Source organism: Actinocrinis sp. (genome assembly GCF_035946395.1).
Lineage (GTDB): Bacteria > Actinomycetota > Actinomycetes > Streptomycetales > Catenulisporaceae > Actinocrinis.
In genome coordinates this window covers 1-56,829 of record NZ_DASYZI010000007.1, presented here as the reverse complement: position 1 = coordinate 56,829, position 56,829 = coordinate 1, and the positions used below count along the sequence as shown (strand labels likewise).

At 68.2% G+C, this 56,829-nt stretch carries 39 protein-coding genes; 21 read left to right on the top strand and 18 right to left on the bottom strand.

What is annotated here, in order from left to right:
* Positions 1 to 383: 383 nt before the first annotated feature.
* From VGS97_RS00775 to VGS97_RS00765, 3 genes are all read right to left on the bottom strand, one after another.
* A complete protein-coding gene (locus tag VGS97_RS00775; protein WP_414641610.1) occupies positions 384 to 3,125 on the bottom strand; it encodes a DEAD/DEAH box helicase in 2,742 nt (913 codons plus the stop codon).
* 376 nt (positions 3,126 to 3,501) lie between these two features.
* On the bottom strand, positions 3,502 to 6,090 hold the full coding sequence (locus VGS97_RS00770; protein WP_326851174.1) for a malectin domain-containing carbohydrate-binding protein: 2,589 nt from the start codon (positions 6,088 to 6,090) through the stop codon (positions 3,502 to 3,504).
* A 201-nt stretch (positions 6,091 to 6,291) separates the two neighbouring features.
* Positions 6,292 to 7,935, bottom strand: a complete 1,644-nt coding sequence (locus tag VGS97_RS00765) for a beta-1,3-glucanase family protein (RefSeq protein WP_326851173.1) — start codon at positions 7,933 to 7,935, stop codon at positions 6,292 to 6,294.
* Positions 7,936 to 8,289: 354 nt separating this feature from the next.
* Between VGS97_RS00765 and VGS97_RS00760 the strand changes: the two genes are divergently transcribed.
* From VGS97_RS00760 to VGS97_RS00730, 7 genes are all read left to right on the top strand, one after another.
* Entirely contained in the window at positions 8,290 to 9,858 is a 1,569-nt protein-coding gene (locus VGS97_RS00760; RefSeq protein WP_326851172.1) for a discoidin domain-containing protein, read from the top strand.
* A 652-nt stretch (positions 9,859 to 10,510) separates the two neighbouring features.
* Positions 10,511 to 15,580, top strand: a complete 5,070-nt coding sequence (locus VGS97_RS00755) for a non-ribosomal peptide synthetase (protein WP_326851171.1) — start codon at positions 10,511 to 10,513, stop codon at positions 15,578 to 15,580.
* Positions 15,577 to 18,570, top strand: a complete 2,994-nt coding sequence (locus VGS97_RS00750) for a type I polyketide synthase (protein WP_326851170.1) — start codon at positions 15,577 to 15,579, stop codon at positions 18,568 to 18,570. The genes VGS97_RS00755 and VGS97_RS00750 overlap by 4 nt, the downstream gene beginning before the upstream one ends.
* Positions 18,560 to 18,769, top strand: a complete 210-nt coding sequence (locus tag VGS97_RS00745) for an MbtH family protein (RefSeq protein WP_326851169.1) — start codon at positions 18,560 to 18,562, stop codon at positions 18,767 to 18,769. Before VGS97_RS00750 ends, VGS97_RS00745 begins: the two co-directional genes overlap by 11 nt.
* Positions 18,766 to 20,178 carry an MFS transporter gene (locus tag VGS97_RS00740; RefSeq protein WP_326851168.1) on the top strand — a complete coding sequence of 471 codons (1,413 nt, stop codon included), beginning with the start codon at positions 18,766 to 18,768 and terminating at the stop codon, positions 20,176 to 20,178. Before VGS97_RS00745 ends, VGS97_RS00740 begins: the two co-directional genes overlap by 4 nt.
* On the top strand, positions 20,175 to 20,909 hold the full coding sequence (locus VGS97_RS00735) for a thioesterase II family protein (protein ID WP_326851167.1): 735 nt from the start codon (positions 20,175 to 20,177) through the stop codon (positions 20,907 to 20,909). The genes VGS97_RS00740 and VGS97_RS00735 overlap by 4 nt, the downstream gene beginning before the upstream one ends.
* The gene (locus VGS97_RS00730) at positions 20,906 to 22,588 is read left to right on the top strand and encodes an acyl-CoA dehydrogenase family protein (protein WP_326851166.1); all 1,683 of its coding nucleotides are present in this window, start codon (positions 20,906 to 20,908) and stop codon (positions 22,586 to 22,588) included. The genes VGS97_RS00735 and VGS97_RS00730 overlap by 4 nt, the downstream gene beginning before the upstream one ends.
* A 209-nt stretch (positions 22,589 to 22,797) precedes the next feature.
* Here VGS97_RS00730 and VGS97_RS00725 read toward each other — a convergent pair whose 3' ends face one another.
* The 7 genes from VGS97_RS00725 to VGS97_RS00695 all read right to left on the bottom strand — a co-directional run bounded on the left by VGS97_RS00725 (position 22,798) and on the right by VGS97_RS00695 (position 30,216).
* Positions 22,798 to 23,676, bottom strand: a complete 879-nt coding sequence (locus VGS97_RS00725; protein ID WP_326851165.1) for an inositol monophosphatase family protein — start codon at positions 23,674 to 23,676, stop codon at positions 22,798 to 22,800.
* Complete coding sequence (locus tag VGS97_RS00720; protein ID WP_326851164.1) at positions 23,673 to 24,992, bottom strand: amidohydrolase family protein; 1,320 nt, start codon at positions 24,990 to 24,992, stop codon at positions 23,673 to 23,675. Before VGS97_RS00720 ends, VGS97_RS00725 begins: the two co-directional genes overlap by 4 nt.
* Complete coding sequence (locus tag VGS97_RS00715) at positions 24,989 to 26,161, bottom strand: MFS transporter (RefSeq protein WP_326851163.1); 1,173 nt, start codon at positions 26,159 to 26,161, stop codon at positions 24,989 to 24,991. Before VGS97_RS00715 ends, VGS97_RS00720 begins: the two co-directional genes overlap by 4 nt.
* A complete protein-coding gene (locus VGS97_RS00710; RefSeq protein WP_326851162.1) occupies positions 26,158 to 26,748 on the bottom strand; it encodes a uracil phosphoribosyltransferase in 591 nt (196 codons plus the stop codon). Before VGS97_RS00710 ends, VGS97_RS00715 begins: the two co-directional genes overlap by 4 nt.
* Complete coding sequence (locus VGS97_RS00705) at positions 26,748 to 28,043, bottom strand: radical SAM protein (RefSeq protein ID WP_326851161.1); 1,296 nt, start codon at positions 28,041 to 28,043, stop codon at positions 26,748 to 26,750. Before VGS97_RS00705 ends, VGS97_RS00710 begins: the two co-directional genes overlap by 1 nt.
* Positions 28,044 to 28,578: 535 nt before the next feature.
* The gene (locus tag VGS97_RS00700) at positions 28,579 to 29,334 is read right to left on the bottom strand and encodes a polysaccharide deacetylase family protein (protein WP_326851160.1); all 756 of its coding nucleotides are present in this window, start codon (positions 29,332 to 29,334) and stop codon (positions 28,579 to 28,581) included.
* A 3-nt stretch (positions 29,335 to 29,337) separates the two neighbouring features.
* The gene (locus VGS97_RS00695) at positions 29,338 to 30,216 is read right to left on the bottom strand and encodes a glycosyltransferase family A protein (RefSeq protein WP_326851159.1); all 879 of its coding nucleotides are present in this window, start codon (positions 30,214 to 30,216) and stop codon (positions 29,338 to 29,340) included.
* Positions 30,217 to 30,832: 616 nt separating this feature from the next.
* Between VGS97_RS00695 and VGS97_RS00690 the strand changes: the two genes are divergently transcribed.
* Positions 30,833 to 31,255 (top strand): BlaI/MecI/CopY family transcriptional regulator, encoded by a 423-nt coding sequence (locus VGS97_RS00690; RefSeq protein WP_326851158.1) that lies wholly within the window; start codon positions 30,833 to 30,835, stop codon positions 31,253 to 31,255.
* Positions 31,256 to 31,543: 288 nt separating this feature from the next.
* Here VGS97_RS00690 and VGS97_RS00685 read toward each other — a convergent pair whose 3' ends face one another.
* Positions 31,544 to 32,062: a hypothetical protein gene (locus tag VGS97_RS00685; protein ID WP_326851157.1), complete on the bottom strand. Its 519-nt coding sequence runs from the start codon at positions 32,060 to 32,062 to the stop codon at positions 31,544 to 31,546.
* 289 nt (positions 32,063 to 32,351) lie between these two features.
* Here VGS97_RS00685 and VGS97_RS00680 point away from each other — a divergent pair, with 289 nt between their 5' ends.
* Positions 32,352 to 32,705: a hypothetical protein gene (locus VGS97_RS00680; protein ID WP_326851156.1), complete on the top strand. Its 354-nt coding sequence runs from the start codon at positions 32,352 to 32,354 to the stop codon at positions 32,703 to 32,705.
* Between the two features lie 415 nt (positions 32,706 to 33,120).
* Here the strand turns inward: VGS97_RS00680 and VGS97_RS00675 are convergent, their stop codons facing one another.
* From VGS97_RS00675 to VGS97_RS29755, 3 genes are all read right to left on the bottom strand, one after another.
* A complete protein-coding gene (locus tag VGS97_RS00675) occupies positions 33,121 to 34,704 on the bottom strand; it encodes a hypothetical protein (RefSeq protein ID WP_326851155.1) in 1,584 nt (527 codons plus the stop codon).
* Positions 34,705 to 34,894: 190 nt separating this feature from the next.
* Positions 34,895 to 35,998, bottom strand: a complete 1,104-nt coding sequence (locus tag VGS97_RS00670) for an alpha/beta hydrolase (protein ID WP_326851154.1) — start codon at positions 35,996 to 35,998, stop codon at positions 34,895 to 34,897.
* A gap of 231 nt (positions 35,999 to 36,229) precedes the next feature.
* Positions 36,230 to 36,568, bottom strand: coding sequence for a hypothetical protein (locus tag VGS97_RS29755; protein ID WP_414641611.1), 339 nt, complete (start codon positions 36,566 to 36,568; stop codon positions 36,230 to 36,232).
* Between the two features lie 146 nt (positions 36,569 to 36,714).
* Here VGS97_RS29755 and VGS97_RS00665 point away from each other — a divergent pair, with 146 nt between their 5' ends.
* Positions 36,715 to 38,154, top strand: a complete 1,440-nt coding sequence (locus VGS97_RS00665) for a M28 family metallopeptidase (protein ID WP_326851153.1) — start codon at positions 36,715 to 36,717, stop codon at positions 38,152 to 38,154.
* A 112-nt stretch (positions 38,155 to 38,266) separates the two neighbouring features.
* On the opposite strand, the gene VGS97_RS00660 is transcribed toward VGS97_RS00665, so the two are convergent.
* Positions 38,267 to 40,177, bottom strand: coding sequence for a cellulose binding domain-containing protein (locus VGS97_RS00660; protein WP_326851152.1), 1,911 nt, complete (start codon positions 40,175 to 40,177; stop codon positions 38,267 to 38,269).
* A 510-nt stretch (positions 40,178 to 40,687) separates the two neighbouring features.
* Between VGS97_RS00660 and VGS97_RS00655 the strand changes: the two genes are divergently transcribed.
* The 6 genes from VGS97_RS00655 to VGS97_RS00630 all read left to right on the top strand — a co-directional run bounded on the left by VGS97_RS00655 (position 40,688) and on the right by VGS97_RS00630 (position 46,650).
* Positions 40,688 to 41,077: a GntR family transcriptional regulator gene (locus VGS97_RS00655; protein ID WP_349261926.1), complete on the top strand. Its 390-nt coding sequence runs from the start codon at positions 40,688 to 40,690 to the stop codon at positions 41,075 to 41,077.
* Positions 41,074 to 41,988 carry an ABC transporter ATP-binding protein gene (locus tag VGS97_RS00650; RefSeq protein WP_326851150.1) on the top strand — a complete coding sequence of 305 codons (915 nt, stop codon included), beginning with the start codon at positions 41,074 to 41,076 and terminating at the stop codon, positions 41,986 to 41,988. Before VGS97_RS00655 ends, VGS97_RS00650 begins: the two co-directional genes overlap by 4 nt.
* Complete coding sequence (locus VGS97_RS00645) at positions 41,985 to 43,034, top strand: ABC transporter permease subunit (protein ID WP_326851149.1); 1,050 nt, start codon at positions 41,985 to 41,987, stop codon at positions 43,032 to 43,034. The genes VGS97_RS00650 and VGS97_RS00645 overlap by 4 nt, the downstream gene beginning before the upstream one ends.
* Positions 43,035 to 43,165: 131 nt before the next feature.
* Positions 43,166 to 43,306 (top strand): hypothetical protein, encoded by a 141-nt coding sequence (locus VGS97_RS00640; protein WP_326851148.1) that lies wholly within the window; start codon positions 43,166 to 43,168, stop codon positions 43,304 to 43,306.
* A gap of 216 nt (positions 43,307 to 43,522) precedes the next feature.
* Positions 43,523 to 44,308 carry a class I SAM-dependent methyltransferase gene (locus VGS97_RS00635; RefSeq protein ID WP_326851147.1) on the top strand — a complete coding sequence of 262 codons (786 nt, stop codon included), beginning with the start codon at positions 43,523 to 43,525 and terminating at the stop codon, positions 44,306 to 44,308.
* 503 nt (positions 44,309 to 44,811) lie between these two features.
* Positions 44,812 to 46,650, top strand: a complete 1,839-nt coding sequence (locus tag VGS97_RS00630; protein ID WP_326851146.1) for an arabinofuranosidase catalytic domain-containing protein — start codon at positions 44,812 to 44,814, stop codon at positions 46,648 to 46,650.
* A gap of 58 nt (positions 46,651 to 46,708) precedes the next feature.
* Here VGS97_RS00630 and VGS97_RS00625 read toward each other — a convergent pair whose 3' ends face one another.
* Positions 46,709 to 48,172, bottom strand: a complete 1,464-nt coding sequence (locus VGS97_RS00625; protein ID WP_349261925.1) for an alpha-L-arabinofuranosidase B — start codon at positions 48,170 to 48,172, stop codon at positions 46,709 to 46,711.
* 639 nt (positions 48,173 to 48,811) lie between these two features.
* Positions 48,812 to 49,654: an SDR family oxidoreductase gene (locus tag VGS97_RS00620; RefSeq protein ID WP_326851144.1), complete on the bottom strand. Its 843-nt coding sequence runs from the start codon at positions 49,652 to 49,654 to the stop codon at positions 48,812 to 48,814.
* Positions 49,655 to 49,934: 280 nt separating this feature from the next.
* On the opposite strand from VGS97_RS00620, the gene VGS97_RS00615 reads away from it, so the two are divergent.
* The 5 genes from VGS97_RS00615 (at position 49,935) to VGS97_RS00595 (ending at position 56,408) form a co-directional block, all read left to right on the top strand.
* The gene (locus VGS97_RS00615) at positions 49,935 to 50,291 is read left to right on the top strand and encodes a YciI family protein (protein WP_326851143.1); all 357 of its coding nucleotides are present in this window, start codon (positions 49,935 to 49,937) and stop codon (positions 50,289 to 50,291) included.
* 53 nt (positions 50,292 to 50,344) lie between these two features.
* Complete coding sequence (locus VGS97_RS00610) at positions 50,345 to 51,592, top strand: RNA polymerase sigma factor (protein WP_349261924.1); 1,248 nt, start codon at positions 50,345 to 50,347, stop codon at positions 51,590 to 51,592.
* Between the two features lie 167 nt (positions 51,593 to 51,759).
* Positions 51,760 to 52,797, top strand: a complete 1,038-nt coding sequence (locus tag VGS97_RS00605; protein WP_349261923.1) for a LacI family DNA-binding transcriptional regulator — start codon at positions 51,760 to 51,762, stop codon at positions 52,795 to 52,797.
* Positions 52,798 to 53,004: 207 nt separating this feature from the next.
* Positions 53,005 to 55,167, top strand: coding sequence for a cellulose binding domain-containing protein (locus VGS97_RS00600; protein WP_326851140.1), 2,163 nt, complete (start codon positions 53,005 to 53,007; stop codon positions 55,165 to 55,167).
* A gap of 248 nt (positions 55,168 to 55,415) precedes the next feature.
* Positions 55,416 to 56,408: a M48 family metallopeptidase gene (locus VGS97_RS00595; protein ID WP_326851139.1), complete on the top strand. Its 993-nt coding sequence runs from the start codon at positions 55,416 to 55,418 to the stop codon at positions 56,406 to 56,408.
* 7 nt (positions 56,409 to 56,415) lie between these two features.
* Here the strand turns inward: VGS97_RS00595 and VGS97_RS00590 are convergent.
* The coding region (locus VGS97_RS00590; protein ID WP_326851138.1) for a hypothetical protein at positions 56,416 to 56,829 on the bottom strand (414 nt) is incomplete at its 5' end.

The window sequence follows — 56,829 nt, the reverse complement described above, 5'->3', positions numbered from 1 at the left end:
CGCCAGCAGGTCCTTGTGGGGCGGCCTCCACGTGTTCGGTGGCCTTGGGGAACTTCGTTGTGGTACTTCAACTTCACCCGGCGCTCGTCGGCCTGGCCGTACTCGGGCCCGCACAAAGTCGGCCTCGGCGCCCATCAGCTGCCTGGCGAACAGCGTCACCATCTGTGCAGCGTGTCGGGACTCACTGAGGCGACGTTCTCGTCCAGGACGGCAGGGAACGGCACACCATCTACAGAGTCATCGCGCTGGTTTCTCCTTCAGGCTTGGTTGTCTTGAAGGATCGGCCGGTGGCTGCTCGCATCCGGGAACCACGCTCGTCACACGGTATGACTTCACTTCTCCGTGAGGATCAGCCGTATAACACTTCCCTGGGGTGGCCGGGACTACTGCTCTTCCTGGGAAGCTCGGTTTCGGTTGCTCTTTCCAGCCAGCGGCCCGGCTTTTAACGGCTGATCGTGGTGGCCTACCGCATTGTAAGCGGCCAGCCAGTCGGTGGCGCGGTAGTCGCCGCGCCGGGTGAATACTGCGACACCTCGCCGGCTGGTGGATCTGTTCGGGTACGCCGCTTCGGCGGAACCGTGCCGCAGAGGCGCCAGGCGCCATTGCGGGCCACTCCAAGTCACTGCGGATTCGGCCGGACCGGTCACCCAGGCGTGTGGCGGGTATTCGCTGAGGCGGCAGTCTGTGGTGCGCTCGCGCAGCAAGGCGGCGTAAGCCTGGTCGTCGAGCACGCAGCCAGTGGGGGCGCGTCCCGCGGGCCAGTCGGGGGACGTGTGCCCGCGTTCGAGAGCTGCCTGCCACAATCCCGGCAGATCGTGTTCGAGCCGGCTCTGGTCCGCCATCTGTTCAAGCATCCACAACAGGCGCCCCGCTCCTCTACGCGGCTCAAGCCTGCGCCATCGGATCCGTCGGCTCAAGTCAGCGGCCACGATCGCGCACCACGGATGTACCGTGCCGAGGTGGCCCTGGTTGCCCAGCCAGTGCAGAATTCTGGGGGCTTCTTCGAGGATGGGATACATCGCGGAGTACGGGATCTCGATCTCGGTCGGCTGCTGGCGATCCGCAGGGTCTTGCTCCGGGGCAGCGCAGACTAGGAGGCTCGCCTGGGCGAAGTCCCCCGGCGCGCCTCCCGGCGTGAGCGCTGACGGAGGGGTTGATCGCTCGCCCCCTGCTGCTGGAGGCGACAGGGTGAGCAGTTGCGCGACCACGGGTTTGATGGCATCGGCGGCCGTGGCTTGAGCGAGGCGGGGCACTGTCGTTGCCAGGGTTCGGATGAGAAGACGCTCGGCCTCTGCGGCGCTGTCGGGGAAAGGAAGATCTGCCAGCGCCTTGCGTAAGTCAGTGCCCGTCGCGGGCGCGACCATGAGACGCGAAGTCAGGCGGCCGAGTTCGGTCGCGGTGAACCGCCCTGCTGCATCCTCGGCTTGCTGAACCATTTCGGCTTCCAGGAGAAACCGCAGTGCTCTGCGCAGCGGGTCCGGGTGCCGGCTGCCTTGGTGGTGGGCGAGGGTTTGCAGCCACCACCGATCAGCCGCTGACTCCGATGTCACCCTGCCTTGCACGGCCTCACTCAGGAGTTGCTCTGGCAGGTTTGCCTGGATCTGGGAATCGACGGTATGACCGTCGATGAGCCTTCGCCTCCATATCGCGTGCTCGTGCTCGTCGACGATGAGAAAGGCCCAGCCGTCCTCCTCTCCCGTACCGGCCCGCCCTGAGCGGCCGAACATCTGTAGGACGGTGGCCGTATCGAGTTCGCCGAAGCCCACCTGCGTGTCGCGCACGATCACAGCGCGAGCCGGCAGGTTCACTCCGGCCGCCACGGTGGTCGTCGCTACCAGCACGTCCATCTGCCGAGCACGGAAGGCTTCCTCGGCCTCGGAACGGTGCTCCCAGTCCTTGTAGTGGAGCCCTACGCCCACATGACGGCACGTGAGGTAAACCTGGTCGACGTCGTCTGGATGCACGTCGCGGACATCGGCCCCGCGAGAAGCCGCGATGACTAGCGCGGTCAACCGGACGCTTCGCTTGTTCCCGCAGAACACGAGAACACTTCCCCCGTCGGCGGTCACGTCGGACGTCAGGGCTGCGGCCAGTCGGGCGCGCGAGGCTTCGGTGACGTTCCAGTCCTGATGTGCGGCGATCATCGGCAGTTGCCAGGTCAGGCGGCCGGGGCGCCAGGTGACGGTGACGAGGCGGGCGTGGAGCCAGGAAGCGATCTGCGCGCTGTTGGTCACCGTTGCGGAAAGGCCGATGAGCCTTGTCGGGATCTGCGGGTCACGCATCCTGGCCAGCAAGCCTTCCAGGACAGGGCCCCGAACCGTGTCGCCGAGGAGGTGCACCTCATCGACGATCAATGCGCCGACCTCGTCGAGGACCTCGCGCAGTGAGGTGGAACGACAGATGGACTCGAACTTCTCCGTGGTGGCCACCCACAGGTCCGCCGCCTTCAGCCGGGCGAGGTCGAGCCGATGTTCCCCCGAGAGCCGTTCGATACGCAGCCCGCGGCGTCGCCACAGGTCGAGGTCCCGGTCCAGTTCGTCGGTGAGCGACCGCTGTGGGACGAGCCAGGCGGCCTTGCGGCCCTGTTCCAGAATGGCCCGCAGCGCCGCGGCCATGCCGACCACTGTTTTGCCGGCCCCGGTCGGAGCAAGGACTATCACGTTCTCGTCATTGCCCAGGATCTCGGGTATCGCTTGGCGCTGGGCAGGGTTCAGCGACGGGTACGGAAAGTATCCGAACCACGGCTCCGGGACGACTTCGCTCAGCGGGGTGGTGGCCGGCTCGTCTGCTGCTGCTTGCGTGTCCCAGAGGGCCTCGAATGCAGCGCGAGCAGACCGTGCTGCTTCTCTTGAACTCCGGTTGTGCAATCGGACCCGCGGCCGGTTGAGGTGACATGCGTGCGATTCCACACGGACATCGTCGAAGTGCGATCCTGAGATCTCCTCGTCTTCCACCAGGTATCGAAGGCGACGCACAGCGACTCCGGCACTCTGTAGCTTGTCGGCGACGTGGTCGAGCATCCGGTCGTCGGCGACGAGTGCCCGCGCATCCGGCACTGCCGCGAAGCACGGTGGTTCCTGGTCGGGATCGCTGATTTTGACCCATTGGAATGACGCCTCCAGCACGGTGGTCAAGTATGCCGGTCAGCAGTTGCCGGCTTGCGACAGGAGAGCCTTCGCGGTTGGAGCGGTCCAGCGCGTGCTATCGATTGCCGATCCTCGATGACAATCCAGGGGGGGACTGAGGGGGAGCGAGGGGGAGTTAGGTGGCCCTGGGGGTATGAACATTGGATTTCATGCGGCTATGGATATCAGCGTTGTAGATGAGTCGATGTGTGTGCTGTTGCCTTGGTGGCGCTTGTGTGTGCTGAAAACCATGCACTGATGACCTGCTGGAAGTTATGGATAAACAGCGTTGCCCCGTCCGCTGTCGGGCAGCGAGCGGGGCAACGTGGTGCCTGTCGCGTCGTGCGCGACCGGTTACTGGATCAGTGTGGCTCGGTCACGAGATCTCGACGCCGTTGACTTGCGCGTTGTCCTTCACCGTGACGAACTGGATGACGATCTGACCGCTGCTGTTCGCGGTCGTGGTGAACTGCTCGTCGACCGCCTTGTACTCCGCGCCCGCGGTGGCCAGGATGTCGAAGTTGCTGAGCACCGTGTTTCCGTTGATCAGCACATTGAATACGCGGGAGCCCGCAGCGGTCCAGTACTCCTCCGCGAAGTCCAATCGCACGGTATGGCTCGATCCCGCGGTGTAGCCGGGAATCGTGTAGGTGAAGTTGCCGTAGCGGTTGCTCTGGTAGACGGCCATCGGCGCCGGGTTCGTGACGCCGCTCACGTCGATCGTGTTACCGACGACAGCCGTCGCGCCGCCGTTGAAGTCTTCGTCGGCGACGAAGGGGGAGACAGCCGGACCGCCCGAGTTGATCTGGAGCGTCGCGGGCGGCGGGGGCGGCGGGGACGACGACGCTGAGGCCGACGGCGACGATGACGGCGATGGTGACGCCGAACTCGTCGACGGGTTGATCTCGATCCCGTTGACCTGCGCGTTGTCCTTGACCGTGTTGAACTGGACGGTGACTCTGCCGTTGCTGTTCGACGGTATGTTGAACTCTTCCACGACCGCCTTGTTCTGCGCGCCCGCGGTGCCCAGGATGTCGAAGTTGCTGAGCACCTGGCTTCCGTTGATCACCACGTTGAACACGCGCGAGCCCTTGGTCGTCCAGTACGACTCCGCGAAGTGCAGCCGCACCGTGTAACTTCCGCTCGTCGGCAGCCCGCCCACGCCGTAGCTGAAGGTGCCGAAGCGGTTGTGCTGGTAGACGGACATCGGCGCCGGGTTGGTCACACCGCTCAGGTCGATCGTGCTACCGGTGGCCGACGTCCCCCCGCCGGAGAAGTCCTGGTCGGCGACGAACGGAGCCGCCGCCGGACCGCCTGCGCTGATCTTGATGCCGTTCGGCAGCGGTGGCGGCGGCGCGGTGTTGAGCAGGCCGAAGATGGCCAGGCTCGACGAGAGCCCGACGAAGACCTGACCGTTCGTCACCATCACCGACGAGAACTTCACGTATCCCGAGATGCCGTCCCTGGCATTGTTCTGACCGCTGTTGTACAGCTCCGTCCCGAGGTTGTTGGCGTCATACGCGCGCAGCACCGAGTCGCCGCCCTCGATCCACGCGATGCCGGTGCCGGACGCGGTCCCGTTGCTCGAAACCACCACGTCGCCGCCGGTGCCGCCGAACGACTCGGGCGTCTTGGAGGTCTGAGCCGTCGACAGCTTGCCGCCGCTGAACGAGTAGGCCACGGTCGGCCCGCCCGACTCAGAGAAGTACACATACTGCCCGTTCGGGCCGCTGTAGAACCCCGGCGTGCTGAACAGCGATCCGACGCTTCCGACCGGCAGTTCCTGGACGATCTTGTCGACGTCCGTGCGGTTGTAGTCGGTGCCGCCGTTGCAGACGAGGTTGGGATCCGCCGTGAATCCGCCCATGCTCGTGGTGCTCACCACGAAGGGCCGTCCCTCCTTGCCCGCGTCGATCACCTCGTTCGCCGACGGGATCACCAGCGGGCCGCCGGAGCCGAGGTCGTTGTCCCCGCCGCACTTCGCGATGAACGGCGCGAAGTAGTCCTGCCGCTGGAGCGAGGCGTTCAGGCGCACGAAGCTCTGGCCCATGTCGGCGCCGCCGGTGTCGGCGTCGAACGTGCCGTTCCCGCTGACGTAGTAGAGGTTGCCGCTCGTGTCGGCGGACAGCGCGGCGCCGCCGCCCCAGAGGCCGGCCTGGCTGCCGTTCGCGGTGTCGTTGTAGAGGTTCGCCACCGAGAACGCGTTGTTCGCGTAGTTGTAGCCGAAGATCCAGCCGTGGTAGTTGCCGATGTCGCAGAACGAGGTGAAGGAGACGTAGAGGTGGCCGTTCGCGAGCAGGAGCGCGGAGCGCTGCCGTTCGATGCTGGGGTCGAAGGTGAGGTTCCCGCCGGAGCTGCCGGCGCCCGTTCCCGGCACCGAACCCTGGATGACGATGGCCGGCCACTTGTCGGCGCCCGTCGTGATGTCGAGGGCGTGCAGGCGGTAGACCTCCTTGCCGCCCTCCTGGTCGTATGCGACGACGAACATCGTGTTCGTGGTCGGGTCGATGACCGGAGTGCTGGTGATGCCGATGATCGGCTGCATGTCACCGCAGGCCTGGAAGCTGCTCGGCACCGCTTGCGCGCCGGCCGGCAGCAGGCTTACTTTCCACAGCGGTGCCGGGGGAGTGGTGGTGAACGCGTCGGCGTCGAACGCGTAGACGCTGTCGTTCTCGGTGGCGGCGAACACGACGTTGTGGGTCGCGCCGCCGATGGTGAGGCTCGGCATGTAGAGCGGCTGTGCGTACATCTGGCCGTCCACCGGGTACGAAACCCGCTTGCCGAATTGGTTCGAATTGACGTTCGACGTGTTGAGAACGGTCTCGTTGCTGTATTGCCCGCTCTGCTGGTTGTCGTTGCGGTGGGTGGTGACCGCGGTGCTGGCCGCGGCGTGAGCGGCCGGGGCCATGAAGTTCAACGCCACCAGCATTTCCACGACGAGCAGCATCGCGGTACCCACGGCCACGAGAACTGTCCGCCGCCGTTTCCGGGAGATCATGGGCAGGACAAGGCTACGCATCTGATGATTTGCCCTTTCGGAGAAATCGCGGCCGGGAGCACGCCGCGCTGGCAGGCTCCCGGCCGCGATGACGGGAGCCTGCCGTGCGTGCGGTTGCTATGTGTTTACGAACTCGTACTTGTGTTTCCCATGTATCTACGGCCCCTGTTACCAGCCCACCGCGACGACCATGTACTGCGGGTTGGTCACCGAGATGTCCGAGGACTGACCCGCGTAGTCGTCGTACGGGAAGCCGTACTCCAGACCGTTGATGGCGTTCTGGTGCCAGAACTGCGCGTAGTAGTTCGCCGGCGCGGCTTGGTAGAAGTTGCCCGGGACGGACTGCTGCGCGGACGGCAGCTGCGCGACGTGCCGGTTGAGCCCGGCGCACAACTGGGGGTTGGCCGCGAGCATGCCACCGCAGCCGAAGATCTGCGCGGTGCTGTCGCTCGTGTCGCCGTTCGCGGCCGCGTAGGCCTGGAAGTAGTTGGCGTAGGCGCCGCCGGTTTGGAAGGCCTTGTCGTTGCCCGGCGAGGGGATGCCATAGGGCGCGTTGTCGGTGGCCAGTTCCTTGAACTCGGTGGGCACGGAGTTCTGGAACCGGCTGAACGTCGCCGACCTGGTCTCCTGGAAGGTGGCGTAGTTCTCGCCGACCTGCTGGTTCGAGTTGTCGTGGCCGTGCAGCAGCAGGGCCAGCTTCAGGCCGAACCGGTCGACCCGGGTGGTGTCGACGTTGATGAAGGTCGTGCCGACGGTGAACTCGATGAAGTCGTAGTACTGGCCGTTCGGCGTGCCCAGGTAGAAGTACATCCGGCCGGAGGAGTTCGCGGGCATGTCGATGTACGGCTGCTGCGCGATCGACTTCGTCTGGCCGCCGAAGCTCCAGTAGACCTGGCTGTCAGGGTACTGGCCGTTGGTCTGGTTGACGATCGAGAGCTCCAGCACGTGGGTGGCCGCCGGGATCGCGGCCGTGTTGCCCCAGAACTGCGGCGGCGGTGCGCCGTTGTTGCCGCTGGTCACGGTCCAGCTGAAGGTGGCGCTGTTGGAGGCGCCGGTGGTGTCCGTCGCGGTGACCGTCACGGTCGAGGTGCCCGCCGTCGCCGGGGTCCCGGTGATCAGCCCGGAGGAGCTGATCGACAGCCCAGCCGGCAGCCCGGTGGCGCTGTAGGTCAGCGTCTGTCCGGACGCCGAGTCGGTGGCCTGGATCTGTAGGCTGACCGCGGTGCCGGCGGAGGTCGTCTGGTTGCCCGGGTTGGTCACCGTCACCGTGTTGCCGCTGGCGCCGGAGCCGTAGATCTGAAACTCCCACAGCGAGTAGCCGTATTGGGTGGCGCGGGCGGTGCCGTACATCCGCACGTAGCGGCCGCTGCCGGTGATGTTCAGCGTCTGGGTGCCGCCGGTGCCGGCCGTGGTCGAGTAGATCGAGGTCCACGTCGCCGCGTCGTTCGAGGTCTGGATCTGGAACGCCTTGCCGTAGGCGGTTTCCCAGTGCAGGACGACCTGGCAGATGGACTGCACCGAGCCGAGGTCCACCTGGATCCACTGGGGGTCGGAGAACTGCGAGGACCAGCGGGTGTTCAGGTTGCCGTCGAAGGCGTTGGCCGGCGGGAAGCTCGCGTTCTCCATCGAGGAGGCGCTCGCCGGGTGGTTCAGCGCGAGGTCCGTGGCCGTGTTGCAGGTGGCCGCCGCCGCGCTCGACGCGGCGAGCGGGGCCAGCAACAGCCCGGCGACGACGGCGAGGGCCGTCAGGAGGACAGTCAGGGGTCGACCACGCGGGTTGAGCGTGGCCGAGGCGTTGGGAGCTGAGGACACAGGTCTCTCCATTGCACGAGTGAACGGCGCCAAGCGCGCGCCACGAGTGAATCAATGGCCGTACACCAGTCGGGAGGGCACCCTGTGGTGGCTGATGTTGCGCCCATGTCGCTGCGGTGTCAATGCGCAAACGGTTCCGGAACCGATTGCGGCACCGGTTCCGGCGCGGACGCCGCAGCCCATGGCACCCGCCGAGGCAACGCCAGAGCACTGCTGGCCTGGAGCTGCGCCCGATCGAGAGCAGGTCTTGTTTTAAGACTTGACAAAACTGTGGGCCATCACTACCTTGCGTCAAGGCAGCCAGTCGGCCGGGGCACCGAAGCCTGCTACACAATGTCGTGGAGCTTCGATTCGATGAAAAGACGCTTGCGCTCGATACCCGCATCGCTTCGCCGTCTGCTGATCCTGACGTCGGTCGGCGCAGTGTGCGCAGCCGGCGTGACGGGTCTGACGCAGACCCCCGCCCTCGCGGCCGGATCACCGCCGCCCGCGCCCCTCAACCTCGGCATCAACGCCAACGCCGACTCTTCGCTCTCGCTGAGCTGGGACCAGACTCCCGGCGCGACGTCGTACCACGTCTACCGGGGTACGGCGGCGGGGGGCGAGGGCGCCACGCCGATCGCGACGACGACCACCAACAGCTACAACGACCTGCACCTGAGCAACACGCTGGACTACTTCTACGTGATCACCGCGATCAACTCCGGCGGCGAGTCGGCCAAGTCGGCCGAGGACTCGTCCAGGACTCCGCCGCCGATCGGGACCGGCGGGAACACCCCGGGCGTCGCCAACGGCAGCTCCCTGACCTTCTACGGCAAGGACGCGCTGCTCGGCGGCTTCGACTGGTTCCCGAACCTGAGCGGCTGGTTCCCGTCGCCGCTCGGCTCCTCGGGCGCGCTCTCACCGGGCGGGCAGGTCATTGACATGGCCTACGCGGCAGAGGGCACCATGACGTTCAACGACGTCGTCGTGCCGACCGCCGGGCTGTACACCGTGGACTGGCGCTACGCCTTCGCGCAGGGCCTCTTCCCGGGCGTCAACTTCCGGAACATGCAGGTCATCGTGAACGGCACGACGATCACCACCAACGAGCAGTTCCCGGTGACCGGCAGCTTCGACGTGTATCAGCACTCGGCGCTACAGGTGCACCTGAACGCGGGTAAGAACTCGATCACCTTGGGAGCCAAGGACGGTCACGGGATCTCCCGCGCCGACGAGCTGACCGTCACTCCGGCGTCGGCCTCCTCGCCGAGCGGGCCGACCAACCTCACCGCGACCGCCGGCACCGGAAGCGTCACGCTGAACTGGACCGCCGGCACCGGCCAGACGTCGTACAGCATCTACCGCAGCTCCACCATCTCCGACGGAGAGGCCACGACGCCGGTCGCGACCGTCAGCGGCACGACCACGACGTTCACCGACACCGGCCTGACGAACGGCAAGACGTACTTCTACTTCGTCGGCTCAAGCAACGCCACCGGCGTCTCGCCCGACTCGAACGAGATCTACACGACTCCGGGCGAGACCTTCTTCCCGGGTACGAACCTCGCCCTCAACGGCGACGCCTACGCCTCGTCGATCCAGGGCAACGGCACCCCGGCCTCGGCCGTGACCGACGGCTCGTTCAACAGCCGGTGGTCGAGCCTGTCCTCCGACCCGCAGTGGCTGATGGTCGACCTCGGGGCCACGCACACCGTCAAGCAGGTCGTCATCTACTGGGAAGCCGCGTACGCCAAGGCCTTCCAGCTTGAGATCTCGTCGGACGGAACCAACTGGACGACGATCTACTCGACCACGACAGGTACCGGGGGCACGCAGAGCATCCCCGTCACCGGCACGGGTCGGTTCATCGAGATGTACGGGACGGCCCGGGGAACCGGATACGGATACTCGATCTGGGAGCTCCAGGTATTCGGCTCCTGATGCACGCGTAGGAGCCTGACGGCGCGCAGGCTCCTGCATCCCACGCCGGCGGCCGGTCTTCGTACCGGTCGCCGGCGGCCGTCTGGGCTCATGTCCACGCCGACTGGCCGACTGGCTATGCAACGTTCTGCGACGTTCTAGTGCCCGCAGACAAGCTTGTGAGCGCGGCCGCCGCGACGAGGGACACGAGGGGCACGAGGGCCGTTGCGATGAATGAAGGCTTCGGCCGGCGCATGGCGAGACGCCCCGAAATCCTGTTTCCCGCGACTGCGCGGCCACGGCTCGGCGGCCCCGGAAAATCAGATTTCTGCGGTGTTACGGCGATGCGCTCGCCTGTGGCGCCGCCGCCCCGCGATCAGGACCGACGCCCCACGGAAGCTATCGCGTAGCCCTGCGATCACTTCATTGACTCGCCTATGAGCCGTCGCTACTGTCAACGAGACGGCCACTCTGGATCGGGCGCCAACGATCAGTTCATTGAGTCGCTGTCGGTCATTGTCCTCATCGTTGTCGCCGTGGTCATCGGGCACCGAAGAGTCCTACCACCGAGCGATCACGAGCCAGTGAGGGGGACGCTGTCGGCATGCGGAAAACAGAGTCCGGCGTATCAGGTGTCTTTCATGTTACCGATATATCAGGTGTCATAGAGGCATTGGCACGACGTGATCCGCGGGCTCCCGCGATCGTCGGGCGCGATTCCCTGGACCGCGCGGGACTGGATCTGCGCACGCGCCGGCTCGCCCGCCGGCTACAGGAGGAGGGGATCCGCGCCGACGACTTGGTCGGCCTCCTGCTGCCGCGGGGCTCTGCGCTGGCGGCCGCCGCGCTTGGCGTGTTGCGCAGTGGTGGTGCTTACCTGCCGCTCGACGTCGCGGCGACACCGTACCGCCTCGCGACGATGGCTGAACTCGTGGGGTTGCGGTGGATTGCGACCGCTGTGCACTTGCGTCCGCTGGCCGAGGTGATGCCGGGAGCGCGGATCGTCGAGGTCGACGCCGTGTGGAGCATGCTCGACAGTGCACAGAACTCCAGTTCGGGTGGCGCTCCAGACCTTGTGCCGCCGAGGGATCGTACGCATCCTGAAGACCTTGCCTACACGGTTTTCACCTCGGGCTCGACCGGAGAGCCGAAGCCCGTCGCCGTTCCACGCCGCGCCCTGTCCAATCACGTCGCCGCCATCTGCGCGCGGTACCAGTTGACCGAGAACGACAGAGTGCTGCAATTCGCGAACCCGGCGTTCGACGTGTTCGCCGAGGAACTGTTCCCCACGCTGGCGGTCGGCGCGAGCGTCGTCGTGGCGCCGGACGCGCTGCCGACCCCCGCAGAACTCGAACAGCACATCGCCGCGCACGGTGTGACCGTGGTGAACCTGCCGACCCCCTACTGGACGCAGTGGGTCCGCGACCTCGACGCTCGTCCCCGCGCGCTGCCGCCCTCGCTGCGGCTGGTGGTCATCGGGAGCGAGGCGGGATACGCCGACACGCTGGCCCGGTGGTGGGCGCACAGCCGGATCCCGCTGGTCAACGCCTACGGCCTGAGCGAGACCACGGTGACCGCCGCCACCGCGCGGTTCGGGCCGGGATCGGCCGCCGGGCCCGGCCCGCTGCCGATCGGGCACGTCATCGAGGGCGGCAGGGCCCACGTGCTCGACAGCCGGATGCGTCCGGTGCCCACCGGAGAGGTGGGCGAGCTCCACCTCGGCGGCCACCTGCTCGCGCGCGGCTACATCGGCCGCCCCGACCTCACCGCGGAGCGCTTCGTCCCCGACCCCGCGCGGCCGGGCGCGCGTCTCTATCGCACCGGAGACCTGGTGCGCGAGGGCGCAGGCGGACTTCAGTTCCTGGGCCGCGACGACGGCCAGGTGAAGATCCGCGGCCACCGGGTCGAGCCGCTTGAGGTCGCCGCCGCCCTGACCGGGCACCCCGACATCCTTCAGGCGCACGTGGAGGCCGAGCGGGAACAGGGCCAAGCCCGACTCGTCGCCTATGTGGTGCCTCGTGGCCGGCACCGCGTGCCGACGGGCTCCGCGATCCGGGCGCACCTGCGCGACCGCCTGCCCGACTATTCGATCCCCTCGGCCTTCGCCGTCCTCGACGCCCTGCCCTGCCTTCCCAACGGCAAGATCGACCGCACGGCGCTGCCTCCGATCGGACAGGTCCGGCTGGCCGGAGGCGACGACTACGTCGCCGCGCGCACCGACCTGGAACGCCGTCTCGCCGACCTGTGGCGCGACATGCTCGGCCTCGACAGGGTCGGCGTGACCGACGATCTGTTCGCGCTGGGCGGGCACTCCCTGACCGCGGTCCGGATCGCCGCGCAGATCCAGGCGGAGGAGCACGCGCACGTCACGCCGGTCGAGGTCATCTCGACGCCGACGGTCGAGCAGTTGGCCCGCCTGGTCACCGAACGTCGTGAGGCGCCGCCGCAGTCCGCCCTACCCGCTCTCACCGGCGCGCAACTGCTGCGTGCCCCGCTTTCGCGCCAGCAGGAACAGGTATGGCTGCACACGATGCTCGCTCCGGACAGCATCGCCTACCACGCCCAGACCACGATCCGCCTCGTCGGTCCCTTCGACCCGGACCTGTTCGACCGGGTCATCACCGAACTCGGCCGCCGCCACGCGATCCTGCGCACCACATACGGCCGCCGGGACGGGGCGCTCTGGCAGTTCGTCCACGACCCGGGTCCGGTGCGCGCGACCAGAATCGACCTGACACACCTGCCGGAAGCGCAGCGCGAACAGGCCACGGAGGAACTGGCCCAGCGCGAGCTGCGGCGGCCCTTCGACCTCGGCACGCTGCCACTGCTGCGATGGACCTCGATCCGTCTCACGCCGGAAGAGCACGAACTCGTCCTCGTCGAACACCACATGGTCCACGACGGCTGGTCCTTCGCGCTGCTGATGCGAGAACTCAAAGCCCTGTACAACGCTTACGCGCGCGGCGGGGACTCGCCGCTGGCCGAGCCCGCCGTCCAATATCAGGACTACGCGATATGGCAGCAGCGCGAGCTGGCCGCAGCCGCGAACGGCACGGCCGTGTTCGCCAGGCAGCTCGCGTACTGGCGCGAACAGCTCGACGGCATGCCGGCGCCCTTGGCGCTGCGCCCGGACCGGCCCCGCCCGACCGTCCAGACCTACCGGGGCCACACTCTCCGCATAGAGCTGCCGCCCCATCTGCCCGCCGCCGTGCGCGCGTTCTGTCGAACACAACGGCTCACGTTGTTCTCCGCGATGTACGCAGCCTTTGTCGCGCTGCTGCACCGGTACACCGGCGAACGCGACATATGCATTGGATCGGCATACGCCAACCGGCAGATCCCCGCATCGCAAGAAGTCGTCGGCATGTTCGTCAACGCAGTGGAACTTCGCTGCGCCGTGGCGGCGCAACAGCCGTTCGCGGATCTGGCCCGGCGGGCGCAGGAAGTCGTCTTCGCGGCGTCGCAGAACCAGGAGATCCCGTTCGTCGAACTCGTACGCGCCCTCAACCCGCAGCGCGACGCCGCCGTCCAGCCGATGGCGCAGATCCTCTTCAGCGTCAACGACTCGCCCCTGCCCGACCTGGACCTGGGCGCGGCGACCGGCACCGTGTTCGAGCGCGGCAACGGCTCGGCCAAGACCGACCTCGACGTGGTCGTCATCCCCCGGGCCGAGAGTCAGACCGCTGACGCGGAGCACGTCGACGACCGGATCATGCTCCTGTGGGAATACAACGCCGATCTCTTCGACGAACACACGATGCGCCAGACGGCCTCACGCTACATGCGATTGCTTGAGGGCGCGGTGACGGCGCCGGCCACGGCCGTCGGCGATTTGCCGCTGGCGGACGAGTCGGGACCGCGCACACCGCACCCGCACTCCGCTGCGGTCCGGCCGTTCAGTGACGTCACCCGTGCGGTGCTGGACCAGGCCGCGGCAACTCCCGAGGCGATCGCCGTCGAGTCCGCGAACGGACCGCTGCACTACCGAGACCTCGTGGACCGGGCCGGCCGCCTCGCCTCGCGGCTGCGTGCCGAGGGCGTGGCGTCCGGGCAGTCCGTGGCCGTGTTGCTGCCGCGTGGTGCCGATCTGGTCGTCGCGGAACTGGGGGTGCTGATGGCCGGTGCGGCCTTCGTGCCGCTCGATCCGGCCACGCCCGCGGAACGGATCGCTCTGTGCTGTGCGGACGCCGGCGCACGCCACGCCGTCACGGACGCATCCCGGCGCGCCGCCCTGCCGCCGGGCATGACGGTCCTGGACATGTCAGGGCTCGAAAGCTCGGGGGCTGCGGGACCCCAGTCGCCCCCGCCGCACGAGTTCGATCCCGCATACGTCATCTACACCTCGGGCTCGACGGGCACGCCCAAGGGCGTCGTGATCCACCGAGCGGCACTGGCCAACCTCGTGGGTTGGCACCTTGAGGCTCTGGAGCTGACCGCCCGGGACCGCTGTGCCATGTTCGCCTCCCCGGCCTTCGACGTCTCCATCGGCGAGATCTGGCCCGCCCTCGCGGCGGGAGCGAGCCTGCACGTGCCCGATGAGGAGTCCAGGCTCGTGCCGACGAGGCTGCGCGACTGGCTCACCGGGCACCGCATCACCGTCGCCGACCTGCCCACCGCTCTCGTCGAATCGCTGCTCGCGCTGCCCGAGGCACCCGGATCGCTGCGCCTGCTGCTCACCGGCGGCGACCGGCTGACCGCCCGCGGTCGGCCCGACTGCCCGTACACCCTGGTCAATGCGTATGGCCCCACCGAATCCACGGTGACCGCGACCTGGTCCGTCGTGGGCGGGGGCGACTCACCGCCCGGAATCGGCCTGCCCATCCCCGGTGTGGCCGCGCACGTCTTGGACGACCGGCTGCACCCGGTGCCCTCCGGCATCGCCGGAGAGCTCTACCTCGGCGGCGTCGGTCTCGCGCTCGGATATCTGCACCGCCCCGACCTGACCGCCGCGTCCTTCATCCCCGACCCGTTCGGCGTCCGGGGGGAGCGGCTGTATCGCACCGGCGATCTCGTCCGCCGCGCGCCCGACGGCTCGCTGGAATTCCTCGGGCGTACCGACGCGCAGATCAAGTTGCGTGGCTACCGCATCGAGCCGGGCGAGATCGCCGCCACGCTGTGCCGGCTGCCGGGCGTTGCTCAGGCTCATGTCACGACGGCGCACGGGCCCGCGGGCGGGACGCAACTGGTCGCCTATCTCGTCGCGGCGCAGCCTGCCGGTCATGAGGGCGCTGTGGAATCGGCGAATGTGGAGTCGGCGAACTTGGAATCAGCGCAACTGCGCCGGAGCCTGGAGGCCACGCTGCCCGCGTACATGGTGCCCGCGGCCTATGTCTGGCTGGACGAGCTGCCGCTGTCGCGCAACGGCAAGGTCGACGCCGCCCGGCTGCCCGCGGCGCAACCGAGCAACCCAGGGCCCGGCGGCGCCGCCAAGAGCGACACGGAGCGCCGCCTGACCGAGATCTGGCGCGAGGTGCTGGGGCTCGATCGGGTCGGCACACAGGACAACTTCTTCGACCTCGGCGGCCACTCGCTGCTGCTCGGACGGGTCCACCAGCGCATCACCGAGGATCTGGGCGCCGACCTGCCCCTGGTCGAGCTTTTCCGGTACCCCACCATCGGCGCGCTGGCCCGGCGCCTGGACCACGGCCCCGGCCCGGCGCCGGAGGCCGTAGCTGGCCCGGCCGCGGCGAGCGCCCGGACGGAGGGCCGCGACCGGTTGAGCCGGCTGCGAGCACGCCGATGACCACGGCCATGAGCCCCGAGCCCGCAGACATCGATGCCCGGGTGGCCGTCGTCGGCATGGCCGTCCGGTTTCCCGGCGCGAGCACGCCCGCGGACTTCTGGCGCAACCTGATCGCCGGAGCGGAATCCATCACCCGCCTGCCGGTCGCCGAGGCGGCGTCCTATGTACCGGCCTGTGGGCTGCTCGACGATCCGGACTGCTTCGACGCGGCGCTCTTCGGCTATGCCCCGCGCGACGCGCTGATCATCGATCCCCAGCACCGTGTCTTCCTCGAATGCGTGTGGGAGGCGCTGGAACACGCGGGCTACGATCCGGCCCGGTACCCCGGAAAGGTCGGCGTCTACGCCGGCGGCAGCCAGACCGGATACGCCGAACTGCTGCGCGCCCGCCGGGACAGTCCGCTGCTCGCCGACGTCGACGACTTCGAACTTCGCCTCGGCAGCGGGATCGACTTCCTGACGACGCGCGCCTCCTACAAACTCGGGCTGCGCGGGCCCGCGGTCACCGTGCAGACCGCGTGCTCGACCTCGCTCGTCGCGATCCACCTGGCCGGGCAGGCGCTGCTCGCCGGCGAGTGCGACCTGGCCCTGGCCGGCGGCGTGACGGTACACGTGCCCGCCTACTTCGGCACGTTCTCGGAATCGGGCATCCTGTCCGCCGACGGGTACTGCCGGGCCTTCGACGCGGCCGCCGACGGGACCGTCGGCGGCGACGGCGCCGGCGTCGTGGCGCTGAAACGGCTCCCGGACGCGCTTGCCGACGGAGATTCCATCCACGCCGTGATCCTGGGCTCCGCGATCAACAACGACGGCGCCGACAAGATCGGGTACACCGCGCCGAGCGTGACCGGGCAGGCCGATGCCGTTTCCACCGCACTGCGCCTGGCCGGAGTCGGTTCCGAGACGATCGGCTACGTCGAGGCGCACGGGACCGGCACGCCTCTGGGCGACCCGATCGAGATCGCCGCTCTCGACGCCGCGTTCCGCGCCGCGCGCGGCGCCGGGCCCGGCCCGGACGCGGGTTGCCGGATCGGCTCGGTCAAGACCAACATCGGGCACACCGACGCGGCGGCCGGCGTCGCGGGGTTCATCAAAGCGGTGCTGGCCCTGGAACACCGGGCGCTGCCGCCGAGCCTGCACTTCGAGCGGCCGAACCCGAAAATCGGCTTCGCCTCGACGCCGTTCGAGGTCAACGACGTCCTGTGCGAATGGACCGGACCCACGCCGCTGCGGGCCGGAGTCAACTCGCTGGGGATCGGCGGCACCAACGCCCACGTCGTCCTCGAAGAGGCACCCGTCCCCGAACCGCCCCGGCGCACGCGCACCTGGCGGCTGGTGCCGCTCACCGCGCGCAGCCGCTCCGCGCTCGACGCCGTCGCCGCCGACCTGGCCGGCGAACTCGCGGCGGAACCGGGCACGCAGCTGGCCGATCTCGCGTGGACGCTCCAGATCGGGCGCCGTCACCGCGAGGTGCGCAGCTTCGTCGTCACCGACGACACCGGCTCGCTGGCCTCCGCGCTGGCCGACTGCGGTCGGCGTGTCACGACCGCGCGCCCGGAGCGCCGGCCGACGGCGTTCGTCTTCCCGGGCCAGGGCGGCCAGTACGTCGGCATGACCCGGCAGTTGTACGCCCACGAACCGGTGCTGCGCGCACACGTGGACGAATGCGCCCGCTTGTTCACCCCGGCGCTGGGCGCGGACCTTCGCAACCTGCTGTACGCCGAACCAGGTGACGCCCTCGCGGCCGAACGACTCCAGGCCATGACGCTGGCCCAAGCCTGTGTGTTCACCGTCGAATATGCGCTCGCGCGGCTATGGGAGCGCTGGGGCGTGGTGCCCGACGCCGTGGCCGGACACAGTCTGGGCGCGTACGCGGCGGCATGTGTCGCAGGGATCTTCGACCTGCCGGACGCGGTGGCCCTGGTCGCGGCCCGTGGCAGACTGCTCCAGGATCTGCCGCCGGGAGCCATGATCGCGGTGACGCTGCCGGAAGCCGAGGTGCGCGGCATCCTGGCCCCCGGCCTCTCGGTCGCCGCGGTCAACGGCCCCGACCAGTGCGTCGTCTCCGGTCCGCAGGATGCCGTGGCCAGGCTCGCCGAAAGCCTCGAACAGCACGGCGTCGAAGTCCGCAGGCTGCACATCACCGCCGCGGCGCACTCAGCTCTCGTCGACAGCGCCGTCCCCGCGTTCAACGACGCGGTCGCCGCGCTGCGGCTGAATCCGCCCACGCTGCCCGTCGTCTCGGACCACACCGGCACATGGCTGTCCGCGCACGAGGCCTGCGACCCCGCTTATTGGGCTGCCCACCTGCGCGGTACCGTGCGCTTCGGCGAGGCGCTCGGCACACTGCTCGCCGGAGGGGAGCGGCACGCCCTCGTCGAGGTCGGCCCCGGCGGAACCCTCGTCTCCCTGGCCCGCCGCCACCCCGCGTACGCCCGCACCGACCTGCTGCTGACCAGCCTGCCTCACGCCGCCGCCGACGAACCCGAGCACGCGCGCCTGCTCGACACCGCCGGGCAGATCTGGTCGAGCGGCCACGACCTGGACTGGGAAGCACTGAACGAGGGCGAGCGCCACCGTCGGGTACCGCTGCCGACCTACCCGTTCCAACGACTGCGCTTCCGCGTCGATCCGGATCCCACCGTGCCGGTCGCCATCGAGCCGGTCGCGCCGCGGGACGCCGATGACGAAGACGACGAATACACGCCGCCCCGCGGCGCGACCGAGCGGGCCGTGGCCGCCGCGTTCGAACGGGTCCTCGGTACCACACGGGTCGGCGCCCGGGACAGCTTCCTGGACCTCGGCGGCGACTCGCTGATCGCGGCCAGGCTGACGGCGTGGATCCGGGCCGAGTACGGCGTTGCGGCGACGGTACGCCAAGTCTTCAAGACACCCGTCGTCGAGGCGCTGGCGGCGCTGATCGAGACGCACGCCGCCGCCGGAACCCCGTCGGCGCCCGGCACCCTCCTGGAGACCGACGATGTTCGATGACGACGAGCGCCGCTTCACCGTGGTGCGCAACGACGAGGAGCAGTACTCGATCTGGCCCGAGGGGCTTGCCGTGCCCGGCGGGTGGACCGCGGTCGGCGTCGCTGGGACCAAGGCCGAGTGCCTGACCCACATCGCCGGGGTATGGACCGACCTGCGCCCGGCCAGCTCTCGCCGCGCTGCCGGGGAGCCGAACCGGTGAGTGGGACGTCCGACCGGCCGCGTGCGGCGGGACTGTGGCGGCACGGCGACTTCCTCAAGCTCTGGTCGGCCCAGACGGTCAGCCTGGTCGGCACCCAGGTCAGCGCGCTGGCCCTGCCGCTGACCGCCATCCTGAAGCTGAACGCGACGCCGTTCGAGGTCGGTCTGCTGGGCAGCCTGCAATACCTGCCCTTCCTGCTGGTGACGCTGCCCGCCGGGGCGATCGTCGACCGGCTGCGGCGTCGGCCCGTGCTCGTCGCGGCCGACCTGGCCAGGGCGCTGATCCTGCTCGGCGTGCCGGTCGCCGTGTGGCTCGGTCACCTGAGCATGGGGCTGCTTTACCCGGTCGCGTTCCTGGTCGGCATGCTCAGCGTCTTCTTCGACGTCGCCCACCAGTCCTACCTGCCGGCTCTCGTCGAGCCCGGCCAGCTGGTGGAAGGCAACACGAAGCTCCAACTGTCGTACTCCGGCGCCCAGCTGGCCGGGCCCGGCATCGGCGGAGTGCTCGTGCAGTTGCTGACCGCGCCGATCGCCATCCTGGCCGACGCTGCCAGTTACGTCGGTTCGGCTCTGCTGCTCGTCTCGATCCGCCGTCCGGAGCCGCGGGAGCCTCGCCCTGATGCGGGCGGGGGACTGCGAGCGGACCTGCGCGGTCTGGGGCAGGACATCCGGGAAGGCACGGCCTTCGTCTGGCGGCACGCCCTGATCCGTCCGCTGGCCCTGGCGACCGGCACCGCGAACTTCTTCTACTTGTTCGGCATGACAGGTGCGGTTCTGACGCTGTACGCGGTGCGCGTGCTCCATCTGTCTCCGGCCCAACTCGGGCTCGTGCTGGCGGTGGGCAACGTCGGCGCCATCCTGGGCTCGCTGGCCGCCGACAGGGTGCTGGAGCGGTGGCGGTTCGGCCTGGTGATGATCGTCTGTTCCGTCGTCTCCGCAGTGGCGATCTCGATGATGGCGCTGGCCACCCGCGGCACGGCCCTGCCGGTCCTGGCGGCCGCCGTGCTCGTCGGCGAGACGGGCATCGTCGTCTATGACATCGCGCAGATCAGCCTGCGCCAGGCGGCCACCCCGCCACGGCTGCTCGGGCGGATGAACGCCACCGTGCGCTTCGTGAACTGGGGTCCGATCCCGGTCGGCGCCCTGGTCGGCGGCGCGCTCGGCCAGACGATCGGCCTGCGCCCGACCCTGTGGGTGGCGGCTGCGGGCAGCGTGCTGCCCGCAGTCCCGCTGTTGCTTTCTCAGATACGCGGGCTGCGACGGCTGCCGGAGCCGGTGGAACCGCTGGAACCGTCGGCATCGGACACCGACGAATCACCGGTCGCTGAGACGGTCGAGCCGGACGGCCCGGCTGTTTCGGCGGTGAGCGGCGAACGACCGAGCCCGGCGACTGATCGGGGGGCCGGATGAACGACTGGCTGCTGCGGCGCACACGCCGTCCCGGCGCGGCGTACCGGCTCTACTGCTTCCCCTACGCGGGCGGGTCGCCAGGGGAATTCCTGCGCTGGGAAAGCCGCCTGCCGGAGGCCGAGATCTGGGGCGTGCTGCCGCCGGGCCGGGGCAGGCGGTACGCGGAGGAACCCTTCACCCGAGCGACCGAACTCGTCGAGACCCTGATCGCGGACGTATCGTTCCAGGCTCCGTTCATCCTGTTCGGGCACAGCCTCGGGGCACTGCTGGCCTACGAGACGGCTCGCGCCCTCCGGGCCGCGAGCCGGCCCGGTCCGCTCGCCCTCGTCGTCTCGGCGCACCGCCCGCCGCACCTGCCGCACGTCGACGAATTCGTTCACGATCTGCCGGAGGGCCGCTTCAGCGCCGAAATCGCCCGGCGTTACCCGGCGCCGCCGCCGGAGCTGTCGGAGGACCCCGAGTTCCTGGCCGGCTTCCACCGGATGCTCCGTGGCGATCTTGAGGTGTTCGAGACGTACCGGCACGTGCCGGGAGCGACGTTGACCTGCGACATCGCCGTGATCGGCGCTCTGGACGACCATTGGAGCGAGGATGAACTCGCCGGATGGTCCGCGCACACCTCGGCGGGCTGCCGGGTGACGATGGTGCCCGGCGGCCACCACTACCTGCCCGGCCAGCCTGACGGGGTGCTGAAGGTCATCGCAGAGCTCGGAGACGGAGTCGTGCGGTGATCGACCCGGCGCAGGCACCCGAAGGACTGATTGCCGAACTGGCCGCGGGGCGGGTGCGCTGGGACCTGGTCGGCGCCTTTCCGCGCGAGGACCCGGACGCGCTCGCGGCGGGGGACGCGGTGATCGAGAGGGTCTCGGCCGTGCTCGACTCAGTCCTCGAAGGGCAGGCCGCGGAAGACGGACGCGAGCCGCCGCGGGAGTTCTTCGAGGCCGCGCACCGCGAAGGACTTCTGCGACTTCAGCTCGACCCGGCGGACGGCGGCCTTGGCCTGCCCGACCACGCCGCGTTCCGGGTGGTCGTCGCCGCTATGGAGCGGTCCACCGCCCTGGGCTTCTCGCTTGCGGCGCACAACGGGATCGGCCTGCCCGCGCTGCTGGCGGTCGTGCCATCCGGTCCGTTGCGCGAGCTGATCGTGAAGCGGCTCGCGCAGGGTGCGGTGTCCGGTTGGGCCGACACCGAGCCATCCGGCGCGGGCAACACTTTCCCCGCCATGGTGGCCACGCCAGGGGGTGACGGCGGGTTCCGGCTGACCGGAGAGAAGGTGTTCATCGCCAACGGCACGGTCGCGGACGAGTTGATCGTCTCCGCTGCCGTCCCGCGGCCGCAGGGCGATCCGGACGCGTGCCTCTTCCTCGTCGACACTCGCAGCGAAGGCTTCCATGTGCTCAGTTCGCAGGAGGTGGCAGGGCTCAAGGGGCTTCCGCTCGGCGCGCTGCGTCTCGACGGCGTCGACGTGCCGGCCGAGCGGGTCATCGTCGGCCCGGGCGTGCACTGGCGGGACGCGGGAAACGGTCTGCTCGAAGCGGTCAGTTCGCGTGGCCGTACCTACCTGGTCTCGGGCGCCGCGCTCGCGATAGCCAGGCGCTGCGTCGAGATTCAGCGCGGCTTCGCCCGGCGGCGAGCCATCGACAGTCGGCCGTTGGCACAGTTTCCGGTGATCCGCGAACTGACCGCGCGCAGTCTGGCCGATCTGTATGCGCTGGAGACGGTCGTGCGCTGGGGGCTGCTCGGCGATTCGGCACTGACCGCGCGGCATCGGGAGCGGGCCGCGGCCAAGAACATCACCACCATCGCCTGCTGGCGCATCGTGGACCGAACGGTCTCGCTGCTTGGTGCTGAAGGCGTGGAGACCGCGGTGAGCAAACAGCGCCGCGCGGTTCCGGGGCCGCCGGTTGAGCAGCTCTTCCGCGACGCACGCGTGCTGCGGATCACTGGGGGCGTGGACTTTGCGGTCGACTTCTGGCTGGGGGAAGCGCTCATTGCCCGTGTCTCTAGGGAGGCCAGCAGCCGTACCGATGTCGACGAGGCGGAGGCACCGCGCGACGTGAGGCTGAGCGGCCCTAACGCCGAGCATCTCGACCACATCACCGCTCAATCGCGACGCCTGGCCCGGGTGGTGGGCAAGCTGGCTCAGGTCGGCCCGGGCGAGGCCACGTTCGACCGGCAGCCCGCCTTCGCCGCGGTCGGCGGGATCGCGGGAGAACTGCTCGCGATGACTCTCACCCTGGCTCGCGCCGCCGACGCCGGGAGCACGGCCGGCGGCCGGGAGCAACTGCTTGCCGACATCTTCTGCCGGGACGCTCGTCAACGTCTCGCACTGAAGTGGCCGGACGCCGAGGACGGCCGGGAATCGCCGGCACATCGTGACGTGAGCAATTGGTGGTTCAAGGCGGCCTGACGTTACGGAGCCGGCACGTCCGTTCGCTCCTTTGATTTGGTAACCTTTTGAGATAAATAGGCGTCGCTGTGCGTCTAACGGTGCCCACTATCGCGCCCGGGTCCGCAGCCTCTGGAAACGCCGTGACCGACAGCACGATAAACGGCGGCTAACCACGCTGTGGCGCGATGCGATATCGAGAACTGGATCACGGCCTTGATGTACTGGCTTCAGCCGGCGGCGAGGGTCGCGTGCACTGCGGTTGCGCAGGCTAGGTCAGGCGCCGCCACGAACGGTAGCCGGTTGCCGCCTTCCAGTCGGAACTTCGAGCCGTCCGCGGTGATACACACTCCGCCAGCCTCCTGATACAGGAGCAGGCCGGCCGCGTGATCCCAACAGTTTTCCCAGTTCAACACCATTGCGCAGCGGCGCCCCGAGGCCAGCTCGACGTATTCGAGCCCTGATGTGTCGAGATAGGAGAGCGAGACCCGGTGTTGGGCGAGGCCGTCGATCTGCGCCTGGTCCGCCGCGGTGCACCACCTAGGCAGCGGGACCACGACGTCCAGGTGCCGCAGTCCGCGCGGTGCGGGCGCGACCTGAACGCGCCGTCCGTCCACGAAGGCGCCGCCACCGGCGGTAGCGGTCGCGGTCGTACCGAGGGCTGGCGCATGTGTCCATGAAGCGAGTACCTGGCCGTGCCGGGCCAGTGCCACCAGAATGCTGAAACGCGGGTTACCGCTGATGAAGTTCTCGGTCCCGTCGATCGGGTCGATGATCCAGACCGGCTGCGGGCCCGTGAGACGGCCGAGCACCGTCCGATCGGTGCTCACCGCCTCCTCGGCGACCACGACCGATCCCGGCAGCAGCGCAGTCAGGCGCTGCGCGAGCGCCGACTCGGTGGCCTGGTCCGCCACCGTGACCGGATCGCCGGGAGCCTTCTCGAACACGTCGCCGTTTGTCAGCCGCCTGAATCTGGTCAGCACCTCTTGGCGCCCCACCGAGCGGATGATGTGCTCCACCTCCGCCACCTTGCCGGCGTCGATCACCTCTCCGGCCCGCCATACCTGCGGGGAGCCGATTTTTTCGTCCGCGCCTTGCTGCATGATCATCTGGTCAACTCGGTGAGGTCGTCTCGGTAGCGGACAGTGTCGGTTCGGCTGACCATGCGCCCCGCATGGAAGACGATTCGGTCGGCGGGGCGCCGCGCGATCGCCTCTCGCACGCTGGTCGCTCGAATGGCGAGCAGTTCGGCCGCGGCGCCGGGAACGATGCGTGCCTCTGGAAGCCCCATCACAGCGCGCGCCTCGTCGGCCACAGCGGCATATGCCTCGTCGACGTCCAGGTGCCCGGCGAGCACGAGGAGCGCGGCGGTGTCGAAGGGATCGCCGCGGCCCAGCGGATTGAACGGGTCCTGGATGTTGTCGCCGCCCGCCGCGACGTGAACGCCGGCCGCCATGAGCCGACGCAGAGCGGTGAGTCCGCGCGGCGCCGCGTGCTCCCGGGTCCGGCCCTGGAGATACAGATTCGTCGCCGGGCAGCAGACCACTGCGATCCCGGTCGCGGCGAGGTCGGCGGAGACTCGGCGGACGACGTCGTCGGGTTGCGTGCCGAGGCTCACGCAGTGGCTGGCCGTGACCTTGTAAGGGTGCTCCGACTCACGGACGTATGCGGCGAGTTCCGCGAGGAAGAAGGCCGCCGGATCAAGGGTCTCATCCGTGTGCAGATCCGCGGGTGCGGCGTAGTCGGCCGCGATCTTCAGCAGAGTGCGCTGGCTCTCGACCGGATCGGCATCCCGGTACGGCGCGCCGCCGACGGCTGTCGCGCCGTCAGCCATCGCCGTGCGCAGCGCCGCGCGGTTGTTCGCACCGGCCAGCCCGGTGACCGGTTCGTCGACGAAGGCGACGATCTGCATCTCCAGCAGTGGGAGAAGGCTCTTCCGCACGTCCAGGAGCGCGGTGAGATAGCGCTGGCCGGTCTGCGTGCCCACGTCGACATGGGTGCGAATGGCAGTGACGCCTTGTTCCAGCATCATCTGCGCGGCAGTGGCGGCGCGGGCCGAGATCTCGCCGTGACTAGCCGTGGCACGGTAGGCGTACCAGGCCCGCACCGCGTCATCCAACCCACCGCCTGCGCTGCGCAGCAGTTCGGCGGTGAGTACCTTGTCGAGGTGTGCGTGCGGCTCCGCGGGTGCCGGGAGCAGCAGGAAGCCGGTCAGGTCAAGGCGGTCAGCGGCAGCCGTTCGCGCCTCGCCGTCTGTGCCCTCAGGCCAGACGCCCGCGATGCGTCCTTGCTCGATGAGGATGTCGGCGGTCGTCGCATCGGGCAGGGTCGCTCCGATTAGTAGCAGCGGCGCGGCCGGAGCCGGGGCTTCGGGTTGGACATGCCGCTCGCTCTCGCGTTCGCCCTCGGGCGTCGGCCGGGTCACGCCGTTCCCAGCCGCTTCGTGAAGGCGGAGTTGAACGAGGCGAGGCTCAGGAGGGTCAGCACGGTGGTCAGGAGTATGGCCGCGCCCCATCCGAGATGCGAGATGAGCAGGGTGAAGGACGGCGGCCCGAGAAGAGTGCCGAGACTGCCGGTCTGGATGAGCAGCCCGTAACCGAAGGCCAAGGCCCGGGGGGAGCGGACCACCAGCGGGACGCTGGCGTACATCACCGCCAGTATTAAGCCGTTGTCTACGAGCAAGAGTGCCGCCCCTGCGGACACGGACCACCACCAAGTGGCGATGAATGCACACGCGGCGGCACACGGGATGGCGAGTGCGGCCAACACCAGCCGTTGCGGTCGCCACCCGATGCTCATGAGCCGCCCGGCCAGCAGACCGCCGGGAACACTCGCGAGGGAGACCACGGTGGCGGTCAGACCGCTCGTGCCCGGGGAGATCCCGCGATCCGCAGCCAGCCGTGGCAGGAGCGACAGCACGCTGACACCGAGCAGGGCGACCAGGCAGAATGCGAGCGAGAGCCGGAAGGCGCCCGCGGACCAACTCACCGAGCGGGGACGTTCGCCGGGCGCGTCTATCCCGGTGAGCCTCGTTCTGACCCCGATGAACGCCACCGCGCTCGGCAGCACCGTCAGCCCAGCGGTCAACCGCCACCCCGTGACGTCGGCGATGCTACCCAGCGCGGCTGCGGCTGCGATTCCCACCGGGATGAACGTGCTCCACAGCGCCAGGCCCCAGCGCTCGACGGCCGGTGTGCAGGCGGCAGACAGGAGCATCGGCCCGGTGACGGTCACCAGCAGATAGCCGGTTCCCTCGACCACTCGCGCCGGGAAAATGACGGCGGACGTCGGCGCCAGCGCCTGGACCAGCCCGGCGACCAACAAGATGAGCAGGCCCCGGCGCAGTGTCCTGCCCAGGTCGGCGCCCTTGACCCGGACGGCGACCGGCAAGGCGAGGGCAGCCGCCACCGCGGTCACCGCTGACAGCAGCAGCGCCGTCTGCGTCGACGACATGTGAAACGACGCTCCCACCTGTGCTTCCACGGCGATGAAGCGGCCCACCGAGATCCCCGCCGCTATGCCGGAGGCATAGACCCACAGCACCGCAGCTCGTTCACGCGACGTGCTTGGCGGGCCGTGCGGAGTGTCGGTCATTCAGCGGTTCTCTGTAGCATGGCCGGAATCCCGCTGAAGAGGTCGCCGGCGTCCAGTTCGCCGAGGTCGGGAGTGACGACGTCGCCGTCGAGTGCCTCGTCGAGGCGGAACCCGACGACGTCCATCCCCTGGTTCAGCAGGGTGCGGGTCGCCGGCTCGGAAGAGCACAGCACGGCCGCCTGGAAGGCCGGAATGGAGCAGTTGGCGGTCAGGACGCGCCGGGAGGCGAGCAGCGTGCCGCCGGTCGCCGCGACGCAGTCGATGAGGATCGCGGTGTCGTATTCACGGCGTGGCGGCTGCGTCAGATAGCGGCATCCGGCGCGCCCGTCGCTGTCACGCTCCATGGCCAGCAGGCAGAAATCAAGCTCGGGGGCGACCTTCGCGAATCCCGGGTACAGCAGCAGCCCGCCGCGCAGGATCACCGCGCCCAGGGCCACCGTGTTCGCCGGCAGCGCCGCGCGGGACTGCCTGCCCAGCGTGTGTCCGAGTTCGAAGATGCCGCGCCGGATCTGTTCGGGGGTCGATTCGGGCCGCGTGGTCCTCTCGTAGCGGCCGTCGTGATCGGGAATCTCCCGGCGCACCGCCATCAGGCCCTGCTTCCGGCGATCGCCGCCGTACAGGCGGTGAGCAGGTCCGGCGCGCCGACCGCGGCGGCCAGGTCCGCGGAGACGGCCGCGCGCTCGTCGATGTCTGCTTTGCCGTCGCGTAGCATCCGCTGCGCGGCCAGGAGCGTCACGGCGAGACGTACGTCGTCGGGCGCGAGCAGGTCCTCCACCAGGCTCGCCACATCGTTCTTGGCCACCGCCGCGTCGTGTGTCGCCGGATCCAGGCTCGCCACGAGGCCGGCGAGCTCCCAGATCCCCTCGTCGACCAGCAGATGGGTGATCGGGTCGGCGAAGAAGTGGGCCATCGCCTCGTCGAAGGTCTGGCCGTCGAACAGCAGCCGCCGGTCGGGTGCGGTGCCGGCGAAGATCCAGAAGGTGCCGTCCGAGTTCAGGGTCACGGCGGCGCCGGGGCTCGCCGCGTAGGTACCCCTGATCGCGTCGTTGACCGTGGTCGCGAGCGTCAGCCGCTGGGGACCGGTTTCGAACGGTGCGTAGTACTCGCGAATCGTGAGGGTTCCGTCCAGCAGGTCGTCGCGCAGTTCGGCCGCCTTGCCGCTGAGCCGGAAGACGTTGAACGTGATCGGCAGCGAGGCGCCGTCGGGCAGCAGGATGCGGCTGTTCCAGTCGTCGACCGCTTGGAGTTCGGCGCCGATCTGCGCGGCCAGGGCCCGGTCCACCGAGCCGCGGTCGGGCTGGATGCTGCGGAATCCCAGGTCGAAGGCGGGTTTCAGTTGCTGCCAGGCGCGGGCGATGTTGCCATAGTACTCAAGGCGGACCGGTCGCGGAGCCTCGATGTGGTAGCGGTCGATGCTCAGCCGGAGCAGGACGTCCGGCTTGTGGGGATTGCGCCCGAGCGCCTCGTCCATCCGCTCAAGCAGTTGCCGCGCACGCAGCGGTGATCTGCCCCAGTGGCCGGCGGAGACGATCTCCACCCGCGGCACGTCCACCCGTTCGAGCAGCCTGAGGATGCTCGGGAACTTCACGAAGGGCTCGCCGCCTCCGGTGATGTTCAGCTTCTCCGAACGGGAACTGTTGATGAAGTCGATCGTCGCTTCGAGTTCCGCGGGGCTCAGCGAGTCTTTGGCCGTCTTCCGGTTCAGGTCGGAGGAGTACATGCAGTGCAGGCAGGCCACCGGGCACAGCTCGCTGAGATGGATGAAGAAGCTGGAGCCGCGGTCCGGGACGTCGTCACGCGTGTGCCGCACCGCGTCGAGGATCTGTGCCCTGGACTGCGAGGCGTCACTGAAAAGTGCGACCAAGTATTCAGCAGTACTCACACAGCCTCCTGCGTGTCCACCGCGCCGACAGGTCGCAGCTTCCGGAGGGGAAGATCCACGGCGCATGTTGATCGGAGGCTAGCGACCCGCCCGTGAGTTAGCAAGGGTTCTGATGCGCTGGCCGGGCGGAGGACATGAGGGTTATGCGAAACTGGATCGCCGCCTGAAGTGCAACGCGCTTCAGTCGTTTCGTCACAGTCGCGAGGTTGTCGTGGGCGCGGCCGCGTGCTTGTATACCGTGTAATTGACATAAATGATCATGTTCTTGTACAGGTCATGCACCGGCTGGTTCGGGCTGACCTTGCGGGCGAGCCGGGGTGCGCGCCACATGTAGCACGGCGTTCTCATAGCGAAGGACGCGCAGTTCCGCTTCCCCGGACCCGTCTTGGCACACGGCCACAACCAGCGCACTGAGAACACGCCGGGTGGCCCGGTAGACAACCGAGAGAATCATGCCTCGATCATGATCGACCAGCACCGAACGCGCGGGCGTTCGGCCCAAACGATGCAGATCCCCTGAACGAGCCCTACACGGTTACGACTCCTGATACGGCGTGAGGCCGAGCAGTCGATCGACCGTCGTGAAGCCATAGCCCCGCTCGCTCAATCTGTCCACCACGATCTTGACCGCTTCGACCGTGTGGGCCCGCGGCCCCCCTCTGCCGTCGTAGCCGTCATGAAAGATGATCACAGCGCCCGGCCGGACCTTCGCCAGCGCTCGGCGGGCGATGCGTTCAGCCGACGGCTGGGCCGGCTCCAGCGGGTGGCAGAACTCCCCGGACACCGGCTGTAGCGCCTGCTCTCGTAGCAGGTCGAACGTCTCCGGCGTGCGGGCGAGCCACGGTGGCCGGTAGAGCGCTGGTACGCGGCCGCACTCGGCGGTGATTACCTCCTGGGCGCGGGCGATCTCGTGCGTCAGAGCCACGCGCGTCCAGCAGCGCGTGAACTGGTGCGAATAGCTGTGGTTGCCGATGACATGCCCCGCCTGCGCCAGTGAGGCGGTGATGCCAGGATGCCGCAGCACGCATCGGCCCACCTGGAAGAAGGTCGCCAGGATTGCGCGTTCTTCCAGGAACTGTGCGAGCTGCGAGGTGTAGGGCTCGTTCGGGCCGTCGTCGAACGTCAGCGCCACCGTCTTCGGTGCCGGTGGATCGGCCCGGTATGGGAAGCGGCCGAGCGCCTGTGAGTATGGCGACATGTAGCGCCAGTAGGCAGCGCCCAGGACCACACCCGACCCGAGCGCGCCGACCCCGGCCCGACGCGCGGCGGCGATCAAGCCCTCAGCGGGCATGGCTTACACGAACCCTTCGACGCTGGCGAACCGGACGAACACCACCAGCACTATGACGGCGCCGACCGCGGCCAGTCGGTTTCGCCACGGTGACCGGGCGGGTTCCACGTCCTCTCCGGCGTAGCGGAACTGCGGTGCGGTGCCTAGCACCTGGCGGTGCAGCACCCGGTTCAGCACGTAGGCGAGTACGTAGTAGTACAGGCAGGTCACCAGCACGCTGTATATCAACCCACGGCGCAACCGACGCGATGACGTATATATCCAGTTATGGATATCAAATACAATCTTGCCCTGTTGACGCAGTTGCCTGAGCAGGTCGAGTTCGTCCCCGCCCTGCGTCAACCTGGTGTCGTAGCCCGACCACGCATCCCGGCGAAACGCGATGTTCGCGGCGCTGGCGTAGATGACTCGGCCGGTCAGCAAGAACATCAGGTTGACGCATCCGAACAGCACCGAGGCGTACGGCGTGCCCCACCATGGGCACGCCACCCACCGGCATGGTCCGGCGACCGCCACCGCCTGCGGTCGGCGCCGCAACTGGGCGTCGATGCGCGAAAGCCAACCCGGGTCGAAGGTCGTGTCCGCGTCAGTCGACACCACGTACTCGCCACGCGCGATCTCGGTGCCGCGCTGGCGTGCGAAACAGACACCGGGCTCAGGCTCCGACACGACGATGGCGCCCATCGAGCGCGCGATCGCGGCGGTGTCATCGATGCTGTTGTTGTCCACGACGATGACTTCGATACCGCCGGCGAAGTCCTGCGCGGCGAGCGATTCCAGGCACCGCCCGATGTACAGCGACTCGTTCACGGCCGGGATCACGACGCTGAACCGCGGGACCGCGCGGAGCGCGGGCGACGCAGGACCGTAACGGTCAGCCACCTGCGATGGCTCGGTCAATGGGGGTTATTCCTCTCGTTGCTCGACCTACGTCGGGCGGACTCTACACGATGTAGTGACGTGTTCATCGCCCTGACTACGCTCGGTGAACGCAGGCTCAACAGCGCGAACGATCCGGTTACGGCCCCACGGTCGGAATATGCTGTTTTCAAGGCATCCGCCTGAAATACTGCCGCCCAGCACGGCCGACGGACCGATGCCCGCAGCAAGAAAGGCCGACGATGCCCGGGCACGTAGACGCCGTCACGAAAGCAGGTCGTCTCCCTAACGGAGAGTGTTCAGACCCGGTACTGATTCAGCGGGGCAGCGTTCCCGGCACGAACACGAACGGCAACTGGTAGCCCGTTGACGCGTACGCCATCACCAGACAGCAGTACAGGATCACAGGCATCGATGGGTTCCCCATCGCATAACCAGGGGGGCGGCTCGCCCGCCGCGGCGCTTCCATGATTCCAGCAGTTCAGCCCATGGCGGCAAAGCCGCGAGAGCGGACCGTATCCCGCAGCAGTCCTCGTAGCGCGGCGTGCGCGTTGCGTGTCACGATGCTGACCGTTCCGAGAGGTCTACAGTGTGTGGGCGACACGACGAGAGGACATACGTGCACAATCGCGAATCCATGCGCAAACCCGGCCGCCGCGGGCACGGCGAACGGGAGAGCGAGGTGCTCAGCGTGGTGGATGCCGCCCCCTGGGCGTTAACCGTCCCTGAGGTTCGCGCGAAACTCGCCGGCGATCTGTCCTACAACACCGTTCACACGATTCTCGGCCGCCTGGTGACCAAAGGCCTGGTGGAACGACAGCACTCCTCTCGGGGACTGCTGTACCGGACCGCACCGCAAGCGGCGCAGCTGGTGGCCAGAAAGATGCAGGCGCTGCTGGAACGGGGGCCCGACCGGGCGTCGGTGCTGCAATCTTTCGTGGGCTGTCTTGATCCGGCGGATGAGCACGCACTGCGCGCCCTACTGCACGAGCACACGCACCTACCACACGGACCAGAAAGCGCCGACCCCCGCGACACATAGCGCTTCACGTCCTTGACGGCTCAACAGCGGCGGCGGCACGAAGCAGGGCCAAACGTCACCCGGCCGACCACAGTAGCGGCGCCAGCCAAAGCGATAGCGGTGGCGCCGGCTGGCCGCGCCGGATCATTCGTCGCCGGAGCGGCGTTTCCACGCCCCGTACGACCGTGCCCGCAGGGTGCGGCGTTGAGGGCGCCGAAAAATCCACCTATGCAGGTAGCGGGCCTACAGTGCAGCAACGTGCCAGTTGGCGGCTGAGGCGCGTTGGGCCTCGATGCTTGCGATCCCTCATCACCGCGACTTGCCTGCTGCTCGATAGCCGTCAGCCAAACCCATCAGGTAGCAGCCTGCTGCGTCCCAGCTGACGGCTTCCTCCATGATCTCGACGAGCGGTGTTGCGGCGGCTTCGGCTTCGGCCGCGCGATGCTCGGCGAGGATCGCGTCCGGGGCCAAGCCCTGGGTGATGTCGTAACCGATCTGCCCGATCGTGTCGGCACCGAGGATCGGCAGGGCCGCGTGCGCGGCCTGAATGAAGTGGTCGGGCAGATCCTCGCGCATAACTCTGATCCTGCTCCGTTCTGCAATCTGACGTGTAACCCTCGCGTGGCCTGGCAGTTTCGGCGATTCGAAAGCATACCGGTCCTGCTTCACCATGCTCGCGCATGCCGCGGCGAGGAACTGACTGCAATCGTCGTGCTGTTCAAGCTTGTGACGGATCGGGCTATAGGCGGTGGTGTGGGCAACACGATCAGTGCCACGGACGACGGCCGGACGCAGCGTGCTGAAGGACGTCCGGAAGTCATGCAGCATATGACATCAGTGAGTTTATGCGCTGTGTTGTAGGGCACTGAGAAAGTGGAGCGATCGGCGTATGCGTAGACCAGGTGCTGGATAGCGAGCTCAGTCGACCTGTGTGATCGAACCGCGCGTCGGGTGGAGACCACGTTTTCGGCGACCGGTCACCGCACGCACGGCGGAGTGCGACGGCGCAGCAGGGTATTGACCTTCCTCGCGGTTTTGTTACCGTGGACCGTGGCGCCAGGTATCAGATGTCGAATTCAGGCGCCACCGCCCCGAGGGCACATCGAGCGGAGGCCGCATGCGTGCACGTAGGTTCACCGGGTTGCTCGGCGCGGCTGCGGTGGCCGCGGGTCTCGCGGTGCTGGCGCCGTTGCCCGCGCACGCCTCGAATCCGGCGCCCGACTGCTCGCAGGGCGGATCCACCGGCACGCGCAACGTGTACTTCTGGGACTGCGTGTACTCCGTGCCGGGCAACCCGGTGCTTACCTGGCGCGGCGCACCGATCGTCAGCGGCCAGGGCACCTCTCAGGTCGTCGGCACGTGCGTTGGCGGCTCGTTGCCGTACTTCATCACCGCATCCTGGGTTGACGGCAGCGGAACGACGCAGACTTCGGCACCTTACACGCTCAACTGCGCCAGTGGCGGTGTCTGAACGCTGCGCATGCCGATAATCCATCTGCGCAGCTGACGCGATCATGGTTGGCCACTGCGGGTGGGCGGCGCCATGGGCGATGCCTCCGCCGTCTTGGCGTTGCGCATGCGAAATGACCGCCTACGTGTTGAGCGCGTTCGGGATCGAGTGAAGCATCTTGCTATGACTCTATTGTCGCGGAGAGGGGAGGATTCGAACCTCCGGGGGCCGAAGCCCGACCGGGTAACCCGGTCCCCGCTAGGCCACTACGGGGACCTCTCCTGGATTTTCGGCGGTCAGCCGGGTCCGCTTGCGGGTTCCCGTCTGCGTCGCCGTCCTTCTGATATCCATCATGGCGCAGGGGTCTGACAGAGCGCTGATGTGTCGCTGTCATGTCGGGCCGGTTGGGCTGCTGGTTGAGCCGGGGCGGGTTTCGTCAGGTCGACTGGGGTGTCCGGCTGCGGGATGCTCCTGGCCACCTGGGGTTCGGCACGGGATGGCCGTTGGAGTCATCGGTGTCATCGGAGGTATGGGACTCATTGGAGTCGGGAGTTGTGTCGGCTTTGTGCGACTGGGGTTGCGTTTGCGTGCGCTGTTGGGTGGCTGCGGTGAGGAGCCAGAGGGGGGTGAGCGCGGCGGCGAAGAGCGCGACCGACAGGTGCTTGGTGACTTCGTTGCCTTCGCCGTACACCGACGCGATGTAGAGCACCACGGTGCACCCTAGGAGAGTGAGTCCGACTAGCGCAAAGGCACGGCGGCGCGTGCGCGGGGTTGATGTGCGGATGAGCCATGCGGCAGCGATCAGGGACGCCAGCCAAGTGGCGAGCACGCCGGGGAATCCGCTCCACTTGAGCGCGTGCGCGGCGTCTTGGAGCACGCAGACGCGGCACTCCTGGCTTTCCGGGGTGTAGCCCGCGTTCATCGGGTACGTGCCGATGTTCGTGTTACGGAAACTCCAGTACGCGTCGGCGCCTCCGGAGAACACCCGCGCGGCCAGGACCGGGTGCTGCGCCAGGTAGCGGGCGATGTTGGCCTGGGTGAGACGGTCCTGGTAACGCGGGAACAGCGGGTCGTTCTCGATCGGGTGCGGGCTCCACCAGTGAGTGCCGCTGTAGCGGCCGAACGAGCGCGGGAGTCCCAGGCCGACCGCCACTTTCCCGGGATCGTGGACCATCGGCATGATGGTCATGGTCACTTCCTGGGCGGCGTTGATCTGCTTCAGGTCGGACGGCCCGCTCGCCAGGCTCCATGTGGCGGTCGCCGCCAGCGACGCCAGGCACAGCGCGGGGATCAGCCGTGAACCGATGCGCCCGCTCATGCGGCCGATCTCGAAGCGGCGCGTCCCGAGCAGCAAGCCGAGCGGGATCAGCAGCGGGATCATCTCGTTCTTCGCGCCGATCGCGAGTGCGGCGCCGGCCCACGCGGCGAGGAACGCGACGCGTTGGCCGCGCTGCTGTGTCACGGCCACGCTGCCTGCGACAGCAACGAGCAGCAGGCCGTACATTGCGGCGGTCTCGCTGTACGGCGAACCGGCGTAGTCGGCGAACGTGGCCTCTGCCAGCACGACGAACAGTGCGCCGAGGATCGCGAACCGTGCTAGCGGCTTCACGGACCGTAGCAGCCACGCCATCGCGGCCAGCGCCAATCCGACCAGCACGCAGTACTCGACTATCGTCTCGCGCAGGTCGATGACGCCGTGCAAGCCCAGAACGTGCTGATGGATCCACGCGGTCAGTTTCAGCGGGATGTACTGCGAGCTCGGATACTGACTGCACGGCGTGTGGAGCGGCTGGAAATCGTAGTGAAGTCGGACGAAATACCACTGCGCGGTCAGCTTCGGTCCGCCTGCGGCGTCGGCGCCGATCTGGCACATCAGCCGTTGTGCGTCCCCGTTGTTCGCCATGCCCACCGGATGCGGCCACAGCAGACGCACGGCCATACCGACGGTGCCGAAGACGCCGACGACGACCGGCGTCCACCAGCCGTTGGCGCGCAGCCACGCACGTGTACGCGTGCGCACGCCGTGTTGGTCGCGTTGGTCGTCTTGCGCCGCCGGGAGGGGCTGAGCGCTTCGAGCTATGGGCACGGGCGAGAACTTATCAATTAACGCAGGACGCCGCCCCGGCCGGGGATTGGCCGGGGCGGCGCCGTGGTGCGGTAGGGAGTGCTACGCGTGCGTAGCGGGGTAAGGCCGTAGCGCTGCGGTAGGGCTACGGCGCGACGTGCGAGAGTGCGAAGGTGAGCATCACGGCGTCGGTGGCCGGTGCCGTGGTCGACAGTGCGAGAGCGTGGCCGGTGTAGGGCATCATCACGATCTGCACGTGCGCGGCGGGCTGGTAGTACTGCGATTCGAATGCCTCAACCGAGGCGGTGTTGTTGCAGTCGTACAGGGTCACCCCGGGGCAGTGGAAGAAGTCGTCCGTGCCGCTAATCGAGAGCGTGGGGACCGTGATCTTGTATGAGTACGCCTGCGTGGGCGGCAGGGAGAAGATCGGGGCGGCGCTCTGGGCTTCGGCGATGGTGGTGGTGTCCTTGTTGGCTTCGTCAGCGGTCACCACCGCGGGGTCCACGGTCGCGGTGCTGTACATCATCGATTCGCGCGTGCCGGGCTTGGTGGTCAGGTAGCCCGTGTCCAGGCCGGAGTTGGCGAACTTCGGGTCCATGACCGCGGGGTAGGCGTCCGTGTGGAAGAAGGTGGGCGGCGCGGCCGGGTTGACGCCGTGCAGGGCGCCGGTGACGATGACCGCGTCGACGTCCTGGTAGGTGGCCACTTCAACCCAGGTCTCGTAGGAGCCGAGCGAGTGCCCCACGATGATCACGTGGGAGAACGCGTGCCCGTCCACGGAGCCGGCGCGCAGGGCGGTGATCCCGTCGTGCAGGGAGACCGCGGCGGCGGTGACGCCGACCGAGCTGCTGGCGGGGTGAGAGCTGTTGCCGATGCCGATGCGGTCGACGTCGAACGTCGCGTAGCCGACGGCGGTGGCGGCCTGCACGTAGGAGTAGTAGCCGTTGCCGACCGGGAAGTCCCAGTACGCGTGGTTGTAAGCCGCGCCGTGCACGAGGATCTGCACGGTGCTGGGCTCGGTGCTGCCGCGGTAGCACAGCTCGCCCCAGAGGGTCTGGTCCGCCGGGCCCGGATCGGTGATGCGCACCGAGACGGTGTGCGGGGCACAGTTCAGGCTGAAGCTGTCGGCGTGTGCTGAGGCTGCGGGCACCGTGGTCAGCGCGACCGCGGCGATCAAGGACGCGCTCGCGGCTGCGAGCCGTGAGCGGCGTGCTGTCCCGTGGCTTTTCGGCATTTCGATTTCGGGCATGACGATAACGCTCCGTCTGCTTTCATTCGGGCGTAGGTACGCGTGTCACGAATTGATTGAGCATGTGCCGCAGCTCGCGGAAAAGCACGCGAGGAGAAGTAGCGCGTCCGCGATTTTGCTACGCTGAGCGTTTTGCTCAGCGCATTGATGCTTGCTGCCTGCGGCACCGTTACACCGTAGCTTGTCAGGGTGCTGTGTACAAGCGCGGGGAAAGCGGTGGGTCGGCGGGCGTTATGTTAGTCTGCCTCGATATTTCCACGGGCGAATTGTTGGGTGGGTGCTTTCGCCGCGCGAGTGTGAGTGTGAGCGACGGTGCTTTCGTGGATGGCCGGTTCGTGTGGTGCCCATAGTTCGGCGGGCGCGTTGTCGTCGCGGCTCTCCAGGCGTGCGATGAGGCGATTCACGGTGATTCACGGCGAGTTGCGCGATGATCGTATTGTCCGGCGAGATCGTGGTGAGTGTGGGTGTGTTGTGGCCGGCCCCGATGTTGTCGAAGCCGACGGCGGCGACGTCTTCGGGGATGTGCGCACCGTTGCAGTGCAGCGAGCAGACGGTGCCGAGGGTGAGCAGGTCGTTGTGGCGCCGTGGCCCGGTCTCGTCTTGTGCGGTCGGTAGCTGATTATCTTAATTTATCCTGGAATATCAGGATGGAGAGTAATGGTCATTCTGGCACAGAGAGGTTGACAAATCGGCCGGGCGGACTAGTGATGCGAGGCATGGAGAGAAGTACTGACTCGCAGCGCGGCGGGCCCACTCGCCGCGCCTTCTTGTCCGCCTCGGCCGCGACAGCGGTCGTGGCGCCCCTGGTCACCGGCAAAGTCGCGCACGCCACAAGCTCCAGCGTCGCGCCGGTGAACCGTCGGGAACCGGATCAAGCGCTGCGTGCCCTCCTCCGGCAGATCGATCCGGACCGGATGCGGGCCACGGTGCAGCGGTTGACCGAATTCGGCACCCGGCACACCGCATCCAGCCAGACCGACCCGGTCCGCGGCATCGGCGCGGCCACCGACTGGGTGATCGGGCAGATGCAAGCGATTGCGGCGGCGTCGAACGGTGCGATGACCGTGCAGCGGCAGTCGTTCGTGCAGCCGGTGTCGTCGCGGATCCCGGTACCCACCCAGATCACCAACTGCATCGCCACATTGAACGGCACTGCCTCCCCCGAGCGCTTCTATGTCGTCACCGGGCACCTGGACTCCCGGGTCACCGACGTGCTGGACTTCACCAGCGACGCCCCCGGCGCCGACGACGACGGCTCGGGCGTGGCCGTAGTGCTCGAACTCGCCCGGCTGTTCGCCGGTCAGCAGTTCCCCGGGACGTTGGTCTTCGCCACCGTGGCCGGCGAGGAGCAGGGACTCTACGGCTCGGCGTTCATGGCCAGGCAGATGAAGGCGGCCGGCGCCGACGTGCAGGGCATGTTCAGCAACGACATCGTCGGGGCGAGCCAGGCCTGGGACGGCACGCAGCCGGACCCGCACACGTTGCGGCTGTTCGTGGAGGGCATCCCGACCGCGGCCACGCCCGCCCAGATCTCGCTCATGCAGTCGGTCGGCGGCGAGAACGACGGCGCGACCCATCAGCTGGCCCGGTTCGTGGCGCAGTCCGCTACGTTCGACCTGACCGGCATCAACGTCCGGGTGGTCTGGCGCCGTGACAGGTTCCTGCGCGGCAGCGACCACCTCTCGTTCCAGCAGCAGGGCTATCCGGCGGCGAGATTCACCGAGCCGCGGGAGAACTTCGACCACGAGCATCAGAACACTCAGGTCGTCGACGGCGTGCAGTTCGGCGACCTCATCGACTTCGTCGACTTCGACTACATGGCCCGCGTGGCGAAGGTGAACGCGGCGGCGCTGTGGTCGCTGGCCACCGCGCCGGGCACGCCGAAGGGCGTGCAGATCCACACCACACCGCCCGGCACCCTGTCGGGCACCAACCTCACAAGCCTGAGCTGGACCGCCAACCCCGAAACCGACCTGGCCGGATACGAGGTGGTCATGCGGGAGACCACGGAATCCGACTGGACGTCGGCGATCGATGTCGGCGACGTCACGGCGGTCACGCTCGACATCTCGAAGGACAACGTGCAGTTCGGCATCCGGGCGGTCGATCAGGACGGCCGCCGCAGCCCCGTCGGCTTCCCGCAGGCGGCCGCCTAGGACGCGCCGAGATCGCCCACTGGCGCGAAGTGAATCGGCCTTCTGCCGCTCCGGGTCGGGAGCGGCAGAAGGCCGATTGCGTTCCGGAGGGTCTACCGGCGGGCCATCAGTATCAGTGGCACGCCGCGCCGTTGAGAGTGAAGGCGGTCGGCACGGCGTCGCTGTTGGTCCAGGTGCCCTGGAAACCGAAGCTGGTGTTGGCTCCGGGTGCGATCGTCGCGTTGTAACTCACGTTCGTGGCGGTCACGGCCGTGCCGGACTGTGTGACGGTGGCGTTCCACCCATTGGTGATCTTCTGGTCACCTGGGAAGCCGAACTTGAGCGTCCATCCGTTGATCGCGGTCGTGCCGTTGTTCGTGATCACGACGTTGGCGGTGAAGCCTCCGGCCCACTGCGAGGTGGTGGAGTACGCCACGGCGCAGCCGCCGTTGCTCGACGGGCTGCTCGACGGCGAGGCCGAGGGCGAGGGCGAGGCTGACGGGGACGACGATGGAGAGGCCGACGGTGACGCGGAGTGGGACGGGGACGGCGAAGCCGATGCCGACGGGGAGGGCGAACCGGTCTGGCCGCTGCCCGGCGTGATCACGTACGTGACCAGGCCGCGCGCCGGGACCGTGGCGGTGAATGCACCGCCGCTGACGTTGATCGCGGCCTGCGTGGCGGCGTTGCTGCCGGCGTTGGACAGGACCGGGGTCGCGGTGCCGCTGGTGATCCCGGTGCCCGACAGCGTGTAGCCGACCGTGTCAGCGCTCGACGCCGTGTTGAGCACGACGACCGCGACGGTTCCGTCAGGGTTCTTGTAGGCGCTCATGTTCAGGTTGCTGTTCGAGCTCGTCGTGCCGATCCGCACCGCGCCCGGGTGGATGTAGCGGCTGTAGTTCGCGAACGCCCACACCCGGCCGGAGGCCGACGCGGTGCCGTTGCTGTTGAGCCACACCAGGCCGCCGTTGGCGTTGTTGGTGTCAGCACCCTCCCAGTACATGTACGCGCTCAGATTCGCGCCGGTCAGGCCCTGGTAGATGCGCTGGGCCCAGGTGAACCCGGAGTCGGCGGTGCCGTCGTCCCAGGCCGCGTCGAACGCGTTGCTGGTGCCGAACCACTCGGTCTCCCACGCGGGCTTGGTCCAGCCGTTCAGCGGTGAGGTCGTGGGCGAGGTGTAGCCGTGGCTGCCGAACACCTTGGTGTAGGAGTTGGCGGTGGAGTCGGCCTCGATCGCGGCGGCGTACTGCTGCGCGTAGTTCCAGCCCTCGGTGGCGCAGCACTCCACCTGCGTGGACAGGCCGGAACCGGCCAGCGCCGGGCCGAGCACGTCGATGAAGTTCGCGGTCTGCGCCGGGTCCAGCTGCATGCTGTCATAGCTCGTCGACAGGTTGGCCTCGTTCTCCGGGCCGATGTAGGTGAGCGGCACGCCGGCGGCCGAGTAGTCCTTGGCGTACTGGACCAGGTAGTTCGCGTAGGCCTGGCGCCAGTCGCCGCTGGAGCAGGTCGCGCTGGGCGCGCCGCACAGGGTGCCGCCGTTGGAGATCGAGTTGTTGGTCTTCATGAACGCCGGGGCGCTCCAGGCGTCGGCGAAGACGTTGGTGACGCCGTACTTGCTCTTGATCTGCTGGGCCAGCCAGAGCTGGCCGTCGTCCTGGTTGATCGACGAGAGCGAGGCGTACGCCGGCGTCGCGGTGGGGCCGCTCGGCGCGGTCGGCTCGATGGTGCTGCCGGAGTCGGCGCTGATCTCGTTGCGCAGGATGGTCAGGCCCGCCCCGGCGGTGGGGCTGTAGAGGAAGTCAAGGGCCTGCTGCTGCTCGGCGGCCGGCGCGTTCATCAGCGAGGCGGACTGCCCGAACGCCTCCGCGGCGCCGAAGCCGGCCATGGTCTGGAAGGTCGTCGCGCCGTTGATCGTCGCGGTGTCGGCCGCGTATGCCGGAGCGGACGGCAGCAGCGCGATCGCCGCGACCGCACCCAGCACACTCAGGCTCGCGGCGAGCGGCACGCCGAGGCGCCGCCCGGCCTGTCTCGTTTCGGTGGACACAGTGAGATTTCCTTCGTGTCGGGAGTTCGTGTCGGGAGTTCGTGTCCGGAGCGCAGAAGCGGAAAATGATTTATAAATCAATGATGAAACCTGTTGAGTATTTCCGAAGGTACAACTAACACCGTGCCGTGCGCTGCGTCAAGCGATTGTGAAACTTGCACAGGGGGATTGGAGTAACGAATTCCCGAGAAATTCGGAAGTTTTATCTGTGCAGGTCATGGCCGATGTACGCATTCACGGGGAGGCTCGGTTGGCCGAGGTCTGCCCGTTTCGAAACATTCGGGCCGTCGCGGTGTCGGCGGCGGGTGGGGCTGAATCCGCGGGAGTGCGGTCAGCGGTTCGCGATGGCGGGTCCGGACGCGCTGTGGCGCTGCGGTCCGGCCTGCCGTCGGCGTGCTTGACGCGCTTGACGTGGTCCGGTCGACGCGACACTGCTTGGCACGGGCTCGCTTGACACCGTGCCGCAACTCACCTCTATTGTACTAGTTACCTAGATGAATAGAGGTCGTGGTGATCGAGTTCCACCTGGACCCGCGCTCCGGCGTCTCGCCGTACCTACAGATCGTCCAGCAGGTACGTCAGGCGCTGCTGCTCGGCCTGCTGTCCGAAGGCGACCAACTGCCGACGGTCAAGCAGGTCGTGGCGAAGGTCGCGATCAACCCGAACACCGTGCTCAAGGCCTATCGGGAGCTTGAGCACGAGGGGCTGGTCGCGGCGAAACCCGGGGTGGGCACCTTCGTCACCAGAACCCTGGGCCAGGCCTCGCTCACCGACCACGAACCGCTGCGCCTCGACCTGGTGGCCTGGCTGGAGCGGGCCCGCGCGGCGGGCCTGACCGAGGCGGGGATCGAGGCCCTGTTCCAAAGCACGTTCCGCACCACCGCCGAAGAGGAGAGATGACCGCGATTCTGGAAGCCCACGCGCTGGGCATGCGGTACGGGCGGCGCGACGCGCTGGCCGACTGCACCTTGAACCTCCCGCCGGGGCACGTGGTCGGCCTCGTCGGCCCGAACGGAGCCGGAAAGTCCACGCTGCTCAAACTCGCCTGCGGGATGCTGAACCCGACCTCGGGCAGCATCAGCGTGCTCGGCGACACCCCGGGCTCAGGAGCCGGACAGCTCGCCCGCGTCGGCTTCCTCGCCCAGGACGCCCCCGTCTACGGGAACCTGTCCGTCGCCGACCACCTGCGGCTCGGCGCGCACCTCAACCCGCGCTGGGACCAGGGGTTCGCGCAGCGGCGCATCGCCGCCCTCGAACTCGACCCGTCGCAGAAGGCGGGGAAGCTCTCCGGCGGCCAGCGCGCGCAACTCGCCCTGACGGTGGCGGCCGGGAAGAAGCCGGAACTGCTCATCCTCGACGAGCCGGTGGCCAGCCTCGACCCACTGGCCCGCCGCGAGTTCCTCAGGCACCTGATGGAGTCCGTCGCGGAGAACGGCACCAGCGTCATCCTCTCCTCGCACCTGATCTCCGACCTGGAACGGGTCTGCGACTACCTGATCGTGCTCGTGTCCTCGCACGTGCGACTGGCCGGCGAGGTCGATCACGTCATGGCCGCGCACCATCGGATCGTGTGCACCCGGCGCGACCCCGGCGCGCTTCCGCCCGGGCTCGACGTCGTCTCGGCCGAGCACACCGATCGGCAGAGCACGTTCGTCGTGTGCGCCGACGCCCCGCTGCCCGCCGGGGACTGGGCCGCGGAATCGCTCAGTATGGAAGACCTCGTACTCACTTACCTGGAAGCCACCGAGCCGGGTGCGCGATCGGCGGCGCAGGCTTCGGAGACTGCATCGAACATGGAGGCGGGGCGATGATCTGGCTGGCCTGGCGTCAATTCCGCACTCAGGCGCTGGTTGCCGCGCTCATCGTCGCAGCGGCCGCCGTGTACCTGCTGATCACCGGAACGCAACTGCGGCACGCGTACACCGCCGACCTGGTCTCCTGCCAGTCGCCGAACGCGCAGTACAGCTGCTTCGGGCTGATGAACCAGCTGCAAAGCGACTACAGCGGCCCGCAGTACCTCGCCGAATTCCTCGTGATGGCCGCGCCCGCGCTGATCGGGATCTTCTGGGGCGCTCCAATGATCGCCGGAGAGCTTGAGCGCGGCACTCACTACATGGCCTGGAACCAGTCGGTGACCCGCACGCGCTGGCTCGCGGTCAAGCTGACCGGCACCGCGCTGGCCGCTCTCATCACGGCCGGCCTGCTCAGCCTCCTGCTGACCTGGTGGGCCAGCCCGTTGGACACCGTGGCGGGCAACCGGTGGGGAACCAGGGTGTTCAACGCCCGCGACATCACGCCGCTCGGCTACGCCCTGTTCGCCTTCGCGCTCGGGGTCACGCTCGGGCTGCTGATCCGGCGCACCGTGCCGGCCATGGCCGCCACCCTCGCGATCTTCCTGGCGGTACAGGTGCTGGTGACGGTCGTGGTCCGCCCGAATCTGCTCCCTGCGACCACGGCTTCGGTGCCGGTCAACCGGACGTCGATGAGCCAGGCCGTCAGATTCGACCGCGCCGACGCGGACACCGGCCCGGTCAGAATCGACCTGCCCACACCATCCGGCTCCTGGGCTCTGTCCCAGTCCTACGCCCTGACCAGCGACGGCCGGCCGGTCCAGACCGCCAGAGTCCTCAATTGCTGGCGGCTGCTGCTGAGCCAGGCGGGAGAGGGCAAGCAGGGGTCACCGGACTTCGGTCCGCTCGGAGCCTGCCTCGCGCCGTTGGACCTGCACGTCGATCTCACCTACCAGCCGGTCGGCCGTTATTGGCCGATGCAGTGGATCGAGACCGGCCTCTACGCCGTACTCGCCGCGCTGCTCGCCGCCGCGTGCTTCCGGCGCATGCGCAGACTCCGCGGCTGAGGACGCTGAGAACAGAACACTGAGAAAAAAAAGGGGAGTGGGTGCGAGCCGCCCCGCCGGCGGTCTGGACCGTCGGCGGGGCGGCGGAAAATCCGTGTCGGGGCAGTGGCGCCGTGTCGCATACTCGACCCATGCGATCAGGTACGCAGGGGGTGGAGTTGAAGCTTGCCGAGGCATTGTCGCTGCGTGCAGATGCCGCGAGTCGCGTCGAGCAGTTGCGGGTGCGGATCGTCAGCAACGCGCGGTATCAGGAGGGCGGCGGGCAGCGCTGAGGGTTCGAATCCCTCCTCGTACAGAGCAGCCCCGCACGGTGCACAGGTGACAGGGCACAGTACACGGCACACCACCGGGTGCAGATCCGCGACCATGAGGGCGGGATTGGGGAACTCCACCAAGCACGCGCGTGCGGCGCATATGGGGCGTTGTACGCGTGTGAGCATGCGGATATTCGGTTGACCTCCTCTGCGCAGAGCGCTGTGATGGCGTCCATGACCAGCACTGATACGCCGTCCGCCGAACTGCCCGACCACGTGCGTGCGAACCGCGAGTACTGGGACGCCATGGCAGAGAACTGGGTCGCGCCGGGCGAGCGGTCGTGGGCGAGTGACCGGCCGGCTTGGGGCGTGTTCCAACGCCCGCAGAGCGAGGTGCCGTTTCTGCCGGGCGACATCGACGGCCTGGACGCGATCGAGCTCGGGTGCGGGACCGGCTATGTAAGCGCATGGATGGCGCGGCGGGGAGCGCGGCCGGTAGGCATCGACAACTCCGCCGCCCAGCTCAGGACCGCGCGGCGGTTGCAGACTGAGTACGGTCTCGAATTCCCGCTGCTGCACGGAAACGCCGAGCGGGTGCCGTACCCGGACGCGTCGTTCGATCTGGCGGTCAGCGAGTACGGCGCGGCGATCTGGTGCGATCCGTATGCCTGGATCCCGGAGGCGGCGCGGTTGCTGCGGCCGGGCGGGCGGCTGGTGTTCCTGTGCAACAGCGTCGTGTCGATGCTGTGTGCGCCGTACGATGCCGACGAGCCGTCCACCGAGCGGATGCTGCGGCCACAGCGGGACATGCACCGCTTCGCGTGGCCGGAAGGGGGCGTGGAGTTCCACCTCGGCCACGGCGACATGATCCGCCTGCTGCGCGGCAGCGGCTTCGAGATCGAGGGCCTGATCGAGATCTTCGCGCCCGAGGACGCGACGGACTCAGGGTTCGCGTACGCCCCGGCCGGGTGGTCCAGGCAGTGGCCGGTAGAAGAGGTCTGGCAGGCGCGCCGGGTCTGACCTTCGCGGTATTCGCGGTATTCGCGGTAACCGCGGCGCAACCGTCGATCCGGTCGAACGGCTCCGAAGGCTGCGAGCCGGTCGAGGCGGAGGAGGCCGCGACAGCGGACGAAGGTCCGGTTCTGCGCGCGGGCCGTCCGCTGGCAGTTGCGCTGCGGCCTGCGCCACCAGGACAGCCAGGTCGAAGCAGAACGCGCACGGGTACCTCCCGCTCCTGCTCCTGTTCCGATTCCCAGGGGCCGTCCCAGCCGTCATTCCTCTGGACGCTCCCTGCCAAGTACGCCCGTACTCCGGTTGCCGAGCGGTGACGGATGCAGGTGCGGGCGTGGTCCGCAATCCCGCCCTTGACGTTCGTTGTCTACGAACACATACTCCAATCAGTCTGAACATAATTCGCCGACAACCAACAGAATCTCGCATGCCCGGCGTCACGGCGCGGCCGCCCGGGTGCGGGGTGATTCGTCATGCCCGTCTCCGGAAACGTTTCCAGTAAGGAATCCGCCATGGCAGCTCTGCTGCGCCGCTTACGCCTGCGAAGGCTCATTTCAGCGGCCGCCACCATCAGTGCGCTGATCGCAGGCGCGCTGATCGCGGTCCCGTCCACCGCCCAAGCCGCCGCCTCGCTTCCGTGCGACATCTACGGCGGCGCGGGTACGCCGTGCGTCTCAGCGAACAGCACCGTGCGCGCCCTCTATGCAGGCTACAGCGGGCGCCTCTACCAGGTGCGCCGCTCATCCGACGGCGCTACCACCGACGTCGGAACGCAGTCAGCGGGCGGATACGCCAACGCCACGACGCAGGATGAGTTCTGCGCGAACACCAACTGCGTGATCACCATCGTCTACGACCAGTCGCCGCAGCACAACGACCTGACCATCGAGGGTCCGGGCACGGCCGGCGGCCAGGACGTTGGCGCGAACGCCGCGGCGATACCCGTCATGGCCGGCGGGAACAAGGTGTTCGGGGTCTACATCGGCCCCGGCACCGGCTACCGGCACTACGTCGGCTCCGGTGTCGCGCAGAACGGCCAGCCGGAAGGCATGTACATGGTCGCCAGCGGCACGCACGTCAACAACGACTGCTGCTTCGACTACGGCAACGTCGAGGCCGCGGTCACGGACACCGGCAACGGCCACATGGACGCGGTCTACCTCGGCAAGGCCTGCGGGTTCGCGCCGTGCACCGGATCAGGGCCCTGGGTCTCCGCCGACCTGGAGAACGGCCTGTACCAGGGCGCCGCATCCAACCCGGCGAACCAGGGCAACAGCAGCACGTTCGTCACCGCCATGCTGAAGAACAACGGTCAGACCTCGTTCACGCTGAAGGGCGGCAACTCGCAGAGCGGCGCGCTCACGCTGTGGTACGCCGGTCCGCTGCCGAGCAACGGCTACCAGCCGATGCACCAAGAGGGGTCGATCGTGCTGGGCACCGGCGGCGACAACAGCAACCGGGCGATCGGAACCTTCCTCGAAGGCGTGATGACCAGCGGGTATCCGACGGACGCCGCGGACGACGCGGTCCAGGCGAACATCGTCTCCGTCGGCTACTCGGGCGACACCGCGAGGCCCGCGACCGGAAACACCATCACCGGCTCGTCCGGCAAGTGCGTCGACGTGGCCGGGGACGACGTCGGTGGCGACGGCACCGGTGTCCAACTGTGGGACTGTCAGTCCTATGCGGTCGACCAGCACTGGACGCACAACTCGGACCACTCGCTCTCCACGCTCGGCCGCTGCCTGGACATCAACGGCAACGGCACCGCCGCCGGTACCCAGGTCGAGCTGTGGGACTGCAACGGCGTCGGCGGCCAGAAGTGGATCCAGCAGGCCAACGGCTCGCTGCTCAACCCGCAGTCAGGGCGCTGTCTCGACGACCCGAGCGGGAACACCGCCAACGGCACCCGGCTCCAGATCTGGGACTGCAACGGCACCCCGGCGCAGCAGTTCTCCGTCAACGGCGGCGGCGTGGTCAACGCCCCCGGCGGCCAGTGCGTCGACGTGGCCGGAGACGATGTCGGCGTCGACGGCACCGCCGTCCAGCTGTGGGGTTGTCAGGCCTATTCGGTCGACCAACACTGGTATCACAACTCGAACGGTTCGCTTCAGTCGCTCGGCCGCTGTCTGGACATCAACGGCGACGGCACCGCGGCAGGTACGCCGGTCGAGTTGTGGGACTGCAACGGCGTCGGCGGGCAGGTATGGCAGCAGCGTTCTGACGGTTCGCTCTTCAACCCGCAGTCAGGGCGCTGTCTCGACGACCCGAGCGACAACACGGCCGACGGCGTCCGGCTCCAGATCTGGGACTGCAACGGCACTCCGGCGCAGCAGTTCAACTTGAGCTGACGGACCGCCGCCGCACCGCTGGAACAGCGCTGTCCCAGCGGTGCGGCGGCGCAGTGCGTTATGCCCAGGGAGAGGCGACGAGCCAACTGGTGTCGTTGGGCCACAGGCTGGTGGCGTCCCACGCGTTCGATCCGCCGTCACTCGCGATGTACGCGGTGAGGTTGTAGTGGCGGATGAACTTGTTCGGGTAGCCCCATGATTCGAACGAGACGCCCGTGCCGCTGTTGCCGGCCTGCGGGCAGAACGTCGCGTCCTGGTTGAACAGGGCGCTGCCGTCGGGAGCCTGCAAATAGAGCTCGAAGCCCGAGTGCCGCAGGTATTGGCCGGAGTTGTTGGCGGACTCGAAGGATATGCAGGAGGTGTCGGCCAGGCCGGTGGTCACGATCCAGGTGGAGTCGGCCTTGGCGGTCGACGAGCTGCTGGACGTGATCGGGGCGATGACCACCTTGGTGTCGCTGTCGTCGTGCTTGATGTAGTCGCCGGTGCAGCATGAGGTGGTGGCCTGGATCGAGATGCGCGAACCGGGAGCGGGGCCGACCGAGGCCGGCGCCGCGTATCCGGCTGCTGTGATGTTCGCCTGGACGGAGTTCTCGGTGGTGTCGCTGGGGTAGCCGCTGGTCATGACGCCTTCGTAGAAGGTGCCTGCTGAGTCTTTGCTGTTGTCGCCGCCGATGCCGAGGATGATGGCGCCTTCTTTGTGCATCGGGTTGTAGCCGGAGACGTTCGGGCGTGCGCCGCTGTAGAACGTGGACAGGCCGCCTGACTGCGCGTTACCACCGCGGATCGACCAGTGGCCTGCCTCGCCCTTGACGATGGCGGTGGTGAACCGGTCGTTGATGGTCGGGTCGCCGCTGTTGAGGCCTGCGTTCACTCCCGAGTACAGGCCGTTCTCCAGATCGGCCATGATCCAGGGGCCGTTGCCGGATCCGTAGCCCCAGACCTTGATGTTGCCGAAGTAGATGGCTTCCATGTGGCCGTTGCCGGTGTCGTTGTTGCTGGTCTCGGCATTGCCGTAGTCGAAGCAGCAGCCGCCGTCGTAGTGCGTGCCGTCGAAGATGGCGTACTCGCCCTCGGCCGCGTCACCGGTCGCGATACCACTCGTCGCATCGTCACGGTAGCCGGTGCCCGGAGCCACGAACACGCCGTAGACCTTGTGCCCGCCCACGGTGGTCGGCGCGGCGGTGGCGTAGGCCAGGTTGTCCGGACCGCCAGCCGCGCCGCCTGCGGGGGCTTGGGTGAGGTTGTTGCCGTGGCCGGACTGGTCGTAGATGACCGTGATCACACAGGTCGTGTTCGCACAGAACGAATCCTGAGCAGCAGCGTTCGCCACACCACCAGCCACCAGAACACCAATGTTCAACGTGGCATTATCCGAAGAACGCCGCACCTGATACAACGAACCGCTGAACGCACCAAACAACGCACGCGTCGTACTATGCGCAGCCACACACGGCGAACCACCCGCCGCATAGATATCACACGGACCCTGCACAGCGGCGTGCGACGGCGCGCTCGTCAGCATCACGCCGCCGAGCGCGAGCGTGAGGCTCGCACCCGCGCCGAGCACCGCGCGTCTCAGTGATCGAATTGGTGCCCAAACAGTCAAGGTGAACTCCTTTGTTCATCGGTGGGTGAGACCGCGCACGGTGGTCCGGAAACCGGATCCAGAGCGCAGTCGACCGCCACGCGCCGGGAACCGTCGGACAGCGCATGAGCTGAGGTGTATGTATGACGCCGACTACGATTGTCGGCTGATTGTTAGCGCTAACATTCCACTGTCAGCGAGAGCGCATGGGAACTCCGGGTGGGTTCGGGAGCTTGAGCGGCTCGACCGGCCTCACTATGACTCCGGAAGGGGGCTGCGTCAAGACATGCCGGGAAAAGTTGTGAGCGCAAACAACAGCAGACTCGGCCCGTCTCGTGCGTTTCGGCTACAGGAGTGTTTGAGATGAGGAGCCGGATCAGGACGTGACAGACGCCCGCAGCCCCGGCCCCACATCTCAAACACCCACTCGGCTGACATCCACAAGAGCATCCGTTTGAGGGGACGTGGTGGCGTGGCGGTTTAACGAGCTCGTAGGAGAGGGCGCGGTCCACCTGCGCTATGAACGCAAGTAGCTACGAAGGAAAGTTGTAGTCGTAGCAGTCGAGCCGTATCGGTTCACTCGGCGGTTTCGAGGACCTCGGCCTCTGTCATCAGAGCACTTGCCGCGCCGAGTTCCTCGGTCGCCGCCTGGTGGGCACCGGCCAGCATCTCGTAGGCGCCCGGCCCGACGGGCACCCGCAGCGGGGTCGGCTGCTCGGCGGCGACTATGCGCAGAACCGCCTGAGCGTAGTCATCGGGATCACCCAAATCCGGGTTCTGATCCATCCCGCGGAACATGCCGAGTATCTCGCCGTACGAGGCGTACTCGGGCAGCCGCACGCAGGCTTCTGTCATGGCGGTGCCGTACCGCGTGGCGAATCCGCCGGGCTCCATCACGGTCACCCGGATGCCGAGCGGAGCCACCTCGGCGGCGAGGGCCTGGCTCATGCCCTCCAGCGCGTACTTGCCGCTCATGTAGGCCGCGACGCCGGGCATGGCCCACATCCGCCCGACGACCGACGAGACGTTGACGATGTGACCCGCGCCCTGGGCACGCATCACCGGCAGCACGAGCCGGGTCAGCCGCCACGGCCCGACCAGCAGCGTCTCCAGCTGGTCGCGCAGCTCGTCGTCGCAGACCTCTTCGACGGCGCCGAACAGGCCGCTGCCCGCGTTGTTGACGAGCACGTCGATACCGCCGAGCTGATCGACCGCGGCGTCGACCGCGTCTTTGCACTGCTGCGCGTCGCGCACGTCGAGTGCCAGCGGGCTGATCCGCCCGGGCCACGCCTCGACCAGCTCCGCCAGCGCGTCGGTCCGCCGCGCGGTCGCGACGACCTGGTCACCTGCTCGCGCCACCGCGACGGCGAGCGCCTTACCCAATCCGGAAGAACATCCGGTCACCAACCAACGGCGCACGAAAGCGCCCCCCTTTCAGCATCAGCATCCTCACACTCCCATACCGCCTCCCTCCGCGACACGGCTCACCGGGTGTGCGCCGCCGCGCAATCGGTGTATGCGTTCGCGCGCCCCTCGACCGCTCTTGACCGACTCCCGGCCGGTTCCGGGCCCGCTGCCGGCGCGGCCGTCGCGCCCGCCGGAAAAATCTTTCGCGAGGGTGTCGATTTCCCGGGTCGCCGATCGTGATGAGGGATGAGAGGCTCGGTGAGGTGCCGAGCCGGTTCGAGGGAGACCCGAGATGAAGCAGTACCTGCTTTCCGTGCACATGGACGAGAGCCAGCCCATGCCGCCGGCGGAGACGATGCAGAAGATGTACCAGGCGGTCGACGTGTTCAACCAGGAGGTCCGGGACGCCGGGCTGTGGGTGTTCGCGGGCGGCCTGCATCCGTCGAACACCGCCACCGTGGTGCGCAGCCAGGGCGGGAAGGTGGTCACCACCGACGGCCCGTACGCGGAGACCAAGGAGCAGCTCGGCGGCTTCTGGGTGATCAGTGCCGCGGACCTGGACGAGGCGCTGGAGTGGGCGGGCAGGGGCTCCGAGGCCTGCGGCGCGCCGGTCGAGGTGCGTCCGTTCCAGGACGAGCCGGAGCAGTAGGAGCGGCGGTGCCCGACGTGCAGGCCGCGCGGACCGCGCAGGTCACGGAGGTCGTGCAGTCCGGAGAGGCTGCCGCGCTTGAGCGCGCCTACCGGGACGGCGCGGGACGCGCCATCGCCACCCTGGTCCGCCTCTTCGGCGACATCGATCTCGCCGAGGAGGCGGTCCAGGAGGCGTTCGCCGCGGCGGCCGAGCGCTGGCCCGCCGCGGGGGTGCCGCCCAATCCGGGCGGCTGGATCCAGGTGACCGCGCGCAACAAGGCGCTCGACCGGCTGCGGCGGGAGTCCTCGCGCCGCAGCCGCGAGGCGCAGGCCACGGCGCTCGACGCGGGCGCCGCCGACGAGTCGTGGGAGGCGGAGGCGGTGGCGGACGACCGGCTGCGGCTGATCTTCACCTGCTGCCACCCGGCGCTGGCCGCCGAGGCCCGCATCGCGCTGACCCTGCGGCTAATCGCCGGGCTGCACACCGAGGAGATCGCGCGTGCGTTCCTGGTGCCCGAGCCGACGATCGCGCAGCGGCTGGTGCGGGCCAAGCGCAAGATCCGTGACGCGGGCATCCCCTACCGGGTGCCGCGCGACGCCGAGTTGCCCGACCGGCTGCCGTTCGTGCTGGCCGTGGTCTACCTGGTGTTCAACGAGGGCTACACGGCCTCGGCCGGGCAGAGCCTGATCCGCGATCAGCTGTGTGCGGAGGCGCTGCGGCTCGCCCGGCTGCTGGCCGAGCTGATGCCGGACGAGCCCGAGGCCACCGGGCTGCTGGCGCTGCTGCTGCTCATCGCGGCCCGCCGCCCGGCCCGCACCGCGGCGGACGGCTCGCTGGTCACGCTGGCCGAGCAGGACCGCGACCGGTGGGATCGTGCGATGATCGCCGAGGGCCAGCAGCTGGTGCGCTCCTGCCTGCGGCGCAACCAGCCGGGGCCGTACCAGATCCAGGCGGCGATCAACGCCGTGCACGGCGACGCGCTCACCGCCGAGCAGACCGACTGGGCCCAGATCCTCGCGCTCTACGACCAACTCGTGCAGCTCGTGCCGACCCCGGTCGTCGAGCTCAACCGGGCCGTCGCCCTCGCCGAGACCGGCGCGGCCGCCGCCGCGCTCGACGCGGTCGACCGGCTCGCCGAAGACCTCGACGGCTACCACCTGTACCACGCCACGCGCGCCGATCTGCTGCGCAGGCTCGGCCGGGATCAGGAGGCGGCGACCGCGTACAGCACCGCGATCGACCAGACCGCGAACGAGGCGGAACGAGCGTTCCTGCGGCATCGGCGCGACGCGCTCACGGAAACGGGTCGCCCCGGTTAACTTTCGCTCGATGCGGCGGCGAAAGTAACATCGAACGGCGTCGAACGCGGCGGCTGGCACGCTGCCCGCCGAACGCACCCGATGCCGACACCGCCGATCCGGAAGGCGACCCGACTGTGCCGCACCATGAGCCCGTGCCGCACCACGAACCCGCCGGGCCCGGCGACGTGGCGGATCCGCGGCGCGCGCAGGGTGATTCGCCCGGCGATCCGCTTCGCCCGGTGACGATCTCGCACATCGCCGAGTCGGCGGGCGTTTCGGTCCCGACCGTGTCGAAGGTGCTCAACGGCAAGTCCGGGGTGTCCGCGGACACCCGCGCCCGGGTCGAGGAACTGATCAACCGTTACGGATACCGCAAGCCCCGCGGGGCCAACCGCAGCAACATGATCGAGCTCGTATTCCGCGAGCTCACCGACATGTGGGCGGTGCAGATCATCCGCGGCGTGGAGCAGGTGGCGCGTAAGTACCGCGTCGGCGTGTTGGTCTGCGAGTTCGGGCTGCCCGACACGGGCGCGCTGACGTGGGACGACACGGTGGCCCGGCGGCCGAACTGCGTGCTGAGCGTGGCCCAGCTGTCCGCGGCCGAACGCGAGGAGCTGCGGGCGAAGGGCATCCCGTTCGTGCTCTTCGACCCGACCACCGAACTGCCCGACGGCGTCCCCTACGTCGGCGCCACCAACTGGTCCGGCGGACGGGCCGCCGCACGTCACCTGGTCGAGCTCGGGCATCGCCGCATCGCGATGATCACCGGGCCGCAGCATGTGCTGTGCTGCGCAGCCCGGCTGGACGGCTACCGCTCCGCGTTGCTCGCGGCCGGTCTGCCCGTCGATCCCGGCCATGTGGTGGAGGCCGGTCTCGACCGCGAGAACGGCTGCGCCGCCGCGCGCACCCTGCTTTCCCGCCCCGAACGACCGACGGCGATCTTCGCCGCGAACGACCTTCAAGCGCTGGGCGTCTACCAGGCCGCGCGTGAGCACGGACTGCGGATCCCCGACGATCTGAGCGTCGTCGGCTTCGATGATCTGCCGGTGGCCGGCTGGGTCGATCCGCCGCTGACGACGGTGCGCCAGCCGCTGACCGAGATGGCCGTGGCCGCCACCGAGCTGGCGCTCGCGCTCGGCCGAGGCGAGCAGGTCCCGCAGCTCGGCCTGGAGATCGCGACGACCTTCACCGTGCGGGGGAGCACTGCCCCGCCCAAGGCCTGACGCGTCAGGCCCCTGGGCACACTCGCACGCGCTCGCACGCGTGCGAAACTTTCGGTCTCAGCACGCTCATGACCTGCTTCCCCGGCAGCCGCCTCCCGTTGATCGTTGACGCGCGAGAAACATTCTGACGCATTACTGGGAGAGTTTCGTGCTTCGCGTCACCGCGCGGCGCAGCGCAGCGATCTTCTTTCGGGCAAGGAGGCCCTCGTGCCACTTCGAAGGACACGCACATCCGGGTCACGGCGCACCGCCCTGGCCCTGGCTCTCGCGACCGGCGCGGCTCTGACGCTGCCGGCCGGCGTCGCGGCCCCGGCGAACGCCGCCACGGCGGTGGCGGTGACCGTGAACGGCACCGCCGGGCTCGGCTCGATCTCGTCGAACGCGATCGGCCTGAACACGGCGGTGTACGACGGGAACATGAACGACGCGGCGCAGCCAGGTCTGATCAAGGCGGCCGGGATCGACGCGCTGCGCTACCCGGGCGGCTCGTATTCGGACATCTACAACTGGCAGACCAACGTCGCGACGACCGGCTACGACGCACCGAACACCAGCTTCGCCAACTTCATGAGCACCGCGCAGGCGGCCGGGACGAACCCGATCATCACGGTGAACTACGGCACCGGCACGCCGGCGCTGGCCGCCGCCTGGGTGCAGAACGCCGACGTCACCAACCACTACGGCATCACGTACTGGGAGGTGGGCAACGAGGTCTACGGCAACGGCACCTACGGCGCCAACTGGGAAGCCGACTCCCACTGCACCACCGCAGCCTCGGGCGGCGCGGTCACCATCGGCAGCGAGCCGAGCCAGACCTACAACTGCGGTCCGAGCGTGTATGCGAACAATGTGCTGAGCTACATCTCCGCGATGAAGGCGGCCAGTGCGAACATCCACGTGTGCGCGGTGGTGACCACGCCCGGATTCTGGCCGGACAACGTCACCAACGCCACCACCAGCCCGCAGTCGTGGAACCAGACCGTGCTCACGGCGCTGGGCTCGAAGACCGACTGCGTGATCGTGCACTACTACCCGGGCGGTTCGACCGCCGCGGGGATGCTCACCGATCCGCAGGACATCTCGGGGATCGTCTCCACGCTCAAGGCGCAGATCCAGCAGTACGCCGGGGTCAATCCGGCCAACGTCCCGATCGTGGTGACCGAGACCAACTCGTCGCTGGACACCGACACCCAGCCGGGCGCCCTGTTCGCCGCCGACATGTACATGACCTGGCTGGAGAACGGCGTCACCAACGTGGACTGGTGGGACCAGCACAACGGCCCCGGCACGCCGACCACTGTGAACGGCGCCCAAGACTACGGCGACTACGGCATGTTCTCCTCCGGCGGCAACGGCAGCGGCGTCACCGAGCCGCCGCTCGACACGCCGTTCGCGCCGTACTACGCGGTCCAGATGCTCTCCAAGCTCGGCGCCCCCGGCGACACTCTGGTCAACGCCACCTCGGGCAACACCCTGGTACGCGTGCACGCGGTCCGGCGCGCGGGCGGGAACCTCGACGTCCTGATCGACAACGAGGACCCGACGAACTCTTACACCGCGAACCTGGCTCTCAACGGCTTCACGGCCTCCGGCAGCCCCACGGTCTACACGTTCGCGAACAACGCGAGCGGCATCACCTCGGCGACGCAGAGCTCTGCCTCGTCGGTCACCGTCGCGCCGTACTCGCTGACCGTGGTCCAGATCCCGGGCAGCGGCGGGACCGGAGTGACGGCGCCGGGAGCACCGGGCCAGCCGGTCGCCTCGAACCTGAATTCGAGCACGTCGAGCAACACCTCGGGCACCGCGACGCTGACCTGGTCGGCCTCGACCGGCGGCACGTACCCGGTCGCGAACTACCAGGTGTACCAGCTGACCAGCGGCGGCGGCAGCGCCCTGGTGTCCAGCCCGACGGCGACCACGCTCAATCTCAGTGGCCTGACGATCGGGGCGGGTTACACCTACAACGTGGTGGCCGTGGACACCCACGGCAATCCCTCGCTGCCGTCGGCGCCGGTGACGTTCACCGTCCCGCCGCCGTCCAACGCCTCGTGCGCGGTGCACTACGCGATCAGCAGCAGCTGGCCGGGTGGTTTCGGCGCGAGCATCACGCTGACGAACAAGGGGACGAGCGCGATCAACGCCTGGACGCTCACGTTCACCTGGCCGGCGGCCGGCGAGGGCATCCAGAGCGGCTGGAACGGCACGTTCACCCAGACCGGCCAGAACGTGACCGTCACCAACGCTGCCTACAACGGCACGATCGCCGCCAACGGCGGGACCGTCAGCGTCGGCTTCAACGGCACCGACACCGGGCTCGATCCCGCGCCCGCCGCGTTCTTCATCAACAACGCGGTCTGCTCGAACAACTGACGGCCATTGCCCGGCCGCCAACAGCCGCAACGTATTGAAGCGTATTGAATCGGCCGGCCAGTTTCACCGCGGGTGATTTCGAGCACATTCAAAGTGGCTGTTCATTCGCCGGGAGGGGCATCACACGTTTCTTCGTTCAACGCGTCCTTTGGCTCAGTGCACTTCTTCGCTCGTCGCAGCACCCTCAGCGTCGTTCCAAGGTATTTCCACGGCGGAAATCCGCCAGCTGATCGGGGGAGGGGCATCGCATGGTCAGCGACCACGTCCGGCCGTCTCGCGTCGCGCTCACCGGCGTCTCGTCGCGGGCGTACGAACACCCGTCCGCACAGACGGCTCTCGCCGCGATGCAGAACATCCGAGGCTTCGACACCCTACTGCGGAAGGTCCACGGCACGATCGGCGAGCCGCTCGTGCGGATGCGGTACCTCTCCTCCGCGGTCCGCGTCGGGCCACGGCAATTCCGTCGGCTGCAAGCGATCAAGGACGAGGCGATCCGGGTACTCGACCTGCCCTTCGAGCCCGAGATGTACGTGCAGAGCATGGGAGCGGTCAATGCTCTGACCATCGGCATGGACCGGCCGTTCATCGTGGTGTCTACCGAACTGCTCGACGTCTTCGACGACGACGAGCTCTTGTTCGTCATCGGCCACGAGATGGGGCACGCGCTTTCCGGCCACTCGACCTACCTGACCATGGCCCGGATCCTGGCGAGCATCGGCCTGTCCGCCTTCCCGATCGCCGGGCTGGCCATCAGTGCCGTCGAGGCCGCGTTGCAGGACTGGTCCCGCAAGTCGGAACTGTCCAGCGACCGCGCCGGCCTGCTGGTGAGCCAGGACGTCGACACCGCGATCCGTGCCCTGATGAGGCTGGCTGCCGGCGCTCACGCGGACGAGATGGACACGCGGGAGTTCCTCAAGCAGGCAGCCGAGTACGAGCTCGGAGCCACCGGGGCGCGGGACCGCATATACAAGTTCTTCACCCCGTCCGGCACGCATCCCATCCTGGTGGCGCGGGCCAGCCAACTCGACCAGTGGGTGCGCGGCGGCTCCTACGCCCGCATCGTCGAGACACGTGAGTATCCGCGACGCGGTGAGGACAGCAACGTCACGCTGCGGGAGACCATCCGGATGCAGCGTCAAGCAACCAAGCAACTCAAGAGGCTGCGCGGCGACGACAAAGAGCTGCGGCGGCGCGGTCTGGAAATTCCGTACAGCGTGACCGACGGCGAGTCCGACGTCTGAGAGCGACCTACGGTGTCGGCGGGGCGGGCCGACGCAGCCAGTGCGCGCTGGCCGGATCGGTGTAGGCATCGACGAACTTGTTGCGCTTGTTGAACGTGTGGACTATGTCAGGTCTGAACACATACGTAGTGAAGAAGTAGTAACCAAAATAGACCATGGCCGAGGCGGTGATGAGGAAGATCCACGTGGAGTGCCGCAGCAGGTCGCAGAGGCTGAGGCTGATGGCTCCGGGCGCGACGATCATCATGAGCGGAACCCTGAGAACATAGGGAACGCTGTTGAAGTTGGTCACCCGGTCCGTCCATAGTCCAGTCCTGTTGTCCGTCTCGGGAACCTTCAGGAGCGGCACGAAGAAGTCGCCCAGAAGCGCCAGCCCGAGGCCGAGCATCGCGGGGAGGACGAAGAGCGCCACGTTCCACCA

What these genes read in the sequence shown, in the direction of transcription:
- VGS97_RS00745 (WP_326851169.1), top strand. Translation starts at nt 18,560, where the DNA reads ATGTTCGATGACGACGAGCGCCGCTTCACCGTGGTGCGCAACGACGAG.
- VGS97_RS00760 (WP_326851172.1), top strand. Translation starts at nt 8,290, where the DNA reads ATGAAAAGACGCTTGCGCTCGATACCCGCATCGCTTCGCCGTCTGCTG.
- VGS97_RS00685 (WP_326851157.1), bottom strand. Translation starts at nt 32,062, where the DNA reads ATGCTGCATGACTTCCGGACGTCCTTCAGCACGCTGCGTCCGGCCGTC.
- VGS97_RS00625 (WP_349261925.1), bottom strand. Translation starts at nt 48,172, where the DNA reads ATGCTGACGAGCGCGCCGTCGCACGCCGCTGTGCAGGGTCCGTGTGAT.
- VGS97_RS00750 (WP_326851170.1), top strand. Translation starts at nt 15,577, where the DNA reads ATGACCACGGCCATGAGCCCCGAGCCCGCAGACATCGATGCCCGGGTG.
- VGS97_RS00635 (WP_326851147.1), top strand. Translation starts at nt 43,523, where the DNA reads ATGACCAGCACTGATACGCCGTCCGCCGAACTGCCCGACCACGTGCGT.
- VGS97_RS00725 (WP_326851165.1), bottom strand. Translation starts at nt 23,676, where the DNA reads ATGATCATGCAGCAAGGCGCGGACGAAAAAATCGGCTCCCCGCAGGTA.
- VGS97_RS00710 (WP_326851162.1), bottom strand. Translation starts at nt 26,748, where the DNA reads ATGGCGGTGCGCCGGGAGATTCCCGATCACGACGGCCGCTACGAGAGG.
- VGS97_RS00615 (WP_326851143.1), top strand. Translation starts at nt 49,935, where the DNA reads ATGAAGCAGTACCTGCTTTCCGTGCACATGGACGAGAGCCAGCCCATG.
- VGS97_RS00700 (WP_326851160.1), bottom strand. Translation starts at nt 29,334, where the DNA reads ATGCCCGCTGAGGGCTTGATCGCCGCCGCGCGTCGGGCCGGGGTCGGC.
- VGS97_RS00630 (WP_326851146.1), top strand. Translation starts at nt 44,812, where the DNA reads ATGGCAGCTCTGCTGCGCCGCTTACGCCTGCGAAGGCTCATTTCAGCG.
- VGS97_RS00640 (WP_326851148.1), top strand. Translation starts at nt 43,166, where the DNA reads ATGCGATCAGGTACGCAGGGGGTGGAGTTGAAGCTTGCCGAGGCATTG.
- VGS97_RS00715 (WP_326851163.1), bottom strand. Translation starts at nt 26,161, where the DNA reads ATGACCGACACTCCGCACGGCCCGCCAAGCACGTCGCGTGAACGAGCT.
- VGS97_RS00680 (WP_326851156.1), top strand. Translation starts at nt 32,352, where the DNA reads ATGCGTGCACGTAGGTTCACCGGGTTGCTCGGCGCGGCTGCGGTGGCC.
- VGS97_RS00670 (WP_326851154.1), bottom strand. Translation starts at nt 35,998, where the DNA reads ATGCCCGAAATCGAAATGCCGAAAAGCCACGGGACAGCACGCCGCTCA.
- VGS97_RS00645 (WP_326851149.1), top strand. Translation starts at nt 41,985, where the DNA reads ATGATCTGGCTGGCCTGGCGTCAATTCCGCACTCAGGCGCTGGTTGCC.
- VGS97_RS00735 (WP_326851167.1), top strand. Translation starts at nt 20,175, where the DNA reads ATGAACGACTGGCTGCTGCGGCGCACACGCCGTCCCGGCGCGGCGTAC.
- VGS97_RS00595 (WP_326851139.1), top strand. Translation starts at nt 55,416, where the DNA reads ATGGTCAGCGACCACGTCCGGCCGTCTCGCGTCGCGCTCACCGGCGTC.
- VGS97_RS00650 (WP_326851150.1), top strand. Translation starts at nt 41,074, where the DNA reads ATGACCGCGATTCTGGAAGCCCACGCGCTGGGCATGCGGTACGGGCGG.
- VGS97_RS00665 (WP_326851153.1), top strand. Translation starts at nt 36,715, where the DNA reads ATGGAGAGAAGTACTGACTCGCAGCGCGGCGGGCCCACTCGCCGCGCC.